Here is a 57,671-nt window from a genome sequence, read left to right on the forward strand (position 1 = left end):
GATCCGCTACCTTGTCCGGATGTCCTTCAGAAACACTCTCAGATGTAAATAAATAAGGCATTGAATATAGTTTTTAAAAGTTTTGATGTTGATTAATTATAATCTAGAATAGACTAATCTCAAACGCATTCTGAATCTGCTATGCTTACCCCCGCCTAATCTGACTCTACCATTCGCAACTTCATTTCCGACCCCTGCATTTAAATAATACATTTGAGAGACCGTATTGTTAGGATATGGTGGAGTAAAGTTGAGAGAATCATTAGAAGGAGCATTTAATCTTAAAGTAAATGAAGTATCTCTTCTAGTGACAATCCCTTGTATATACCTGCTAATTACAAAATTATATGCCGCAACACGGTCGTACCCATTGATAGATTTAAAAGTTCTAAAACCACCAAAGTCTACCGTATTAGGACCTTGATTACTTACCAAGTAATCATTTGGAATATTTCTTTTTTGCTTTTTAACGGAATCATATGCGCTTAGCAACAATAAGCGAGGTGCTTGAAAATATCTATCTAAAGTCAATAAATTATTATCGTCGGGCACTTGTTCTGCGGTGAGTTCAGCTCTATGTATAATGCGATTACTTAAGTTTTGCAAATTAGGTATCCGAATGCGAACATAAGTACCCGGGAAACTTTGAATATAAACCAAAGAATCTGGTTTAGATGTTGTAGTAACATGATTACTTATTTCAGCACCTGTAGTATTTCTTGTGATATAGTTGGCAAAACCACCAAAAGCAGAATTGAACCTAAAATATCTTACCGCAGTATCTCTAACTGTTGCTCCAGTGCTACTCGTATTAAAATATAATGCCAACTTGGTATTGGTATCTAATAAATTCACATACAATAATGCATTGGCAGGACTGGTAGATTGTACTTTAAGGGAAAATCCTTTGAAAAAAGATTTGAAAGTGCTGTCATTTCTATACGCATTACTCGAGTCGTAGTCTCTAATAAATCTTCTGGCTACATCCATTCTAAGCGGAATTCTAATCTGATTTGTACTTGCTTCAAATCGGTTGATAACAGAATCAGCTAATGTTCTGATATCTACTGAAGTAGTATTTGCCAGAGCGCCGATTGTGTTAATCGGGTAAACGCTTGGGAAATTCACTGGATAACTTACAAAAGGATTTAATGGAGTTGTTGCACTTATTTCTTGCACAGAAACTTGGAGTGGTTTACTAGAATCTCCATAATACCCTTTGTAACTTAGAATTAAAACTGCTGAATCCACTACCAAACTATCCTTTGTTCCAGGAAAAGCAAAAGGAAATGAAGGCGGAGTTAGTTCGAAATTTAATTCGGCCGATGTAGTACCAAAAAGTGGATCATTAGTGATTGCACCAATAGCCATATTATCCGAATTATACACCCTAGTGGTATCGGTTTCATTAAAGGTATCGGTATCCAACTCCATGATGGTATCAAAAGTGTTCACCCCATCAACAACAGGAATTAATCCACTACCTAATTCGGTAGTTGTAATTCGAGTACATGCTGCTGTAACAAACAAAAAAAATAGTAGAAAAAGAGGCGATTTACGCAGTCTAAAATTAGCTAACATGTTCAAGTTTTACTTACCCGCAAGGTCGTTGTACAATTCTAAATACTCTGTTAAATCAGAATCCCAACCCTTAAAAGGAATTACTTTTTTTCCCTTTACTTTAGAGAATTCATCAGTCAACTTCTGATCAATTAGGTCAGACCCAAATGAAATGGCATCAGCAAAATGAGCACCGCCTTTAAACATGGCCGTATTATTACTGTCTTTAAACACATCTAGGTCTTTATCTTTTACATTAACATTGATAACAGCACGCTTTAAAAAATCGGCCCCAAGGCTTTCGTCAAAAGTATTTTGACCAATGGTAAAAACGACTTTACTATTTCCGAAAACTGGTTCCTTCTTGTAGGCTGTTTTAATATATGCTGGAATTAATCCACTCATCCAACCGCTGCAATGAATAATATCTGGAGGCCAACCGAATTTTTTGACGGTCTCTAATGCCCCTTTACAAAAAAATACGGTTCTTAAGTCGTTGTCTTCAAACCAGGTTTCATTGTCATCATGAAAAATTTGCTTTCGCTTAAAAAAGTCTTCATTTTCCAAGAAGTAAACTTGTAATCTAGCGTTTGGTAAAGAAGCAACTTTAATTTGCAAGGGATGGTCATCATTATCAACTGTTACATTGATGCCGGATAACCTTACAACTTCGTGCAAGCGATGTCTGCGTTCATTAATAACACCAAAGCGGGGCATAATGCATCTCACTTCTAAACCACTATCATTACTTTTGATAGCTAGCTTATTTATCACTTCTGCAAACTCCGTCAATTCCAAATACGGAGACATTTCAGTGGCAATAAATAATATCCTTTTCTTTGTAGACATGAACACTTCTTTTTTGAACCTGACCCTGAATAAGTTTGCAAAGTTACGAAATAAGCATGAAATACAATACTGTATTCAGTTAGGGTCTAATTTTCACCTTAAAAAAACCTTAATAACTTAAAATTGACAGCGCGAATGGCCAGAAAAACAAATATGGTATCTTTGAAAAATGAACAAAAAGTGGCTATCCATCCTTCAATACTTGTTTTTTCTTGGGTTAGGTCTTTTTTTGGTTTGGTGGAGTATGCAACAAATCCCTGCGGAAAAGTGGGATGATTTTAAAAAATCATTACAAAATGCCAATTATTGGCTTTTAATTCCGGTTTTCGTTATTCTTACAACTAGCCATGCAATTAGGGCACTTCGTTGGAAAATTTTGATGAAACCAATGGGTTATTCACCTAGGACCCCAAATGTTTTCTTTGCCGTAATGGTAGGTTATCTAGCCAATTTAGCGGTTCCCAGACTAGGTGAATTATTGAAATGTACCCTTTTAGCCAAATATGAAAAAGTGCCTGCCGAGAAACTGGTAGGGACTATTTTAGTGGAAAGGGCATTTGACGTAATTTCACTTGGAATTGTTTTTATAATCGCTTTAATAAGCCAGTTTGATGTGGTAGGAGAATATGCAGGTCAAATAGTAAGCCCCCTATTAAATGGCAATAAGTCTGAAACATCCTATTTAAAATTGCTCATTATCCTTTTATTGATGATTTTCATTGTTGTTGGAACCTGGATGATTCTCAAGAAGTTTCCTCATAATAAAATAGTTACCATTTTCAAAAATATCATTGCAGGTATTTGGGAAGGATTGAGTAGCATAAGGAAATTGGAGCAAAAAGGACTTTTTTTACTTTATAGTGTACTTATTTGGGGACTTTATATTTTAGGCACTTGGATTGGACTCTTTGCTACAGCAGGCACCAATAGCTTAGGACTTGCAGCTGCCGTTTCTGCGCTTGCTTTTGGAAGTATAGGGATGATAGTTACGCCTGGAGGAATTGGTGCATACGCCTATTTTATTGCTAAAGTATTAGAAAAAAATGGAATTGGATTCGAAATTGGCTTTGCCAATGGAACACTACAGTGGTTTGCCCAATTTATTATAGTCCTTATAGTTGGCTTTATGAGTTTAGGCTTACTTCCATGGTTTAATAAAAATCAACCCAACAATGAAAGCAACTAAAGCAATAGAACAAAAGATTTATACACTTGAGCAACTAAAAAAACAGATTGCCGCATGGAGAGTCAACAACAAAAAAATTGCTTTTAGTAATGGCTGTTTTGATATTTTACACGAAGGACATATTTTTTCATTAAATCAAGCTGCTGCTGAAGCGGACATGCTAATCATTGGTATCAACAGCGACGCAAGTGTAAAGAGATTAAAAGGACCTGAACGACCTATCAATAATCAAATTAGCAGAAGTATTTTATTAAGCAACTTGGCCGTTGTAGATGCGGTAGTAGTGTTTGAAGAGGATACGCCATTGAGATTAATTGAAGCCATCATGCCCGACGTAATTGTAAAGGGGGGGGACTATACAGTTGATCAAATTGTTGGAGCTAAGGAGATAATTGCCAATGGAGGAAGAGTTGTAATAAATAAAATTGTGAAAGGGTTTTCTACAACTGGCATAATTGAACAAATAAAAAAATCTTACTCCTAGTAAACAACAAATACTTAACACTGAATATTTGCTGTTAAACTTATATTTGAATATGTCTAAAAAGCATTTAATTCAAAGAGATATAAGCTGGCTAAGTTTTAATGCCAGGGTATTGCAGGAAGCTAATGACCCCACTGTTCCATTAAGGGAAAGAATCAAGTTTCTAGGAATATTTTCCAATAATACAGACGAATTTTTTAGAGTAAGGGTTGCTACCTTAAAACGCATGATTGAGTTTGCAGAGAAAAGAAAAAAGCTCAATATGTATATGGAAGATGATCCACAAAAAATTTTGGATCAAATACAAATGACTGTATTAAAGCAACAGAATGAATTCAATCGAATTTGGGATGGCATTTTAAAAGAATTGAAAAAAGAAAAAATAACGCTTGTTACAGAATCAACACTTAATAAATCGCAACAAATATTTGTAAGAAAATTTTTTGATGAAGAGGTTCGATCGAACATTATTCCTTTAATGATTGAGACCCTACCTCAACTACCCTATTTAAGAGATAAAAGTATTTTCCTTGGAGTGGTAATGCGAAAAAAAAATTCGGCTTATCAGCAAAAATATGCGCTTATCGAAATTCCAACAAAAGCTGTTGGAAGGTTTATTTTATTGCCATCAAAGAAAGATGAAAAAAATATTATTCTGTTAGAAGATGTAATTAGGTTCAACTTACCCTTTATATTTTCCTATTTTGGTTATGATATTTTTGAAGCACATGTTTTCAAGGTTACAAAAGATGCTGAAATTGATTTAGACAATGATATCAGTACCAGTTTTGCTGAAAAAATTGAAAAAGGTATTAAAAATAGAAGAAAAGGGAAACCTGTTCGTTTTGTTTATGATAAAGAAATGGATCCCGGCTTACTCGAATTTTTAATTAGAAAATTAAGTCTAAACAGAAAAAGTAATATAATCCCAGGAGGCAGAATACATAACTTCCGTCATTTCATGGATTTCCCAGATATTCTATCTCAAAAGAGTACGAGAAGAGCATCTTTTATACCAAAATCACTACAAACATCTTTGAGAGTAACGGATATCATTCTTAAGCAAGATGTAATGCTACATTTCCCTTATCATGCTTTTGATCCGATAATTGATTTATTAAGGGAAGCCGCAATGGATCCCGATGTCTTATCCATTAAAATAACTGCTTATCGATTGGCATCTAATTCAAAAGTGATTAACGCACTCATTAATGCAGCCCGAAATGGGAAACAAGTAGTTGTAATGTTAGAGTTAAAAGCTAGGTTTGACGAAGAAGCCAATTTGGAATGGAAGAAGATTTTAGAAGAAGAAGGTGTAAAAGTGTTGCTAGGTATCCCTAAAATGAAAGTACATGCTAAATTATGTATCATCACTAAAAAAAGCAAAACACGTACTCAACTATATGGATTTGTAAGCACCGGTAATTTGAATGAAAAAACAGCTCTTGTTTATGGAGACCACTGTTTACTCACTTCAAATAGAAATATCATGAATGATATCAACAAGGTATTTCGATATTTAGAAAACTGGAAAGAAGGACCTGTAGTATTAAAAAGCTGTAAAACGCTTATGGTATGCCCTACTAATATGCGCAATGAATTAAATCAATTGATTGATGCCGAAATAAGAAATGCGAAAGCAGGCAAACCAGCTGCAATTATTTTAAAAGTAAATTCTTTAAGTGACGCTAATTTAATAGAAAAACTCTACGCGGCTGGGGCAGCAGGTGTTAAAATCGATATGGTTGTAAGGGGGATTTTCTGTGCAGAAATAGATCGAAAGAAGTTCAAACAACCAGTAAAAGCCATTAGTATTGTAGATGAATATTTAGAGCATTCTAGGGTGATGATTTTTCATAATCTAGGAAAAGAGAAAGTATATATATCTAGTGCAGATTGGATGGTAAGAAACCTGAACCATCGAGTGGAAGCAGCTGTACCAATTACTGACCCGCTTATAAAACAAGAATTGATTGATATTATCCACATTCAGTTAAGAGATAATGTAAAAGCTCGTATTCTAAACAGTGAATTAGCAAACAACTATGTACCTTTCGCTGGAAAAAAGAAAATAAGGTCTCAAATTGAGACTTACCATTACTTGTTTAGAAAAAATAATATCATCAGTGAAACTAGCAGCAATTGATATAGGGAGTAACGCAGCAAGATTATTAATAGTTGAAGTAAGCAATGATAAATACGGTAAACCTCAATTCAATAAGCTGAATTTAGTTAGAGTCCCTCTGCGACTTGGGTTTGATGTGTTTGAAAGAGGAGAAATCTCAAAAGAAAAAAGAGGGATGATACTTCAAACAATGAAAGCGTACAGTCATTTGCTGAACGCATACAAAGTAAGTGAAGTTATTGCATGCGCAACTAGCGCTATGAGAGATGCCGCTAATTCTGCAGATATCATTAGAAAAGTAAAACTAGAAACAGGATTATCGATAGAAATAATTAGTGGCGATTTAGAAGCCTCCATTATATATGAAAACCATATTGCAGAAAATATGGATACGGCCAATAGCTATATGTATATTGATGTGGGGGGCGGAAGCACTGAACTAACTTTTTTTACAGACGGCAAATTAACTTTTAAGCGTTCATTTAATATTGGAACGATCAGATTATTGAAAGATATGGTTGACGATTATAAATGGGATGAAATGAAAGACTATATCAAAACTGCCACTAAAGGATACAAAAAGATTATTGCAATAGGTACTGGAGGAAATATTAATAAAGTCTTTTCATTAAGTAAGAAAAAGGATGGTAAACCACTACATATTGATTTACTAAAAGATTATTATAAAGAGATATCCAACTTTACTTTAGAGGACAGAATCAATATTTACAAGCTGAGAAACGATCGAGCAGATGTAATTGTACCTGCTTTACAAATCTACATTAATGTGATGCGCTGGGCTGATGCAGACGAAATTTACGTTCCTAAAATTGGCCTTGCAGATGGCCTAGTTCAGCATCTTTATGCCAAAATTCACCGATGATAAAGATAATTTCAGCCCATTTTTACCTAAATAAAGTGCTTACAACCTACATTTGAATATACCCAATTGGTATCCAATTTAAATGATTCAGACTATTTCAGATAAAAACCGTGCAATTCAGCTAATCGCCCATTTGGCAGCCTGGATTTGCTTTTTTTCTCTCCCCTATTTGGTATTCTTTCCCAGACTGAGAGATTTTAGTATGAGCAACCATATGCTCACGGTAATCATTCTGAATAATATCATGCTAGTGGTATTTTTCTATTTAAATACTCAAGTATTAATCCCAAAATTTTTAATCAAAGAGAAATGGCTTTTATATGTACTTAGTTTAGTAGGATGCTTGTTATTCTTTTTATATGTGCCCAGAACACTGGCCATGATGATTCATCCGCCAGAAATACCATTAACTGTTACTGAAAATACAAAAGGAATTAACCTCAGAAGTAATCGAATTGGAAGAATTAGAAGGAGACCATATGCTGATTTTTTTAATACAGTATTGTTTTTATTAGTCATCACTTTTGGAGCATGTATTGAAGTAGTCAGACGTTGGCTTCAAACAGAACAAAATAGAAAAGAAACAGAACACGAAAGAATCAATACAGAACTCTCCTTCTTAAAGTCTCAAGTAAATCCGCATTTTTTCTTTAATACCTTAAATAATATTTATTCTTTAGCAATTGTAAAAAGTGATAAAACAGCTCATGCAGTATTAAAGCTCTCTGCAATCATGCGATATATCCTCACAGAAACTGAAAGAAATTTAGTGCCGCTTGAAAACGAAGTGAGTTTCATACATAATTATATAGAATTACAGCAGGTCAGATTAACAGAAAAAGTTCAAGTAAATTTTACAATTGAAGGCAATTCAGCTCCATTATTAGTTGCCCCGCTTATTTTTATCCCATTTGTAGAGAATGCATTTAAATACGGAGTAAGTACAAAAGAAAATAGCAGTATAGATATTACCCTTAAAATAACTGATCACACGATTTACTTTTATGCAAAAAATTTTATAGTTCAATCTGAGAATAATTTAATGGAAAATACCGGCATTGGTATTAATAATGTAAAAAGAAGATTATCGCTTCTTTATCCCGAAAAATATACGCTCAGTAATATCACAGAAAATGGATATTATATTGTAAACTTATCTATCAATACCCTTTCATGATCAAATGTATAGCAATTGATGACGAGCCGTTGGCCTTACAAGTAGTACAAGAATATTGTAGTAGAATCTCTTTCTTATCATTAGAAAAAGTTTTTACAGATACAGATGAAGCAAGAGAATATTTACAGCACAATAAAGTAGATATTCTTTTTTTAGATATCCAAATGCCAGATATAAATGGTCTACAGTTCTATAAAAGTTTATCCGACAAACCAATTGTCGTTTTTACTACTGCATATAAAGACTTTGCAGTAGAGGGTTTCGCAGTTGATGCGGTAGACTATTTATTAAAACCATTTGAATATGATCGCTTTTTGAAAGCATGCTACAAAGCAAAAGAATATTTAGAATTTTTAAGTTCGCAAGAATTACAGCTTAATTCCATTTTTGTAAAAGTGAACTATGAAATAATGAAAATCAATCTAAAAGATATAGAGTTGATTGAAGCATTAGACGACTATATTAAAATTCACATAAAACCATCCCCTGTTTTAACTTTAATGACATTAAAAAGTATTAGCGACAAGTTGCCTTCAAGAGACTTTTTAAGAGTTCATAGATCATTTATTGTTCCTGTTCATAAGATAGAAAAATTCAGTAAATCCAAAATTTGGATTTCTGGGAAAGAGGTTCCTATCGGTAGTAGTTATAATAATGTATATGATCATTTATTGGCTATTTCAAAGCTGGGTTAGTGCTATTAGCAATTAGGATGTACCTTTGCAGTAAATTTTCATATTATGGAATTCTTGCAGCAATTAGGATTACAATCACAAAATGAAGGTGTTTCAACAGGTACTAAATGGTTAAAAACGAATGGAGCTTCCATCGAGTCATTTTCTCCAGTTGATGGAAAATCCATTGGAAGCGTTACTACAGTTGATAAAGAAAGTTACGAGACGTTGATTTTAACCAGTCAATCTGCTGCAAAAGAATGGAGAAATTGGCCAGCTCCCAAAAGAGGCGAAGTGGTACGTCAAATAGGAGATGCACTTAGAACATATAAGGATCCATTAGGTAAATTAGTAAGCTATGAAATGGGTAAAAGTTTACAAGAAGGCTACGGAGAAGTGCAAGAAATGATTGATATCTGTGACTTTGCTGTTGGGTTATCTCGTCAATTATATGGCTTGACCATGCATAGCGAACGCCCTCAACATAGGATGTATGAACAATGGCATCCATTGGGTATAGTAGGTATTATTTCTGCGTTTAATTTCCCTGTTGCAGTATTTAGCTGGAACGCAGCACTTGCTTGGATTTGCGGGAATACCACCATTTGGAAACCAAGTGAAAAAACACCTTTATGTGGTGTGGCAGTACAAAATATTATTGCAAAAGTTTTTGAAGCAAACAACGTGCCTGAAGGTGTAAACTGTTTAATTCAAGGTGGAAGAGAAGTGGGTGAATGGATCAGCACCGACACACGTATTCCATTGGTATCGGCTACTGGTTCTACTAGAATGGGTAAAGCCCTAAGCGCAACCGTTGCTGCAAGGTTAGGTAAAAGTATTTTAGAATTAGGAGGAAATAATGCTATCATTATTTCTAAAGATGCAGATTTAGAAATGTCATTAGTAGGTGCTGTATTTGGAGCGGTAGGCACTGCTGGACAACGTTGTACCACAACAAGAAGACTCATTATACATGAGTCCGTTTATGATACATTTACCAATAAATTAGCCAAAGCATACGCGCAGTTAAAAATTGGTAATCCACTTGACGCACAAAATCATGTAGGACCATTAATAGATCAGGATGCAGTTAACATGTATTTAAATGCTATTGAACAATGTAGTGCACAAGGTGGTCATTTCTTAGTAGAAGGTGGTGTTGTAACAGGTGAAGGATACGAAAGTGGCTGTTATGTAAAACCATGTATTGCAGCAGTAACGAATGATTTACCAATTGTTCAACACGAAACTTTTGCGCCTATATTATATGTCATGAAGTATAGTAATTTAGAGGAAGCTATTACTATGCAGAACAATGTACCACAAGGTTTATCCTCAGCAATCATGACTTTGAATTTAAGAGAAGCTGAATTATTTTTATCCGCGAACGGCAGCGATTGCGGTATTGCAAATGTAAATATTGGAACAAGTGGAGCTGAAATTGGAGGCGCTTTTGGGGGTGAAAAAGAAACGGGCGGTGGCAGAGAAAGTGGTAGTGATGCTTGGAAAGCTTACATGCGTAGGCAAACCAATACAATTAATTATGGCAATACTTTGCCTTTAGCGCAAGGTATCAAATTTGATTTTTAATCACAATATTATTCATTAAGATTTTTACCTGCGAAATTAAAATTGAGGGTAAACTGATGAAACACTTTCTGCTGGTAAAAGCCTGTTGCATACCTGATATGCAGTTTTTTATGTAAGAAGCCTATACCAGCAGAAAGTCCATTTAATCCACTTGTAGCGTTAAAAATATTTAAATCTTGACGCCTTAAAAAATTATATCCTAAATTAATTTCTACCTTATCCGTAACAAAAAGCTGTGTTGCAAAAACAAGGTGTGCAAAAGCTTTTTGTAAAAACCCTGCTGTTCGTAAATCTCCCTCAGATGCATTAAAGGCAGTATCATTATAAAATATACTTAGCCGATGTAAATTGTGTGCAGTTAATGTAAATTGTATGGGTGCATTTTTTAGTCTTTTACTAATTCCTACTTGTACATCGAAAGGCAATTCCTCTTTAGGTGCTCCTCCATATGTACTTAATTGGGTTCCCATATTTTTAATAAGTACAGCTGCTTGAAATAGTTGATTGGTATCTATATAATTTAAACCAATATCCATAGCAATACCATCAGACCGATACAAGGAGTAATTACTTTGAATAAACTTAAAAGTTGTCCCGATATAAAAACGTTCATTGAACTGTTTACTTGCCATCACTTGAATAGCAAAGTCATTGGGTTTAAACGTTCCAAGAATATTACCTAAGACATCGGTTTGCGTAATATTACCATAATGTAAGTATTGTAGTCCAACGCCCCAATTCAGTTGATACTTACTATGATGAAAAGCATGGACAGCACTAAAATTACTTATGCCGGCTAAAAAACCATTAAAGGATGTTGCAATTTGTTGGTGCATACTCTTTCTCAACAAAGCAGGGTTACTCAAAGCCATCGAAACATCATTGCTTTGCCCACTAATATTAACTCCCCCAAGAGCAGCAACTTGTGCAGAACCTGGTTGACTAAGAAAGCTATAAACAGCATTACCACCGAGTGTTTGTGCAAAAGACTCAGTGGTAATTAAAAAAAATATAGCTATTAAAAGTTTATCAATTGTCATCCCATATTAAAACTACAACTATACCAGCGCATAATCAATTACCTGCTGCATGGTTTTCACATAATGAAAATGTAGTCCCTTAATAAAGCTACTATCAATCTCTGCAACATCCTTCTGATTTAAGTGGCAAAGAACAATTTCTTTTAATCCAGCTCTTTTTGCAGCCAGCACTTTTTCCTTTATACCACCCACTGGAAGTACTTGTCCGCGTAAGGTAATTTCGCCAGTCATTGCTAAAAAAGGTTTAACTTTTCTTGCGGTGAATGCCGATGTAATTGAGGTAAGCATAGTTATACCAGCACTTGGGCCATCTTTTGGCACAGCACCTTCTGGTACATGGATATGAATATTCTTGTTTTTAAATAATTCAGGGTCAATCCCCAACTTTTTATAATTAGCTTGGATATAACTTAAGGCAGTCGTTGCACTTTCCTTCATTACATTGCCCAAATTACCCGTCAATTTTAATTCCCCTTTCCCCTCACTCAAAATGGTTTCAATAAACAAAATATCTCCCCCAACATATGTCCAAGCCAGCCCTACAACTACTCCAGCCATATTTGCAGTCTTATAGATTTCATTGCTGTATCGTTGTTGTCCCAGAATTTTTTCTACATCTGCAGAAGTTAAATTCAATTTAACTTTCTCTTTTAATGCCATTTCCTTTGCTTGAAAACGCATAATAGAAGCAAGTTGACGGTCTAGCTCTCTTACCCCACTTTCTCTTGTATATTGTTCAATCACTTTTTCTAAAACCTTATCACTTATTTTAAAATTAACTTTAGCCAAACCATGCGCTTCTTTCTGCTTTGGCACCAAGTGACGTTTTGCTATTTCTACTTTTTCTTCAATTGCATATCCACTTAAATCTATGATTTCTAATCGGTCTCTTAGTGCAGGTTGAATATTCTGCAGGTTATTAGCAGTTGCAATAAATAATACTTTACTTAAATCATATTCTAATTCAAGGTAATTATCGTAGAATGTATGATTTTGCTCAGGATCTAACACTTCTAATAAAGCAGAAGAAGGATCTCCCCTATGGTCAGCCCCTATTTTATCAATCTCGTCTAAAATCATCACCGGGTTAGACGTTTTACACTTTCGAATATTTTGTAAGATTCTACCCGGCATAGCACCAATATAGGTTTTACGATGCCCTCTTATTTCACTTTCGTCGTGTAATCCGCCCAAACTCAAGCGAACATATTTTCTACCAATAGCATGAGCAATGGATTTACCTAAAGAGGTTTTACCAATGCCGGGAGGGCCTAAAAAACAAAGGATTGGACTCTTCATGTCGCCCTTTAATTTTAAAACAGCTAGGTATTCTAATATCCTACTTTTAATTTTAGTCATCCCATAATGGTCTACATCTAAAACCTTTTTGGCATTTTTTAAATCATAATTATCGTTGGTATATTCATCCCATGGAAGATCAAGCATTAAATCTAAATGATTGTAAACAACTGAATAATCAGGTGTAGATGCATGCATCCGCTCAAGTTTTTGTATACCCGTACTAAATGCATTCTTCGCAGCTTCAGGCCATTTTTTGGTTTCAGCCTTTTTCTTCATTTCTGCAATCTCTCTTTCATTGGTATCTCCTCCCAATTCTTCTTTGATACTTTTGAGTTGTTGCTGAAGAAAATAATCTCTTTGTTGCTTATCGAGTTCTGTTCTTGTTTTATTAGTAACCTTATCTTTTAATTCGGCAAATTGTAATTCTCTTTGTAATATATGAACCAATTTAATGGCACGTTCATTTACATCATTGATCTCTAATAATTGTTGCTTCTCTTGTATATCGCTGTTTAAATTACTGCTGACAAAATTGATTAGAAAAGCAGGGTTTTCTATATTCTTTAAAATAATCGAAGCCTCTGTTGGCAAATTGGGAGATAGCTGAATGATTTGTGCAGCTAAATCTTTAATTGTACTCACATAAGCTTTAAAATCCTCGGTTTCAGGGGATTCATCTTCATTACATAATCGTATGCTTGCTTTAAAATATGGATCATCACTAAGCATTTCTAACCACTCAAAGCGTTTCTTGCCTTGAATAATAATGGTTGTGCCTCCATCTGGCATTTTTATTAATTTCACAATTTTGGCTACAGTACCAATTTGGCAAAGATCTTTTGGAGCTGGTTCTTCAATATTGGAATCCTTTTGTGCAATTACCCCAATTAATTTATCTGCTTTATAAACGTCACTAACAGCTTTGATACTCTTATCTCTGCCAACGGTTATAGGTAGCACAACTCCAGGGAATAATACCGTATTTCTAAGAGGAAGAATAGGCAACTCATCGGGAATTACTAAGTTACTATCCAATTCACCATCCTGTTCTCCAATGGGAATTATTGGCATAAAATCGGTCTCATCTTCAGACTTAAAAATTAATTTACGCTTATCCATATGCTTCTCGGGTCAAATTGTCACAAAAATGAAATGGAAATAGTTCCATTAATAAAAGGTATAAATAAACAATATTAGTGCCATCTGTTCAGCAGATCATTATTTGGTACAAACTGGCACAAAAAAAAATCCTCTCGATTTTAATCGAGAGGACCTTCTTGCAAGAAGTAATATTAGTAACGAGTACTTGTATTAACTATTTCTTGGTTGTATCAACAGCAGGAGCAGCAGTTGTATCAACAGTTGCAGCAGTTGTGTCTACAGTTGCAGCAGCAGTGTCTACAGTTGCAGCAGCAGTATCTGCAGTTGCTTCAGTTGTTTCAGCGTTGTTACAAGCAGTCATTAAACCTGCTACAGCTAGAATTGCGAATACTTTTTTCATTGTACTTTTTTTTGGTTTTTTTTTATTTGGTCGCAAAAATAGGGCAATTTTGGTATGACAGCCAAAATTTTCTTAAAATTTCTACTTTTTTCTAAAGAAAATACGAATTGGAACCCCTTTAAAATCAAAATTTGCCCTTAATTGATTCTCTAAGTAGTTTTTATAAGGCATTTTGATGTCGTCTGGGAAATTGGTAAAAAAAGCGAACGATGGAACCGGTGTTGGTAATTGCGTGACAAATTTGATTTTAATAGAATGTCCACGAACAACTGGGGCATGATAACTTTCAACAGCTTTAAGCATTACTTCATTTAATGTAGAAGTAGCAATTTTTCTGCTACGGTTCTCAAAAACAGCTAAGCCTGTTTCAATTGCTTTGAAAATTCTTGTTTTTTCAGTTACTGAAATAAACAATATTGGAACATCGTTGAATGGTGCCATTTTTTGCTTGAGCACTTTCTCGTAGTCTCGTGCAGTATTAGTTTCCTTTTCAATTAAATCCCATTTATTCACTAGCATTACAATCCCCTTTCCTTTTCTTGCTGCTAAACTAAAGATGGTGATGTCTTGTGCAGTAATCCCTTTATACGCATCAATCACTAATAAACAAACATCTGCTTCATCCATTGCTTTAATAGCCCTGATAATGGAATAAAATTCAAGGTCGTCTTTCTCCTTGCTTTTTTTTCTAATACCAGCAGTATCAATTAGCATAAACTCTTTCTGAAAAAGTTTATAATGTGTATGAATAGTGTCTCTTGTAGTTCCTGCGATATTGCTTACAATTGTTCTCTCTTCCCCAACCAATGCATTCAACAAAGAAGATTTACCCACATTAGGCTGTCCAATTATTGCAAATTTTGGAAGCTCATTTTCAATTGTACTTTCTTGACCATCCTCTTCTGAAATATTCATAACAACAGCATCCAACAAATCACCTGTTCCGCTACCAGAAATACTACTAATAAAAAAAGTATTTTCGAATCCTAAGCTATAAAATTCAGTTGCCTCTAATTCCCGAGTTCCATTATCTACCTTATTTACTACAACAAAAACAGGCTTACTGCTTCTACGCAATAAATCTGCCATTGCTTCATCCAAATCAGTTATACCCGTAGCAACATCAACCATAAAAATGATTGCATTGGCTTCGTCAATGGCAATTTTAACTTGCTTACGAATTTCTATTTCAAAAATGTCTTCACTTTGTGGAACAAAGCCACCTGTATCAATAAGGTTAAAAGATTTCCCATTCCAGTCTGCAACACCATATTGACGATCTCTAGTAACTCCACTTATATCGTCTACAATGGCCTTACGTTGTTCTAATAAGCGATTAAAAAAAGTACTTTTTCCCACATTGGGTCTTCCAACAATTGCAACGGTGTAACTCATTTTATTTAATTCTAATTGAGGTAATCAGTTATCATTTATTGATAACCATATTCTTTTAATTGAAGATCATTATCACGCCATTTAGGCCGCACTTTTACAAATAACTCTAAAAATATTTTTTTCTGTACAAACGCCTCTATGTCTTGTCTAGCTTGAATACCAATCTGTCGAATCATAGTGCCTTTCTCTCCAATAATGATTGCCTTCTGCGTTTCCCTATGAACTATAATATCTGCTTGAATTTTTACAATATTGCCCTTGTCTTTGTATTCATTTACCAAAACAGCGGTATGATAAGGAATTTCATCAGCAAATAATTCGTAGATTTTTTCTCTAATCATTTCAGACACAAAAAAACGAGTAGGCAAATCACTTAAATCATCTTCATTATAAAATGGAACCCCTTCAGGTAACATACTAACAATAACTGTCAGTAATTTATTAAGGTGCAATTTTTGAAGTGCTCCAATTTTAACCAACTGCTTACAGTAAGGCTTATTGGCAAAAAAAGCTTCCGCTTCCGCAATCTTTCCATTTCCAGCAATATCAATTTTATTTAGAATTAATAAAGCAGGGACTTTTAATTTGAGTGCAGCAAAAATAGCATCACACTCTTCAAAATTATCATTGGCATCAACCATTAATAAGGCTAAGTCTGCATCTTCTAATGCCCCTTTTACCGAATCCATCATCTTTTGATGCAACTTGTATTTTGGATCAATTATGCCTGGAGTATCAGAAAAAATGATTTGGTATTCGCCCGGTTTATTTAAAAAAGCTTTAATTCGATGCCTAGTAGTTTGAACTTTCGGAGATACAATAGCCATTTTCTCTCCTATTAATGCATTTAGAAGGGTACTTTTACCCGCGTTGGGCTTACCAAAAATATTTACGAAACCTGCTTTCACCAATTCAATTTAATCATTATTAAGGCAATCTCCTACCTGACACAAAAGTCAGTTCACTAAATTCCATAAAAAAAGGCCCCATAAGGGCCTTTAAGCTGTTGCGAGAGGAGGGATCGAACCTCCGACCTTCGGGTTATGAGCCCGACGAGCTACCGCTGCTCTATCTCGCGATGTAATGGGTTGCAAAAGTACGTTCTAGAAGCTTAGCAACCAAATATTATTTAAATTTTAGTCCGCTTTTCGCTTTACAGAAGAAGCGCCACTACTATTAAAATCTTTAATTACAGCATCTCCTTTATATTGTATACTGCTTGCTCCACTTGCTTCTGCACTAATTTCTTTATTTGCAAAAACTCGAATAGAAGAAGCACCGCTGGCGTCAATTTTACAATAATTAGCCGCTAAATCAAACGCTTTAATACTACTTGCTCCACTTGCTAAATAGGTTGCTTTATCTGCAGTTCCTTTTACTGTTACCTGTGATGCACCGCTCAAATCTATGCGAATTGTTTCTGCTTCTATCTCACCATTAAAATCGCTTGCTCCAGATAATTCTAATTTTAAATCCGACAATCTCATTTTACCAGCCGATCTAATATTGCAAGCCCCAGATGCTTCTAACTTTTCTAAATCAGTAAAAGTAACATAGGCTTTAATTTGATTATTACCCCATTTTTTCCAACTCATTCCCTTGGTATCTAGCGATATATATAAAGTATTGTTTCTTACAACGGTCGTGATTTTACCTATCAATTCAGCCTCACTTGAACTCACCGCCACCGCTTCCTCTTTCCCTTGTGATAAATAAAGATTAATTGCCCCAGAAATCTCTATCCCTTTGAATGGCCCCACTTTGCGCTCTTGTGCGTTTGCATCAAATACTAATTTTTTTTCATCTTGGGCATATCCGACAACTAACAAAAAAATACTTAGAAAGAGTAATAAATGTTTTTTCATAACCGCATTTTGTATTGAAACGTTTAAACAATTCAAAAGTTACAATCTATTTAGAAAAGAAAAAACTAGTTTTGCGCTGTCCTCGGGGTGCTGAAAGCAATAAAAACTTTCGGCTGAGAAACACCCGTTGAACCTGAACAGGGTAATTCCTGCGAAGGGAAGGTGATACTTTTTTTTTGGATACCTCTCCTATTGCATTTCCCTGTTCCCATTATTTAATTTTTAAAACCATTTAAAAAATGAAAAAAATTATGGGAACAACTGTAATCATGCTTTTTAGCTCACTGATTACTGCACAAACAAGTTCCAACACATTCAAAGGTCAAGTAGTTGAACAAGGCAATCGCAATCCTATTGCTGGTGCTACCATCACAATTGGCAACAAGCAAATTAATGCAAACGAACAAGGTTTTTTTACGGTAAAACAGTCTAAATCAGGTACGGTAACCATCAGTAGTACTGGTTATGAAATCAGCAGTTTTCCTATTCCAACAAAATTTGATCAGGTGCATATCTTTGAATTGAAGCCTTTTCAACTATTTCTTCAACCCTTGGAAGTTAAAGCTATCAGAGCCAGCGACCGTTCTCCTTTTACTAAAACCAACCTAAATAAAGAAGCTATAACCAAAACTAATTTGGGTACTGATATCCCCTTTTTACTCAATCAAACACCTGGTGTAGTTATCAATGCAGATGCCGGAAATGGCGTTGGTTATACCGGATTGCGAATAAGAGGGACTGATGCTACTAGAATCAATGTCACTTTAAATGGAATACCCTATAATGATGCAGAAAGTATGGGAACATTTTTTGTAAACCTGCCAGACTTTGCATCTTCGGTTAATAGTATTCAAATTCAGCGAGGAGCCGGTACATCCTCCAATGGTGCTAGTTCATTTGGCGCAACACTCAATATGAGTACCAATGAATTTAATAGTAAAGCGTATGCGGAAATTAATAATAGTGTTGGATCGTTTAACACTTTTAAAAATACCATTAAAGCTGGAACTGGGTTAATTGGCAACCATTTTACCATAGATGCAAGAGTAAGCAGAATAACCAGTGATGGATTCATTGATAGAGCTTCTAGCGATTTGAAATCTTTCTATGTAAGTGCTGCGTATCTAAACAAAAAATCATCATTAAGATTGAATGTGTTTTCTGGTAAAGAAAAAACTTATCAAGCATGGTATGGAGTAGCAGAAAGTTTATTAAAAACAGACCGCACCAACAATCCAGCAGGTACTGAAAAAGCAGGTGACCCTTATGAAAATCAAACCGATAATTATACACAAACCCATTATCAGTTATTTTATAATACTGCAATTAATGACTATTGGTCATTTAATACTGCATTTTTTTTAACAAAAGGAAAAGGCTATTATGAGGAATATAAAGCAGATCAGCGTTTTTCTAGATATGGCTTACCTAATGCTGTAGTTGCTGGCAATATATTTACTAGAACCAATTTAGTTAGACAACGTTGGCTCGATAACGATTTCTATGGGCAAATTATCTCATTACAATACAAGAAAAATAAACATGAATTAACTATTGGAGGGGGTTGGTCAGTCTATAAGGGTATTCATTTTGGAACCATCCCTTATATCCAAATTGGAACAGTTCCGCCAGGCTATCGCTATTACGATTTACCTGCAACAAAAAATGATGCGAATATCTATGCAAAGTGGCAATACAGTTTTGCAAAAAATTTCTCCCTTTTTGCAGATTTGCAATTTAGAAGGGTAAAACATATCATGAATGGCTTTAGTGATAATCCTACTTTAAATGTAAACCGATCCTTTAACTTCTTTAACCCTAAGGCTGGAGTTGCTTACAACAAAAACAATTGGCAAGCATACCTAAGTTATGCCGTGGCACGTAAAGAGCCCAACAGAGATGATTTTCAAGCGAGTTTATTAAACCAACCAACTCATGAAACCTTACACGATTGGGAATTAGGAATTGAAAGAAAAACAACCACGTATTCTATAGGCGCTACAGCTTATTACATGAAATACAATAACCAATTGGTTTTAACAGGTGCAATTAACGATGTTGGAGCGTATACCAGAACTAATATACCAAATAGTTATAGAGCAGGGATAGAGTTACAGGCAGCTGCAGTAATAAAAAGCTGGTTCAATTTGAGTGGAAATATTAGCTTAAGCAGAAATAAAATTAAATCGTTCACAGAATATATTGATGATTACGACAATGGTGGACAAATAAGTTTTGATCACCGCAATAAAGATATTTCATTTTCACCCTCTGTTGTTTCTGCATTAACACTCAATTTTACACCCATACAAAATCTTGAACTAAGCCTTTTGAATAAATGGGTTAGTAAACAATACCTAGATAATACTCAAAATGAGCAAAGAAAACTAAACGGATTCTATACACAAGACTTTCGAGTAATTTATACAATGAAGAAAAAATTACTTAAAGAAACACAAGTGATTTTTCAATTAAATAATGTGTATGATAAAAAGTATGAACCCAACGGATATACTTTTAGCTATTTTGCTGGAGGATCAGTGGTTACTGAAAACTTCTTTTACCCAATGGCTGGTAGAAACTTCATGCTAGCACTAAATATTAGAATTTAAGAGAAGGTAATTCAATCAAAATAAAAAAGGGTTAAGGATGAAGCAACTATGCTTTCCTTAACCCTTTTAGTTTGACAACGATTATTTACCAGCTAAAAAAACAGCATTCGCAATGAGCAAGTAGCCATTTTCCCAGAAGTTTCTAAATAAAGGATCTTCCGAAATATACACAATGGTTCCTGCACCCATGTCTTGCACTCCAAACAACATTCCATCTTTTAAGTTGGGCTTCAATTTTGCGCCAGCAAAACCTGATACATAGGCATCTTTCTTAATTGTGCCCACGTTCCAACCATCTTTCATCATTTCATACACATTGCCATCTTGTTTGAGTGTATAATAAAATTCAGGGTATCCAAATGCTAGCGGGTGAGTATTGTCTAAATCCACTTTATAAATAGCCCCTGGAATAGAATTGGTGATATAATCCTTTTCCCTATCTGCGTATTTTTTAACTGAATCTTCAGCTTTATCTGCTTTAGCTTCTTTTAGTTTTATCCCCCAATCTGATCGACTCATTAAAGCCATTGCGTTTTCTAATGCGATTAGCTTTCCCCCTCCACGAACAAAGTCTTTTAATTTGTCTGCAGTTGCTTTCTCACTTAAATTTCTATAATTGCCATCAGGAATAATCACCACATCATAATTCTTTAAATTGTATCGAGCAATATCGACTGCATTTAATAAAGTGATTGGATATGCTAGAATTTTATCAAAATAATGCCAGACTTCTCCAGCTGCTAAAGAAGAACTTTGATCTCCAGTTAACATGGCAACTTTAGGTGTTGCAGCAATATTTTTAATATCAGGAGAACCAAAGTCTGAACCCTTATCCATAAAGCCAGTTTCTACAGCATCTGCTTGAACATTAAATTGTTTACAAGCATTGTTTAAAACGGTTAACCAATTTTGTTGATTGCTGGTTTTTAAAACAACCAAAGTACCCCTATCATAATTTTTGCTCTTATAGGTAAAAGGCTTTTCAACAAAACGTACTTTAACTCCATTTTTTAATAAATAAGCTAATACTTTAGCGCTATTAAACGAGGTATAAGGAATCAATGCACCATAGTTGCTGTTGATTGAATTAATTGAGGTACCAGCTGACTCTGGGTTCACAGAAAGTTTTTCTTTTACTGCATAGCCTTTAATTCCATAAGCGTAAGATGCAGCCCATGCAGTAATATCATAGGTATTTGAATCGGTCACCACTGTTCTAGGTTCTAACAACACTTTAGCCATTACAGCCCTTGGCTGAAAAGCACTTACTGCAATATGATTCCCTTCATCAGTAAAAGCATCATCCTTTCCTGTAAAATAATTAAAGCCCCTAAATGATTTGTTACTTAATACGCCGTATTCAATACCATTTTGACTTAACAATTTTTTTAGTGCTCCTATTTTATTTTCATCTTTTGCAGTGAAAACATAGGTTTTGTATTCACCAATTTTTCCTGATCTACTGTCATCAAAAAATTGCTTGAATTCAGTTAACAATTTGCCTTTGTTTTTTGAAGCAATCTCAATAGTAGATAAGCCGGTAGTAAAATGATGTGCTGCACGATCTACCAAGGTTAATGTATCATTGTCTTCATTTAAAATACCCAACCCAGCTCTTATACCACCCTGTTCATATGTCATACCAATAGCTCCATTATATACTGGATAGGTATCTCCATAAGAAGGGTATAATAAATCAAATCTTTCTTTCGTAAAAAACAACCAATTATTCTGGTCAAAATATTTTGCATGATTACGACCAATCATTACTTGAAAATCGCGCTGCCAAGGAGTAATCACTTCGTGGATGGGTTCCGCAGCTGGGGCAAAATAATATGGCTCATTAAAACCCTGTTCATGATAGTCTACATGAATTTGTGGCATCCATTCATGATACTTTTTGATACGTTGTTGGGTTTCAACCTGTGTTTGCCAAGCCCAATCTCTATTCAAATCAAAATTATAATGATTGCTTCTGCCTCCTGGCCAAGGCTCTGCATGCTCTCTAGAGGCTGGATCAGCATTGTAAGTATTGCCTACTACCGAATTATACCAATTGATATAGCGATCTCTTCCATCTGGGTTAATACAAGGATCTAATACTACCACTGTATTTTTTAACCATTCTTTAGTTTGCATATTCGATGGATCTGTTAACGCATGAATAGTCAATAAGAATGCTTCTGAAGAAGAAGCTTCATTACCATGTACATTATAACTCAACCAAACAATTGCTGGCGCATTATCCGTTTGAGGAGCAGCTTTATCTTTTGATAACCCAGCCATGCGCAAATTATTGATTCTAATTTGCTCCAGTTTTTGCATGTTTTCTGGTGTACTAACAAATGCTAACATCAATTCTCTCCCTTCATTTGTTTCACCATATTTCTCCACTTTAACCATATCTGGTCTAGCACCAGCTACCGCTTTTACATAATCAACAATTCGATGATGACGGGTAAAGCGGGTTCCTACTTTATAACCCAGAAATTGTTCTGGGCTGGGTACCGATTGAGCTATAGTAGCAACCGTAATCCCCATACAAAAAAGTCCAAATAAAAATTTTTTCATAAGTTCATTATTCAAACATGAAAGTAGGAATAAAGGGAAAGAAAACCCGATAAAAAATGTAAATTACCTTATGAGAAAACATTTATTAGTATTTGGATTTTGGGGGATATTACTTAATGCGAACGCACAATCAGTTGTTTCCATCGTAGGACCCAATAAAGAAATTGATCCATACCACTATTCAGTTGTAAAAAGAGCAGCATTTAAACAAGCTGCTGTAAGTAGTGCACATCCACTAGCAAGTATGGTAGGTGCTGCCATTATGAAAAAAGGGGGAAATGCATTTGATGCCGCAATTGCAACTCAATTGGTATTAGCAGTCGTTTTTCCGAACGCAGGTAATATTGGCGGAGGCGGATTTTTATTAGCAAGAAAAACAAATGGAGAGTTAATTGGAATTGATTACAGAGAAGCTGCCCCCGAAAAAAGTTCAAGAGATATGTATCTGGATAAAAGCGGTAATGCTCAATTAAACTTATCTCAACATGGTCATCTGGCATCAGGTATACCAGGGACTATTGCAGGATTATTTGCCACATATGCTTATGCCAAACTACCTTTCAGAGAATTAATTCAACCCGCAATTGATATTGCTGCAAAAGGATTTGTATTAACAGAAAAAGAGGCAGCCAGCATTAATGGGATAAAAGAATCGATTGCAAAAATTAGTACTCAACCTACTGCATTTTATAAATCGACCCGTTGGAGAGTGGGCGATACGCTTATTCAAAAAGACCTAGCAAATACTTTAGAACGCATTCAAAAAGAGGGTGCCTTAGGATTTTATGGTGGTAAAACAGCTGACTTAATTATAGCTGAAATGGAGAGAGGCAAAGGAATAATTTCGCATTCAGATTTAAAAAATTATACCGCTAAACTAAGAGAACCCATCGTATTTAATTATAGAAACCACGAAATAGTCAGTTTTGCTCCCCCCAGTAGTGGGGGTATTTTATTGGCACAGATGTTGAAAATGATTGAGAAATTTCCAGTTGGGAAAATGAAATTTCAAACACCTGAATCGGTACAATTAATGATTGAGGCAGAAAGAAGAGCATTTGCAGATAGAGCAGAACATATGGGTGATCCGGATTTTTGGAAAGTCCCTGTTAAAACGATGATTAGTGATGCTTATCTAGCACAAAGAATGAGTGATTATATACCAAACAAAGCAGGTAGTAGTAAAGAAATTAATGCGGGTAAAATCAGTGAGAGTGAAGAAACTACACATTTGAGTGTTGTGGATGGAGCAGGAAATATTGTATCCGTAACAACTACCCTAAACGGAAGCTATGGGTCTAAAGTAGTAGTAGGTGGAGCTGGATTTTTGTTGAACAATGAAATGGATGACTTTAGTGTCAAACCTGGCGTTCCGAATATGTTTGGGGCTGTTGGTGGAGAAGCCAATGCAATTGTTCCTGGGAAAAGAATGCTCAGTTCTATGACTCCTACACTTGTCCTAAAAAACAAAAAACCATATATCGTAATTGGGACTCCTGGTGGAACCACCATACCTACTTCAGTATACCAAGCATTGGTGAATATGATTGATTTTAATATGAATTTGGGAGATGCTATAGACTTACCAAAATTTCATCATCAATGGTTGCCAGATGAAGTAATGATTGAAACTAACTTCAATCCCAAAACCAAGGAAGCGTTACAAAAAATGGGGTATACTTTAAAAGATCGGTCTAGTATTGGAAGGACAGACGGCATTAGAATATTACCTAATAAAATTAGAGAAGCGGCTGCAGATAAACGTGGAGATGATTCTGTTGCTGGATTTTAAATTAAAAAAATAATATAGCTATTGGTTATATCATTGTTTTTAATGATAGATTTGGCTTCATTAATTTTACTAATGCACTATTTATTAAAGCAATTAATTCCACCGATTTTCAAAACCCTTTATTGGTATAGTTTTAAGTACGGATGGAAGGGTGATTATGAAAGTTTTGAAGCGGCAAATAAAATAGCTAAGGGTTATGACGATCAAGCAATTTTAGAAAAAATTAAAGAAACCACCCGTAAGGTTGTGAATGGCGAAGTGGCTTATGAACGAGATGGAATTGTTTACGATACCCCTAAAATGAATTTTAGTATGCTGGCTACGCTTTTAATGGTGGCTAGCAAAAACAATAACAAATTAACTGTACTTGATTTTGGCGGTTCATTGGGAACTACTTACAACCATAAAAAAAATCATCTTAAAGAATTGGATAGTTTGCACTGGTGCATCGTAGAACAACCCAATTATGTTGAAGCCGGAAGAAAAGAATTTGAACATGATAGACTTCATTTTTATTACTCTTTAGAAGAGTGTTTACAACACCATCAACCAGATATTATTATTTTTTCTGGGGTAATTCAATACATTGAAAAGACTTATGAATTGCTTGACCAAATTAGAATGAGTGGTGTAAAATATTTGTATATCGACTACATTGCGTTTAATGACGAAGACAGAGATAGAATAGCCATACAACATGTACCTCCTGAGTTTTATGGTGTACCAGCTTCTTATACTTGTTGGTTTTATAGCAAACCAAAGCTGTATCAATACATGAAACAACACTATCATTTAGTTTACGATTTTATCGCAGACCCAGATAAGTATTATATTCAATTGAAGCCTTGGAATTATGAGGGTCAATTATGGGAACTCAAGTAAAACCTGGCGTCTACAATAAGCCTAGTTTTACTTGCTCAGCAGCATAATTGGCTGCTCTCGCGGTTAATGCCATAAAAGTTAATGAGGGATTTTGATTTCCCGTAGAAGTCATGCAAGCCCCATCTGTTACAAAAACATTCTTGCATTGGTGTAATTGATTGAATTCATTCAATAAAGAGGTCTTTGGATCTTTACCCATTCTTACTCCACCCATTTCATGAATATCCAAACCCGGATCCTGCTTACTATCCCAAGTATTGATATTAGTGCAGCCTGCTTTTTCTAGCATAGCCTTCCCTTCATTAAAAAAATCTTGGAGTAATTTTTCGTCGTTTTCATCATAGCCTACCGACACAATTAATTGTGGAATACCCCAAGGATCTTGCTCATTTTTACTCAATGAAACATGATTGGTTTCTTTGGGAATTGTTTCGCCCTGCATCATCATATAGATGCTCCAATCACCAGGCTCTGTTATTGCTTCTTTAAATGCAGCACCTATCCCATCCACCTTTGGTCTTCCTGCGCGGGATGCACTAAAATGGACCATATATCCCCTTAAGAAATCGGTCTCTTGCTTTAGTACATTTCTAAAACTAGGCATCATTACTTGGGTAGGTCTTCTTCCATAATAATATTGATCTAAAGGACCTTTAAATGCAGCGGTTATATTTCCCCTGTAATTGTGGAAAGCAATGTATTTACCTAATAACCCATTGTCATTCCCTAAACCATTTGGGAAACGATCACTTTTAGAATTAAGTAAAATTAAATTGGTATTTAAACATGCTGCATCCACAAAAATGATTTTAGCAGTATATACCGTTATTTTTTTTGTTTCAGCATCTACTACTTGAACACCTGTTGCTTTCTCGGTTACTTTATCATACACTATAGATGCTACTACTGCGTTGGTAACTAAATGCATATTTCCTGTTTTCTCAGCAGCAGGAATGGTGGAACTATTTGAACTGAAATAAGCACCAAAAGGACATCCGCGCTCACATAATTTCCTAGCCATGCATTGCCCCCTTCCTTGCGCTAAATGTTCTTCAGTGGGCTCTGTTAAATGCGCACATCTACCTTGAATTACATGTCTATCAGGGTAGGCTTGCATAATTTTTTCTTGCATAATTTTCTCTACACAATTCATTTCCCAAGCAGGTAAAAATTCACCATCTGGCAAAACATCTAACCCATCTTTATTACCACTGATACCAGCAAATTTTTCAACATAACTGTACCATGCATCAATATCTTTATAACGTATTGGCCAGTCTACCGCAAAGCCATCTCTTAAGGGAGCTTCAAAATCATATTTACTCCAACGCTGCGTTTGCCTAGCCCATAACAATGACTTTCCACCAACCTGATACCCCCTAATCCAACTAAAAGGTTTCTCTTGGATGTATGGATGTTCCTTATCTTTTACGAAAAAATGTTTGGTGTCTTCTCTATATGCATAACATTTGCTAACGATGGGATTTAAGGCTACTTCAGAAGGAGGAATTTTTCCTCTGTGCGTCATGTCCCAAGGATTAAAGTTGGCCGTGGGATAATCTTTTTGATGCACTACATTTCTTCCTCTTTCGAGCACCAAAGTTTTTAATCCTTTTTCACATAATTCTTTTGCAGCCCATCCACCACTGATTCCGGATCCTATTACAATTGCATCAAATTGAGTATTCTGTTCAGGCATAAAATTTAATCATTAAACCAATCAGCAAATTTTTTTAAGTCTACATTCCCACCAGTTAAAATAATACCTATTTGTTTCCCTTTAAATAATTCTTTGTGTTTTAGAACTGCAGCCAAAGGAACTACACAGCTAGGTTCTACCACAATTTTCATCCGCTCATATACCAAGCGCAAAGCAGACTTTATCTCATCTTCAGTCACTAAAAAAATATCGGTAACATGTGCACGAATTATTGATAGGGTTCGCTCACTTAAAGTAGTTAATAAACCATCTGCAATAGTATTAACGTAAGGAGCTTTTTCTACTTTACCCGATTTAAAACTTAAAATGGCATCGGCTGCGCCTTCAGGTTCGCCAGCATATACTTTTACAGTAGGTTTAAAATAATGCGCACCCAATGCAGTGCCCGACAATAAACCGCCACCACCAACAGGTGTAAAAACAAAATCTAATGTTGGAACAGTTATCAATAGTTCTTTCACACAAGTTGCTTGCCCTGTAATCACTCGATCATCATCGTATGGATGAATAAATTCTGCACCGGTTTCCGCAACAATTTTATTAAGTGCTTCTTCGCGTGCAGCTTGATTAGCTGCACAAAAAATAACTTCTGCTCCATACCCCTTTACTGCATTCACTTTTACTGAAGGTGAATTTTCGGGCATAACAATAAAAGCCTTAGTGCCCAATGTTTTTGCAGCAAATGCAATAGCCTGTGCATGATTCCCAGAGGAATGCGTAGCCAACCCTTTAGCAATCTGTTCGGGGCTCAAACTAAGGGCAGCATTCATCCCACCCCTAATTTTAAAAGCGCCTATTTTTTGAAAATTTTCGCATTTGAAAAAAAGTTCAGCACCAGCCATTTCATTAATGCTGCTATTCGTTAATACAGGGGTCTGATGAATAAAGGGCTTTATTTTTTCGTGTGCGTTTTCAATGGATTCTTTGGTAATCATTTGTTGCTTTTTTCTCTAATCAATTTAAATTCAGAACCGTCTTTCCATTTTGGGAAACTCGTTTCAAAACCCATTTTGCGGCCAATGGTAAACAATAATTTCAAATCGTTGATAGCACCATCACCTGTCCAAGTTTTAGGATCATAATTGTCTGATGGCTGGTGGTAATTTTTACGGGTATATTCATTTTCCAAAGCTTCCCCATATTCTTTTCCTTTGCCCACAACATCTACCCCACTATTGGCAAATAGTGCAGGAATACCCACTTTAGCAAAATTGAAATGATCAGATCGATAATAATAACCCGCTTCGGTATGGGTATCAAAAGAAAGGTATCCACCATTTTTTTCAATGGCTTCTTTAAGATAATCTTCCAATTCCGATTGACCCTGCCCAACTACCACCATGTCTTTGGTTTTACCAAAACGATTAAGCCCATCCATATTGATATTGGCCACGGTTTTTTTAACAGGATAAATTGGATTCGCTGAATAATAAGCTGAGCCCAATAACCCTTGTTCTTCTGCTGTAACTGCTAAAAAAACAATGGTACGTTCTGGTTTTGTATTCATTTTTTTAAATGCCCTTGCCATTTCTAATAAACCTGCTGTACCTGATGCATTGTCTAGTGCGCCATTATATATAGAATCACCTGTTTGGTCTGGACGACCAACGCCTAAATGATCCCAATGCGCAGTGTAAATAATCACTTCATCAGGCCTTTTAGTTCCAGTAATTTTCGCAATAACATTGCTCGATTTATTGAAGCTTGCTTTTACCTTCATAGTCGTACTGAGTTGTAACCCTAGAGACATTGCTTTAAAACCAGGTTGATTCGCTTTCACTAATAAACTAGAATCATACCCTGCTGCTGCAAATAATTGGTGCGAAATTTTTTCTGGCATCCAACCTATCATATCACAATTGGGAATATTCTTTCCTCGATTGTCTAATTTCAACCGAGTTGTATTAAAACTATTTTGTTGTACACTAAACGGATAGCTTGCTGCGGCTGTATTATGAATGATTAAACAAGCTTTTGCTCCTTGCCTTGCAGCTTCTTCAAACTTATACGTCCAACGCCCATAGTAAGTCATAGCTTTCCCTTTAAAAAGGGTGGTATCACCAACCCAAAAACCTGGATCGTTCACCATTACCAATACTACTTTTCCTTTCACATCTAACCCTGCATAATCATTCCAATTATATTCAGGTGCAACAACGCCATATCCTGCAAATACCAACTCAGCATTATTTAAACTGATACTTGAATCGGTTTTATCGGTCCAAATTATATAATCATCAAAGGCTTTTAAATTAAAAATACCCTTAGCTGATTTCACTTGCATACTTGGAGCAGCAGTTGCCAAAATATTGGCCATGGGTACCTCTTGAATATAACTATCCCCATTGCCAGGTTCTAGCCCCATTTGCTTAAACTGTTCTTGTAGGTAGTTTACTGTTTTGGTTTCCCCTACTGTAAATGGCATTCGTCCCATAAATTCGTCAGAAGCCAAAATTGAGATATGCTTTTTAAGAGTGTCTGCATTAAATACATTGAGGCCGTCGTCTTCTGTGAATTTGGTTTTATTAGATTCACAAGAAATCAATGATAAAATTGTAATAAAGAGGAATAAAAACTTTTGCATAACGTTTGGTTGTAAGTAATCCTTAGACGCTAAATATAAGAAAATAAAAAAGCAACTGAAACTAATTAAAGTAACAGTTGCCTTTAAATTGCACTCTTGTGCTAAAGCTTATTTTTTAGTTGTTTTTATGATTGGGGCCCCAACGTATTTAGCCAAAGTTTCCCTAGTAGCTTTACTTGAGGGTCTTAATCCTGCACTCGAAATAATATTCCCCTGTGGATCAATTAACACATTACGAGGAATTAAACCAACATTTAAGAAACGCATGAAATCTGATTCAAGTCCTTTATCTGCAATTAATTGAATTCCTCCTAATTGCTTCTCAGTCACAAAAGAACGCCATTTTTGATAGTCGCCCTTGCTGTCAATTGAAATACAAACAAATTCAATTAGATCATTATTCTTATAGTCTTTAATCAATTCATCTAATTCAGGGAACTCTCTAATACAAGGGCCGCACCATGTTGCCCAAATATCAATATAAACATATTTTCCTTTTAAAGAGCTTAAACTCACTAAACCACCTTTGTGATTCTCGTAATTAAAATCTGGTAATTTACTGCCAGATTTATTAGACCTAGCTGTTGCCAATCGCATATCAATTTCTGCTAGTGTCTTTTCTACTCTAATTAATGGCTTAATTTTTAAAAAGTCCGATTCAAATGATGAATTTCTAGTATCAACTTTATTAAATAACATACGCACAATTTGATCACGTATTGGTTCATAAGTTATTTTATTGGCGAATTCCCTCGTAAAATCAATAATTGAAGCAGTTGAATCAACTTTTCTTCCATCCGCTTCTAATAACCTCCATTTATCCACAATAAGGTATCGATAATCCATTGAGTTATTATAAGCGTCTGCATCATTCATATTTAAGTCCCGAATAGGATCTAAATAATTACTAGGAATAAATGGTTCTGTTTTAGTATTGTACACATAAAATTTTCTATAGTTATTTCTTTTTAGCAAATAATCATATAAAATTAATTTTTGGGAGAGATCCGCATCTTCTTTCTCTAAATTAGCATCACGTAATTGTTGAAACATTTGACTACTATCAGCAGCAATTTTTTTCAAAAAATCTTCCACAGGCACCACAAAAAAGGTTTTAGTATCACCCACCAAGTCTCCATCTAATTTGCTTTTAGCTTTTAGATAATTATTAAACTTGGCCCCCTCTCCTTCAAATTTTATAGAATTTGGAAATGATTTAGTATCAATATTTACCGTCAGGTTATATCCATTTTTAAGGAATAAAGTGGTATAAGACTTTTCTTGTTTAATAAAGTAAGTACCTGGCTCTTTAATAGTAAATTGACTAGTAAAGTTTCCATTTTTTTCAACAGGGATAATTATTTCAAATGATTTATCAAACTTATAAATGATTAATTCATTGGAAATTGAATTTGTAATATTTCCATTAATTTTTACTAGCTTATCATTTTTCTGGCCAAAAAGGGAGAACGAAAAAATAAGTAAAAATATACTAAGTGTATTTTTCATGAGTTTTTAATTAAGTGCTAAAAAACAATCGTCGAAAGTAATTTAATAACCAGGATTTTGAGTTATTTGCCCATTGGTCAAATCAATTTCTCTTCTTGGAATTGGATATACCCATTTAGTTGGATTAGTTAAAAAACTATTAGGAGCAACTCCAGTTCTAATTTTATCAAACATATCATGTCCTTCAAAAGCCAATTCCCATCTTCTTTCTCTTAAGATAGCATTCAAGAGATCCGTAGCATTAGTAAAACTAGCAATTGTAAATGGTGCAGGTTTTAAGCCCACAGGAAAAGACCTTTGACGAATTGCATTTAACAGACTAATTGCTTCACCATTAATTGCATTAGTAGACCTTACTAAGGCCTCTGCTCTATTTAAATATATTTCACTTACCCTAATTATTGGTAAATGATCTCTACCAACAGGATTGGCAAATTTTGATGGGCAAACTAAATTGGCAGGACCTGCAGGATTACCTACCACCATCATTGATGCACTATTTCGAATATCATTTGGTGCATAAGTTGCTAAAAAAGCAGGCGCTGGCCAAATTGCTGTTTTTGAAAAATAGCCAGTAAGATTATTATCTGCTATATCAGAATTATAACTAACAGGAAAAGCAAAAATCAGTTCTGAACTTAATGGAATATTTGAAGTTGCAGTTGTTACTGGAAAAACTAAAGCGGGAGAGCTAGCGAGTGTATATTGGGTTGTATTGGTCAATGCTTTTGCAGAATAATCAATGGCCTTAGTATAATCTCGCTTATATAGTGCAACTCTTGAGGCTAGCGCAAAACAGGTTGTTTTTTGCGCTCTTCCGCGAAATACTTGAGGAGTGGCAGTTGAAAGGTCAGTTAAGATTTCAGCTGCTTCATCAAGGTCTTTAAAAATCTGATCATAAACCGCCGATGTTGTAGCACGAGCAATATTTTTAGTGGGATCATAATTGGAATAATTCAATAATTGAATCGGCAATCCTGCTCCAGATATATTTCCAGTAAGTGCACCATCCCCAAAATTTCTAAGTAAGAAAAAATAATTCAATGCTCGAACAAATTTTGCTTCTGCAATTAACCGATCCTTTACTGCATTACTGAAAGTAGCATTAGGAATCAAATTGATAATAACATTGGCTTCATTTATAGCGCTATAATGATTATTCCATAGGGTTTGTACTAACCCTGATGTAGGAGTTAATGTGCCATTCCACAAAGAAATAAAGCCATTTGTTGCTAATGTAACAGATATACCTGTTGCTACATCAGCACTCATGTAATAATAATTCCGAATGGCGGTATATGATTTAAAATAAGAGCTAGCTAATAAAGCTTGAGCGCTATTTACACTACCCACAACCTGAGATTCAATTAGAATATTTTCAGGAGGCAGATCTAATTGCTTACTGCAAGAGGTACTTGTAGCAGCTAGTAAAATGATAAAAAATAATTTATTAATAAATTTCATACAATTCATTTTTGTGATTTATAAACCGATTTTAAATCCAACTCGAAAAGTTCTAGGATTGGGCATGGTGATTTCATCATATCCGGATTGCAATACAGAAGAACCAAATGCACTTATTTCTGGATCAATCCCTGTGTACTTGGTAATTAGGAATAAATTATTGGCTTCTGCAAATAATTTGATACTCCCTCCTGAAATTCTTGCTCTTTTAAGTAGATTTTCGCCAAAATTATACGCAATCGTAAGATTTCTTAGTCTCAAAAATGACCCATCTTCTAAGAATCGTGAAGAATTTCTGCCGAGGGTAAAATCTTGAAATTGTGCAGTACTTCCACCAGGAGTAAAAGCAGTATTAGATCGATTGATTAAAGCAGGGATATCAGTATTATCACCCGGTCTTTTCCAATAATTAAGAATATCCTTTGAAAGATTTGGCGCGTCAACAGAACTAAAGGCATACATTGATGCTTTAGCACCGTTAAATATTTTATTACCGACAGCAAAAGTTAAAAAGAAGGAAAACTCAAAATTTTTATACCGGAACCGATTATCGAATCCACCAAAAAAGGTTGGAAGTGCATCGCCCATATTTCTTCGCTGACTATTATGATCTCTTGAAGTTCCCGCATACAAAATTTCAAATGGTACCATTGAAACAGTGTCATTAGAACCAATCCATAGCGGATTACCTGTTGCAGCATCTACTCCACCCCAAAACATTAAGTTAAAAGCAGTTGCAGAACCACCTTCAGTCCAAAAACGTCCACCACTTCGTTCAGCAGCTAGAGAAGCATCTAATTTATTGGCAAAATTCAGTCTGCTAATTATATTTTGATTTCGAGCAATATTGAAACTACTTGTCCAAGAAAAATCCTTTTTATCAATATTCTTTGTAGTGATCGTTAGTTCAAATCCCTTATTAACCATTTCACCAATATTCTGCTGTTGTGAAGTAAACCCAACAAATCCAGGCAAACCTCCATTCACTAGCAAATCTTTAGTAGTCCGTTTATAATATTCCGCACTTACTCTTACTCTATTTTGAAAAAAACTACCGTCTAAACCAACATCAATATTAGTAGTACGTTGCCATTTTAAATCTGGATTAGCTGGTCTAGTTGCACTAATTATAGTTGTACCAGCATAAGTTGTTCCCGTACTAGAAAAAGAATATTGACCTAAACTACCATAATAACCAGCACCACCATCTGTTCCTGTTAAACCCATACTACCACGAAGTTTTAATTCATTGATCCATCTTGCATTTTGTAAAAATTTCTCCTTAGACAAAACCCATCCTGCGGAAATAGAAGGGAAACTCACATACCGATTATTAATACTAAATCTTGAAGAACCATCTACTCGATTAGTAATACCCACTAAATATTTGTCTTTATACCCATAGTCAAGTCTAGCTAAAAAAGAAACCAGTGTCCATTCTTGTGTAAGCGCATTAGTTATAGAACGATTTGAAGCAGAAATGATGCTCAAAACTCTATCATCCATGAAATTGGTTGCAGTAATGGTTGTTGCACTCTCTTTTGACTTTTCGAAACTTTGTCCAATAACACCACTAATTGTATGGTCCCCAAAGCGCTTGTTAAAGTTCAAGAGATTATTAATAACAGTTTTAAAGTTGTTAATATTACTCTCTGTTGCAGAACCACGAAGTGTTCCTTGTTTATCAATTTCTCTGCTGTAAGCTTTTGTGTTGTACCAATCAACGCCAAAATCAAAACGATAATTTAACCAACTGTTTATTTTAATTTCTGCAAATACGTTGCTAATTGCGCGAAGATCATTTACATAATTCTTACCTGTATTTATTGTTCCAACAGGATTAAGATCCCGTAAGGGAGCACTTCCATTGATTATATTTGTAGGAGAAACTATAGCTCTCCACGCATATAAACCTAAAGAATCAAAAACAGGAATATTAGGTGCTTTTATTACTGCATCATAATAAGCTCTTTGTGCATTTAGAGAATTATTTAAAGTTGCACTGATGGCAGTAGAAACGCCAATTTTTATACTGTTTGATAAATTTGATTCTACATTGATTCTTCCTTGAAATCTTTCAAAATCATTATTAGCGATATAAGAAGATTCTTTATCATATCCCCCACTTATGAAATAACGTGTTTTATCTGTTCCACCACTAACCGAGGTAGACAAATTATAGCCAATTCCAGTTCTATTGATTAGGTCTAACCAATTTGTATTAAAACCCTTTTTAAAAGCCCGATTAGGAGGGGGCCAACCTGCTGTTGGTCTGCGCGCATTTAATGTATCAAAATAGTCACTATAGAATTGAGCATACTCATCCCCATTCATCAATGAAGGTAATTTAAAAGCATTTTGGGCAACTGTTGAAAAATTCACATTTACGCGAGCTTTTCCGAGCATTCCCTTCTTTGTCGTAATCAAAATAACTCCAGCAGCCCCTCTACTTCCATAGATAGAAGTAGCATAGGCATCCTTTAATACCTCCATGCTCTCTATATCATCTGGATTAATATTTGCTAAGGGATTTCTTTCAAATTGATTTCTGGGAGTATAATTGTTTGCGGTAATTGGTTGAGTAAAAGAAGCTGCAGAACCGCTTGCACTAAAATTAGTTGAATTAGTATTACGATCTTGACCATACATTGGTACACCATCAATAACAATCAAAGGAGCATTACCTGCATCACTTAATGTTGTAACACCACGAATAGTAATAGAAGAAGCAGCTCCGGGAGCACCTGAAGAAGGTTGAACAAAAACTCCTGCAATTCTTCCTTGTAATAGTTTATCCATGGAAATAGGATTATTCCCAACAAGATCAGGTTTTAGTGTTCCAACAGAACCCGTCAATTTACGTCTATCCACTTTACCATAACCAATCACAACAATATCCCCGATTGTAGCACTAGTTGGCTTTAATTGTATAAACTTTGGTACTTTATATTCTAATACAGCTACTTCTTTATCCTCATAACCTACTGAAGAAATTAATAAAATAAAATTAGTAGCAGATGTTTGCAGGCTGAAACCACCTTTCTCATCACTAATTGTTACAATATTAGTACCCTTTATACGAATAGTTGCACCTGCAATAGGTGACCCATCTATTTCTTGCTTTAGAATACCATTAACCGTTTTTAATTGAGCGTTTACTGTAAATGATACTAAGATCATCCAAACAAGGAGATGCCATTTTTTAAGTTTACTCATGCAGTCTACTTTTATTGATTTATGAATAAGCATATTAATCAATTTAGAGGCATGAGAATTTTGAAATATGTAAAACCGTATAATTTGATGGTAAAATAGCCTTATTTATACATGAAATTTATTATAGTACCTTATTGCTAAAAATTGAGATAAACCTTTACTTTAGGGGAAGAAATGATGAAAAAACATACCTATTTAAAAGTTGCTGAGATTAGTTTAGTAAGTGCTAGTTTCTTACTTTTTTGGCTATTATATTATAGTATACTTGGGAAAATATGGCCTAATGATAATATAGGAAAATACAGATTATTCTCGCACTTGACTCAATGCGCAATAATTTGCATTTCTGCTTTTGTAGTTTTTCCACGTTATGCGATTAAAAAACAAAAAATACAATTTATATTATTATCAATTTTTTCCATAATAGTATTTACAGAGCTTTTTAATATTGCACGACTATTTTTATCAAACCCGATTTTTCACCTATTAGGTCCAACAGTTAGACAAAAAACAAATAATCTTCAAGTACAAAATTATTATTATCAAAATTTCATTTCAGCACTTACTTATTATCTTCTAGGACTTGGTTACGCATTTGCAAGAGATTGGATTAATAAAGATCGTAAGTCACTAATACTTGAAAAGGAAATTGCGCAAGCGGAGTTAACACTACTAAGAAACCAACTTAATCCACATTTCTTATTTAATACTATTAATAATATTTACTACTTAGCACTTATTCAATCAACAAAGACAGCAGAGGCTTTATTGCAACTTTCAGATTTACTCAGATATGTACTATCAGAAAAAGAAAATTTAGTAACATTAGACAAAGAATATGAATGCTTAGAGAAATTCATACAATTACATAGACTTCGATTTCCTAACGACAATATAATTTTGGAAATTTCAGGAAAAGAGGAATTTTCTACTATTCAAATTCCTCCGATGGTATTGTTGACATTTGTTGAAAATGCCTTTAAGCACGGAGATGCAGGAGAGTCGGAAGAACCTATTGAAATCAATTTAAATATCCATGATAACCAATTGACCTATTCGGTAAAAAATAAAATCGGCAAAAATATATCCAAAAATACTACTAGTGGAATAGGAATACCCAATCTTAAAAAAAGACTTACATTGTTATATCCAGCAAAACATAAATTAGATTTTAATTTATCAAACACATACTATTTTGCCAAACTAGAAATTAATTTAAAAAATTGATACACGCAATCGCAATAGATGACGAAGAAAATGCCCTTGGCATTATACAAGAGTATAGTTTATCAATCCATGATTTTAAACTACATAAAACATTTGTAGACCCATTAAAAGGACTTGAATATATTCAACAAACCAAAGAAATAAATTGCGTCTTTTTAGATATTCAAATGAATAAAATGAATGGACTTGAACTTGCCAAAAAAATCAACCAAGATCTAAAAATTGTCTTTACCACTGCTTACCCTGATTTTGCTTTACAAGGATTTGAACTTGATGTTGCAGATTATTTATTAAAACCTTTCTCATTAAATAGGTTTAATAGATCAATAGAAAAGATAAGGGTATTATTAAAAAGTGAATCTGCAAAAAATATAAAGTTAGTTCCAGATATTCACGATGTAATTTTTGTAAGAACTGATAATAAATCACAAAAAATTCGAATAATGGACATTTCCTACATTGAAGGTTCAGGTAATTATGTAACCATTCATGTTGGTAAGTCTAAATTCTTAGTTTTAAAAAATCTAAAAAGTTTTGAAGAGCAACTAATGCCATATCAGTTTATCCGAATTCATAAGTCTTTTATCATTTCATTAACCCATTTAGACAGTATAGAAAAGTCCTCAGTAAAAATTGGCGAAATAAATATTCCCATAAGCGAATCCTATAAGGACACCTTACACCAATTTCTTGATTTGAATTTTAAACAGTTTTAAAATAATTCAAAATATTACCTCGGTGGAATTGTGATAGTCTTTCTAGCGGTATCGGCACATCCATTGCCGGTTACAATTAATTGAACAGTATAAGTTCTGCTGGTAGCTTCTTTGTTATAAACCGTTTCAATAAAACTATAGAATTCATTGTTGGTATTACCATTACCAAAATTCCATTGATAAGAGTCAATTGTACTGGTTGGTATAGTTGAACGACTATTAAAAGACCAGCGCTGAGTGGTTGGATAATCCCAAACTAGAGTTTCTTCAAATTTAGCAGTAGGTTTAGGATTTTCTCCTTTTGCATTTACCAATTTATTGGTTCGATAAATTTCTCTACCATTCAATTTAACACTCATAATAACGTCATAGTCATTAGGAAACTTGTACTTATACATAATTGGATTTCCAGTTCTAGTTCCCGTTCCATCAGAAAAATCCCACTCATAAATAGCACCAGTAGGAACATTCTCTGCTTCAGCTGTAAACAATATTCTTTCATTGGTGCATGCATCAATTGTTTCTGTTCTAAATTTCCCTCTGATATTATATCTGCCAGGAATAGTAACCTGAACTGTTGTATCATCCGTGCAACCAAAATTGGACAAGATGGTTAATTTGACTGCGTAAGTTGTGTCAAAAATTTTATGAGGAAACTCATGTCGTACTAAGCCTACAGAACTAATGTATTCTGTTCCATCACCCCAATTATATTTAAACTGAATAATGTCTCCTTGGTTAACCGAAGATGCGCTATTAAAAGTCACATAATTTAAATTCTGAGGAAAATCAAACTTGGTTGAAAAAATGGCTTCTGGCTTAGTTTGTTGACCTAATGCTTTTACCCCAAAACTAACTTTAGCAAGCATATTACTAGCATTTGCCATCACCATTAAAGTAACTACAAATGACCCAGCTGCTTGATAATAATGAGTGACATTTGAACCATTAGCCTCGCTTCCATCTCCAAAGCTCCAACTGTAATAGCCTCCTGCAGGTAATGAAACACCAGATGCAGTAAATGTGAATACTTCTCTTGAAGGGAAACAAGTTGAAGTTTGACTAAACTTAGCTTCTACGTTTCCATAAGTAACAGTTGTTGTATCTCTTGAAACAGTAACTAATGCTCCTTGTGTTAATTGTGCGGAATCTACTTGTACTAATTTATTCAAGTCTACCACCTCCTCTTTTTTACATGAAAAAAGAGACAGCATCACAAAGCTTATGATATAAAATACTTTTAAACGCATCATAATAGGGCTTATTTAGCCGGGATAGTAATATTTGCGACAGTAGTATCCTTACAGCCAGTATTGCTAGTAACAATTAATCTAATAGTATGATTAACAGGCGTAGCTTCTCTAGTATATTCTTGCTCTACAATAGTATTAAAATTGTCGTCAACCCTGTTAAATGGCATTTCCCATCTGTATCCTGTTAAATAACCATGTGGAATATTAGATTGACTATAGAATGCCCAAATTACTTTTGTTGGAGTTGAGCTTACAACATTCTTAAGCATTAACGCTTTAGGTTTAATATTCTGTCCAAATGCCCTAACAGGTCTATGAGTTTGATAAATGATTTTACCTCTTAAGGTAATGGTCATTTTTACATCGTAATCATTTTGATACGTAAATTGCTTTTTTACTGGGTTACCAGTAACAACACCCGTAGCATCTGCAAAATCCCATGAATAAACAGCACCTGCTGGAACACCAGTGGCATTCGGAGTGAAAATGAAATACTCGTTTGTACAAGCATCAAATTGTTCAATATTAAAGTTGCCACTGATATTGTATGATGCGGGAACAAATACATTTATTGATGCAGTGTCCTTACATCCTGAGTTTGCCGACACTACTAATCTTACAGGGTAGGTTTTATCTTCTGGAACTTTAGGGAAATTTTTTGGCATGAAAGAATTAGAACTATTGCTTGTTGTACCGTCTGCCCAATCCCAAAAATGATCTACAATGGTTCCTGTAGGCACAGTTGACCTACTGGTAAATGTCATGTTATTTAGAAAATTGATATCAGGAAGTGCACTTGAAAAAATAGCAGTTGGAGTAACTTGTTGTCCGAGCGCTTTTACTGAAACAGAAGCTTTATGTATTAATGCATCAGCTGCAGTTTTGATTTGAAGTATGATGGTATAAGTTGCCGGATTTCTGTACATATTTCTTACAGTAGTTCCTGTAAGCGATTTCCCGTCCCCAAACTCCCATACAAACTTCGCTCCTGCAGGCAAACCAGCAGCAGATGCTGTAAAAGAAAAAATTTCATTGCTAGGAAAACAAGCATCGGACTTAGCATAAGTAATAGTTACTTGACCATCTTTTACAGAAACAGTGTCTTTAAACACTGCGGTGGCTCCACCAATGGGTGGACTATTGTCTTCAGTAGTTTGCGTTAAATTGGCCGGTTTGTCTGCCTCTTTTTTACATCCTGAAATCACGATAAACGTGAAAACGCAAAGAGACACGAAAATGTGCTTGGTTTTCATACACTAAAATTAAACTATTCTTTCGAGAACGCCGATAAATAGGCTATTTTATTGTAATATAAGCAAAAAACTATATTTTGCCAATATACCTGCCAAACTTACATTTGCACTCCTTGGGGGGTTAGCTCAGTTGGCTAGAGCGCTTGCATGGCATGCAAGAGGTCGTCGGTTCGACCCCGATACTCTCCACCACAATGCCCCTTTGAAAGGGGCTTTTTTATGCATTTAAGTCACTCATAATTGATTTTGTTAAAAAATAAAAATACCCAATGATTGGTATTCACTTTTTGTAATGAATTTGGCTTTTAACCTTACAATGGGTATCAAATGGGTATCAAAAAAATCAAAAGCAGAAAATATATTCACAGATGGTATTATATTTAATCGTTCGCACGATTTTTCCGCAATACTCATTTTGAAAACAACTCATTTTGAAAAATCTATCTTTTTATATCCCTAAAATATTGTGTTTATCCCTTTTCTTTATGCTTGTTATAAACGCGCAGGCACAAACAAGCTTTGAAACAGCTACCCTTCGTTTTGAGTTAGATGAAACGGGGCGAGTAAAAGCCCTGATAGATCGAAGCAGCGGCATTAACTACGTGCCTGATGGTCATGCGGGGTATTTGATCCGCCTAAAATTGACCAACAAGCAAGAACTGAGCCCGCAGCGGATGCAAAGAAAAGGCGACCAAATTTTGCTCAGTTTTGCAAATGGGCTTAAGCTAGAACTGCGCGTGAATGTACAACCAGCCTATTTGAGTTTTCAACTCCTGCGTTGCTCTGATACCCGACAAATCAGTACACTGCTTTGGGGGCCGTTGAACAGTTCCATTCGCGACACAATCGGAGAAGTGGTTGGGGTGGTGCGCAATGCCAATTTTGCCATTGGCATTCAGGCCTTGAATGCTAAAACCATTGGAGGTAAACAACAAGGCGAAGACGGCACTACAGCAAGCTCTGCGGGCATTACTGGATCCACTGCCACTTCAGAAATACATGGATCTTCACTACATGCATTTTGCTTGAATGCGGCTTTGCCACGTCAGGTAGATGTGTTGCATATGAAAGCCAATACCGTTCCTGCTATTCCCAACTATACCATTGAAGGTAGCGCAATTGCCCTTTTTGGTGTGCCGAATAATCAAGCTTTACAAACCATCGGCACCATCAGTCAAAAAGAAAAATTACCCTATCAAACCATTGATAGCCAGTGGATCCGTACTTCGCCAAAACGCAATAGGCCATACCTGATTACCAATTTTTCCGAGGCAAATTTTGATGAGCTGTTGGATCTGACCCGTCGCTTGGGCTTTTACTCTATTTATCATGAAGGGCCGTTTAATACATGGGGACATTTTGAATTGGAAAAAACGCAGTTTCCAAATGGTCGTACTGGCATGAAACGCAGTGTGGAGAAAGCCAGTGCGGCTGGTATTAAAGTAGGTGTGCATACACTTACCAATTTTATTTCAACCAATGATGCATTTGTATCGCCATCGCCTTCATCAGGTTTACTGGCTACTAATACCAGCATTATTAGTGAAGCCATCAGTGCTGAAACCAAAGAAATTCCCATTGCTGACTTGGCCTTATTTGATTTTAAATCTACTTTGAATTGTGTTCAAATTGGTACAGAATTGATTCGGTATCAGGAAATCAGTAAAGAAGGTGTACCACGTTTGCTCAATTGCCAACGAGGTGCATTTGGTACTGTTGCACAAACTTTTCCGCGCGGTGCTAAAATTAAAAGACTTGCCGATCATGGATATAAAACCCTTTTTCCGGATTGGCAATTACAAGAAAAAATGATTCAAAATCTTGCCAACTTTTTTAATGAAACTGGCGTGTCTCACTTAGATTTTGACGGGCATGAAGGTGCCCTGTATACTGGTTATGGCGATTATGGAACGAATTATTGGGTAGATCAATTCATGAAAAAAGTAGACCATCAGGTATTTAATGGGTCGAGTATTATGAACCATTACTACTGGCATCACAACAGTTATATCAATTGGGGTGAGCCTTGGTATGCCAGCTTTCGTGAGAGTCAAGCCGATCATCGCTTTCGCTTACAACCATTTTTTGAACGCAACTACATGCCCAATATGCTGGGATGGTTTTTAGTGACCCCTAACACTGCAGTGGAAGATGTGGAATGGATGATGTCGGTTTCAGCAGGTTACAATGCAGGCTTTGCGCTGGTGTTGCGTCATGAAGCGCTTAAGACAAATCCGAATATTGACAGCATCATTGCTACAATTGCCCGATGGGAAAAAGCAAAACAGTTAGGCATTTTTAATCCAACACAACGTGCATTACTGAAAAATACCAAAAACGATTTTCATTTAACGCTGGCAGCACCAGGTAATTGGCAGTTGCAGCATTATGACAAATTTCGCTTTGAACATCAAGCAAGAGCCATACAGCCGGGGGAGCCGCAACAATCTGTATTTACATTCAACAATAAGCAGTTGACACAGCCAATGCATTTGTATCTGCATGCAGATGGCAAAGAAGGTAATATTGTGAACCCTGTTCTTGAAATAGATGGATTTTTTGAAATCAAATTGCCAATAACATTACAATCCGGAGAAGCACTGCTTTGGGATGGCTCCGATACAATCAAATACTTCAATGCCAAAAGTGTTTTTGTCCGTAATTTAAATATTGGAAAATCATTACCCCTACTCAAACTAGGCCCACATCAGATAGTGGTGTCTGCCGAGCAAATGAATGGCGAACATACTTCATTAAAAGGTGTTGTTCGTTTAAAGGGAATCGTAGAAAAAATAAAGCACTAGAAAATAAATTGAAATATTAAGCAACTGGTATTTGAATATGCACTTTTGTACCTTTGGGTTGATTAGCGCTAAATGTAATTTGTCCCTTTAAATAATTTATTCGAACTGCAATATTTTTTAAGCCTAAACCGCCTTTGTTTTTTCCATCTTCGTAGTTAAATCCTATACCATTATCGGAAAGTACAACATTGATATAAGATGCAGAACGTTCCAATAATAAATACAACTCATTGGCATTTGCGTGTTTAATAACATTATTGATGAGTTCTTGAATAACCCGATAAAGAATAACTTCTTCGTTAAACTCTAACTGGTCTTTAAACCCTTTTGTTTCTAGTTTTATTTTTAGGGTATGTTCATCAATTTTTTCAATAAAACTTCTAATATCGCTAGCTATACCGCTCTTCAGTAAAAAGTTAGGCATCATTTTATGGCTAATTACCCTTACTTCTTTACAGCTTTCATCGACCAAGGCCATTGTTTTTTCAGCTAAAAAATGATCCTCCTGTTTAGGAATTTCGACTCTTTCGAATAGTGCTTGCAAATTCATTTTAACAGCGCTGAAGAGCTGACCAACGCCATCATGTAAATCTGCGGCAATTCGTTTTCGTTCTGTTTCTTCAGCTTCAATTACTGCTTCTGTAATAGCTTGTCGTTGTTTTACCCTTTCAGCAGTGAGCAACATTTTTTGTTCTAATTGTTTGCGTTTATACAAAGCATAAGCAATTACTACTAAAAGTAAGACACTGATTACTGTAATTATTAGCAGATTATTTTTTTGTTTGATTGCAGTTGATTGTTTTTGCAGCAATAGTTCCTTTGTAAGAGCTTGTTTGCTAAGAGAATTAATTTGATCTGACTTAAGTGCTGAATCAAGTTGATTTTTTAATATGGTTTGATTTTGTGCAAAAAGTAAAATACTGTCCTCTGCCAACTGTAATTTTGCACCAGACAAAGCCAATTGTTGATTACTAATTTTTAAACTTTTTATAGAATCTGATTGAGAAAGAAATACTATTTTATTTTCCTTTTGTTGTGTTTCGTATTTTGTTTGAAGTGAACTAAACGTCTTATAATTAACAGAGTCCATTATTCTTTTCTCTGCAGCAAATGACTTGTTACTAAACTCTAATGCCTTTTGAAAGTTTTTACCATTTAGATAGAATTCTTTTAAAAGATTTGCAGCCAATTGAATGTTATAATTATCAGAAATACTTTCAAAGTAATGCAAGGATTCTAATAAATTTTTCTCAGCATGATTATTCTTTAGTTGTATTTGTGCTTCTCCAATATTGAGTTTTGCAGTATTTTCAGAATGTAAATCATTTGCCCTAGCAGCCAATGATTTTGAAATTTCATAATATTTAATTGCTTCAATAAAATTATTTTTATAAAAATATATGGCTCCAATTAAGTTAGCATTTACAGCCTCTTCAACAGACATCTTCAACTTTTTAGTTAGTGAATCGGCTATTAATGCATGCATTAGGGCTTTATCTAAAGCATTATTTTGAATATAAAGATTGGTGAGATTGATATTTATTAATGCTTTAGTTTTTTCAAAATGATTTTTACTAGAGATAACTAATCCTTTATTAAAATACTCCATTGCCAGTTTAAACTGTTGTGTATTATTATAAATCATACCAATGTTATTATACATTGTAGCCAAGGATAGCATATTATTGGTTATTTCAAATAATTGAATTGCTTTTAGGTAGTTAGCAATAGCTTTATCAAATTTTCCAGTCAAGTTATATATGGAACCCATTATATTGAAAGCACTTGCTTCCAAAGCAATATTCTTTATGCTAACAGCTTTATTTAATAAATAGATGGTAGTAGCTAAGCTCTGATTTTCATTTTTCCCTCTAAAATTTTCAAACACATAATCTAGGTGATTTTTTATCTGCCCACTGTCTTTGTACCGCTCATTAACGAATTTTGTAGTATCAGTTGTAATTGAATATTGTGCTAAGGATCCAAGACTAATAAATAAGCATACTACAAGCAATTTATATTTCATACAAGCATATTGAGTAGGAATTAGTAATTTAATAAAATTATTTTTAATGTATAAAGATTATTCTAAATACAATTAGGCTGCCTCATTTTTAGAGACAGCCTAAGTATAGCATTACAATATTATTAGTGTACAAAATATTATGAAAGACTTATTTCAAATCATATCCCACAATAATATTCTTGTCTTTTTTGAAGTACAAAACGTCATAGTCCTCATCAACTTCGTATTCAGGCTTTTTATCGTCTAATATAATTTCTGCTTCAACTTTACCAGTATTTTTATTCATCTTGACCAAACCTACACCATCATTTAATTTAGTTAAGATATAGATATGATCTTTTGTACCTGAAGTTGCCCTGAATTTTTTATTCATTTCACTTAGCATTCCATTTGCAGCGCCTACCGTTTGGTTAGCTGATTTAGTTCTACCTGCATAGTTTTCACCGATACTTTGTCTTGCTAAAGCCACCGCCATTGCACCCATTGCCACTTTTCCTAATAAGCTTTGTCCAGGGGCTTTGAAGTAAGATTCATAAATCACTTTCCCATCATATGAAAACAGCGTATTACTTTGGGCTGATCCAACCAAAATACCCGATTCACGTAATTCAATTTTTGTAGGAGTTTCGTTTTCTTTAAAATCTACATCTGCAACTTTTTTAATATCCCCATCAGATTTTATGAAGAATAATTCAGTACCAGTACTTACTACTAAACGATTATTCTTTTCATCGTACATAGTAATCATATTGGTTACTTTTTTGAATTTAGTAGCTTCTTTGATTGGTTCCCCTGTTTTCAAGTTTACTACACCCATATCTTTGGTTGTTAAGTAAAATGCTTGATTATTCGGTAATATTTCAAAAACTTTAAAAGTAGGGCCTGTTTTGATATCTTTTTTTACTGCAGGGTTACCAGTTGCTATATCAATGGTATTTATTTCCCCCTTATGGGCCGCATAGATAATACCATAAGGCGTTATTGAGGCTTGGTGAATACTACCTCCCACTTCATATGCATCTTTCCATACTTTTTCGGCATTTGCTCGGTTGTACAGTTGGAAATAAGTTGTTTTTAAATCAGCAGTATGCGTAAATAAATAATTATCAATTAACTCAAACCTTTGGGGCATCCCTTCCAACTTCATTGGCTTTTTAGTGGTTAAAGCACCATTAGCATCTAATTTATGAAGATAATGATCCTTCCCATTGCTCTCGCCTATATAATACTCCCCCTTTTTGACATCTGCCACCACTTTAATTATGCTTGAAGTTCGCTCCAAATCGCTGTAAACCCAATTAATGGTTAAAGAGACTTTATCAATACAAACAATCCCTTTTTCAGTTCTCACAAAGATCTTACCATCAGACTCAAAGAAGTTTAAAGCATTAATATAAGCTCCCATTAGCTTTTTATCAGTGAAGTCTACGATGCCCTTTTGAGCAAAATTCACCAAATCATAAACTCCTAATGCATAACCCCCGGTCATTCTTGTACCCATGATGGTCATGGTATTGTTCTCTAAATCTGGGTATACGCTCATTATAGCTCCCCATCCATTATTTGCTTGAGTAAAAACTTCGTTACCATTAGTATAATCAATGATTACTTTACTGTAACCACGCGATAAAGCTAAATAGGGTGTATTTGGAATTAATTGTATTTCTTCAGGTTTGATCTTACCCATTTTAGTGTAAGTATATTTTACATTGCTGGTTTGTGCCTCAATACCACTTAACCCATCAGAAGAACCTACTAACAAATAACCACCTGGCGCTTTTTCGATCATTTCAATATTCCCTTTAATGGTATATTGATACTTTTGCTTAATTGTATTTTGTGCAAATACTCCTACTGTAGTTATAACAAAGGACAAGCTAAAAAATAACTTAGCATAAGCATATTTCGCTTTTTGTTGCTTTATAGTAGGCAACCAGCGAAAATTTAAGCCTAGAGCACTAATAAATCTTTTCATGGTATGTTTCATTTTATAAAACAAAACAACCATTTTAAGCTAAGTGCCACAATAACGCATTTGTAGTATTTTATTAAATATAACCCACTAGCGAACCACAATCTCATCAATAAACACCCAAGAACCACCACCTGCTGATGGATGCCAATTAAATAATTTTTGAGTTCCTTTTATATCAAGTTTTACATAACGAAAACTACCTAGGGATTTATCGAACAAAAAATGATGCGTTAAATTTTCTTTACGTTGCTCCCCATCAATGGTTTGGGTTTCAATCAACCGATATGATATACCATCTTCTGATACTAAACAGGTGACTGATTTGGGATGCATGATCCAACTTTTAGGGTCATACAAACTTGATACTTGAATGGATTGATAGGGCTTTGCTGTTTGAAGGTCTAATACAAGTTCAAAATCTTGCGCTTCCCAACCAAGCCAATGAGCTTTAAAATCATTTGCCCCTTGCACGCCATTGGTCAAAACAGATAAATCAGCTTGACTATATTTTATCGAAGGCATTGGTGTTGCATTTGCTCTTTTACGGAATGCATAATTGCCTTCCACCTGAACATCAATAAATCGTTTAGTTGCTTGATAATACTCCAAAGGTGAAAGACCAGCTTCATTCACATTCTTGACTTCGCTATGCTTTGATACTGTGTAAAAATCCTCAATCATTTGTTGCATGACGGGTTTTAAAATAAACTTCTCTTTATTTTCATTATAAAAACCCCTAGACCCAAACATATCGCTTTTACCGATTTCCATCATTGCATACTGAATGGGTAACCGACAAAGTTTTACACGTTGTAATAATTGGGTATCCTTTTTTACCGATTTTTCAGCAGTATCAAAATATTGGTTGTATTGAATTATGTTTTCATTCGATAAAAATGTTTTAGCGTGAGCTACAGGATGGCCGTATATATCCAACCATTCACCCGTTTTTTGAATTTCATTTGTCAACTGAGTAATATATTGTTGAATATATACACCTGCTGGGCCATAATAGCCATTCAAAAAATCAGTCATCACAGAATCTACATTAATTGATGGGTTCCACAACAATCGCGCAATCAAATAAGTTTTTAATTCAGAAAACTCATGCCCCAAGCTAGCATTGGTTTGTTGAAAATGCGCATTCACTTTGTTCTTCGTAAAAAATTGAATATTCTTTTGAAGTGTGTGCAGATTGGGGAATGGCGAAATATGATGCGAAAAATTAACTGTGTAATCCCATAAGTAAATGTTTTTACTGATTTTACCCCAATCGGTAATGTCTTTCAAAAAAGAAACGCTGAGGCTGTCGTTTTCAATAGCTCTACTCCTATTCAATTCAATGGTACAAAGCATGATTTGTACATTATCCGCAGGTTTAATTTTCTTGGGAGCTTTCCTCGAATATTGATACGCCAGCGTTGAAATCATTTTCTCGGGAAATTGAGCCGCTACCCTATTTACAAAATGTACGATTGGGCCAGCAGCCGACCCCTCTTCTGCAATTATTTTAGCGCATTGATTGCATTGACAATAAGAAAAATTATCCCCTTGACTTACCGACCATAACTTTCGGTCGGGCTGTATTGCCATTTCTTCTTTCAATTTGTTAATGGTTAACTCAAATACATCAGGATTGGTGAGGCATAATTGATCAATAATCCTTTTATTACCCATCAAAGCAAAATATTCGGGGTGCTTTTCAAAATAGGTTTCCCAAGGCACCAAACGATTAAACGTATGCACATAATACCCTTTCGCAAATTCTTCATTATGGTCGTTTAATCTATTCCAGTTTCTATAGTCTTCATGCTTTTGTGTTAAATCTCCATTTACAATGCGAATAGTATTCACTGGCTTATCTAATTCACATAAAACTGGCAATGTGATAGTCGTTTTTTTAGGTATTAATTCTACATTAGGCGCATACATTCTACAACCTAAATATTTTTCAAGCAGATGTACAACACCATAAATAGCTCCTTTTTTACCACCTGATAGAATCAATATATTGTCTTCTTGAGAAGAAATTAAAAAAGCATCTTCTTTTAATTGCAACTTTTTTGTTTCAAATTCAGCAGTAAAATGTTTGTTCAGATTGATTGGAAAACTTGAGGAATTAATATAAATAGCACGCTGAACATTTGGCTTATCCGTTTTTAAAATTTTCATTTCACAACCAGCAATTTTTTTAAAGGTTGATTGTAACAATACAGCAGCATATGCCTCTGCATCAGTAGGCTTTACTGATAATACAATTGAAAATTGAGGCACTCCATTTTTAACAATAGTGGGTTGTTTTTGTGCAAAAAGCTGAAGGGGTAAATTCAAAATGGATAAAAAAAGGAACAATTGAATAGACATGAAAAAAATTAAGGAATGAGTGCATTTTATGGTAACAAACCAAGCTGGTTATAAAACAAATTTAACAGGATTTATTAAACCAAAGATTTAAAAAAAAACATATCTTATGCTGAAATATTACAAGATTACATGCGACTTCGTTCTATTTTATTTACCCTTATAATCATTTGCTTTGCGTTGATTTCCAAAGCCCAAAAAGGAAATTTTTCTATTAATGATACTGCATTCATGCTCAACGGCAAACCAACTGTTATTCGTTGCGGTGAAATGCATTTTGCACGTATTCCCAAACAGTACTGGCGCCACAGACTTCAAATGGCCAAAGCCATGGGATTAAATACCGTATGTGCTTATATGTTTTGGAATATGCATGAAAAAGAGCCTGGCAAATTTACCTGGGATGAGCAATCAGATGTGGTTAGTTTTTGCAAAATAGCACAGGAAGAGGGATTATACATTATCCTAAGACCTGGTCCCTACTCCTGTGCAGAGTGGGAGTTTGGTGGATTCCCATGGTGGTTGCTTAAAGACAAATCCATTCAACTAAGAACACAGCACCCCTATTTCATGGAAAGAAGCCGGCAATATTTAATGGCCGTAGGAAAACAATTAGCACCCTTACAAATTAATCATGGCGGTCCAATTCTAATGGTACAAGTAGAAAATGAATATGGCAGTTTTGGAAATGACAAAGCCTATATTGGCAAACTAAGAGATTATATTCAAGAAGCTGGATTTACTGTACCGCTTTTTACCTGCGATGGACCAAGTCAATTGAAAAATGATTATAGGCCCGATATTTTTGCTGTGGTTAATTTTGGTAGCAATCCGCAATCGGCTTTTGAAGACCTTAAAAAAATTCAACCCAAAGGCCCATTGATGTGTGGCGAATACTATCCTGGTTGGTTTGATAGCTGGGGCAGAAAACACCATACAGGCACAACGGATCGTGTAGTAGCAGAACTTGAATGGATGTTAAAAAATAAAGCATCATTTAGTATTTATATGGCGCATGGAGGTACCACTTTTGGCACATATAGTGGTGCCAATTCTCCACCATTCTTACCTCAAACAAGCAGTTATGATTATGATGCTCCGATTAATGAAAGTGGAGAAGCTACAGAAAAATTTTATAAAATAAGAGAGCTGTTCAGCAAGTATTTACAAGAAGGAGAAACCTTGCCTAAAGTACCAGCACCAATCCCCACACAAAAAATAAAACCATTCATATTAACCAATGCAGCATCATTATTCAACAATTTACCTAAACCAGTAAAATCAGACTCAGCCATACTATTTGAAGACCTCAATTTAGGATATGGCTCCATGGTCTATCAAACGCAATTACCAGCTGGCAAATCAGCAACATTAATTGCTGAAGTACACGATTATGCAACAGTATATATGGCCGGTAAAATGATTGGCATTGGCGATAGAAGAAAAGGTAAATTATCCATTCATTTGCCTTCGAGAAAAAAAACAGAAACAATTACGATTGTTGTAGAAGCGATGGGGCGTATTAACTACGGTCAAAATATGCACGACAGAAAAGGCATTAACGGCAAAGTGATATTGGTAGATGATAAGGGGATTGAAACTGTTGTAAAGAACTGGCTGAACTATCCCATTCCAATGGGCGACAATACCATATCTGTTGATTTTTCAAAAGTATCGGCAAAGTCAATAGGGCCGAAGTTTTACAAAGGTTTTTTTGAGGCCACAGATCAAAGTGATACCTACCTTGATGTACGCGGATTGAATAAAGGTTTGGTTTGGATTAACGGCATTTGTTTGGGTCGATACTGGAATATAGGTCCAACACAAACCATGTTTTTACCAGGCAGTTGGTTGAAAAAAGGTCGCAACGAAATAATGGTTTATGATATTTTTGGATTGAACAATGCAACACTACAAGGGTTAACTGCACCAATTCTTGACTGCTTAACAGAACAAGCTGCAGCTGTTAAAACCAGACCAATCAAAGCCATTGACTTTAAAGGTGTAGAACCTATTTACAAAGGAGCATTTGACCATTCAGAAAAATGGCAAACAGCTAATTTTAGTTCGGTGAAAAATGGGCAATACTTTTGCATTGAAGCCTTAGATGCGCATGATGGCAATGCATTTACCACAATAGCAGAATTAGAATTAATAGACGCCAACGGCAAAGACATCCCACGTAATACTTGGAAAATCATTTATGCAGACAGCGAGGAAACCAGTGGTGACGATGGTAAAGCAGAAAATATTTTTGATCTTCAGTTTACTAGTATTTGGCATTCGCAATGGCAGGATCAACAACCCAAACATCCCCATCGATTAGTCATTGATTTGGGCAGTACTAAATCCATCAAAGGCATTAAATACTTGCCACGACAGGATTCCAAGAATGGTCGCATCAAAAATTATCAATTGTATTTTTTGCAAAAAGGGAATTTATCCAAACAATAAATATTACCCCCACCCTCCACCAAGTGCGCGATAAATATTTACTCTCGCACTCAATTGTTTCATACGAATTTCAATCAATTGCATTTTTGATTCCAAAGCTTCTCTTTGAGTTAATAATACTTCCATATAATCTGCTCGAGCAGAATTAAATAAATTATTAGAAATGGCAACAGACTGCAATAAAATATCGACTTCTTTTGATTTCATCTCATAACTGGCTTTAAAATTATTAGCTTTTGCCATTTGATTCAGCACTTCTGTATAAGCAGTTAAAATAGTCTGTTCATACATATAAACTGCTTGTATTTGTTGTGCATTGGCATTATAATAGGTTGCAATAATTGCGTTCTTATTAATTAATGGAGCCATCATATCACCAGCAAGATTATACAATATTGAAGCTGGCCTTACCAAATACAAAGGATTAAATGCTTGAAAACCAAGACCTGCTTGAATGCTAAATGACGGATAAAAATTAGTTCTAGCAACCTGCACATCCAACTTTGCAGCTGCGATGTTTAATTCTGCTTGTCGAATATCAGGTCTGTTGATCAATAATTGAGAAGGTATGCCAGTTTGCATTTCATCCATCGGAATATGACTAAACAAAGTAGAGTTTCTAGTAATGGTTGGCGAATACTTACCTGTTAGGAATCTGATTTTATTTTCTGTTTCAGTGATTTGTTGATTTATCTGATAGCGAAGATTCTGTGTATTTAGCAGTTGTGCTTCAAATCGATTTACGGCTAATTGAGTGACTTTTGCTGCTTCCTTTTGTTGCTTTATCACTTTCAATACGTTACTCTGTAACTCAATATTCTGTTGAATAATATCTAATTGATTATCGAGTGCCATCAACTCATAATATGACGCTGCTATTTCTGCAATAATATTGGTGACCATGAAGTTTTTCCCCTCAACTGCTGCGGAGTACTTAATAGCAGCAGACTTAGTAGCATTTCGCAATTTTTTCCAAACATCTAATTCCCAAGAAAAATAAGCTCCGACCATGAAATCACCTATATATTTCGGCCCTTTATCAGGATTGGCTTTTAAATCCTCTTCTGAAAAGCCATCCCATGTATATTTAGCTGCTCTATCAGGTCCTGCCCCTGCTTTTAAATTTACAAAAGGTTTATACTCACCTTTTCTTTGCAAAACTTCATTCTTACTCATTTCAATTTCTTGAACCATGATATTTAACTCCTGATTATTTTGGAGTGCAGTATCTATTAATGAAATGAGATTAGGGTCTGAAAAGTATTTTCGCCATTCCAATTTGACCATATTCATCGTATCCTGAATATTATTAAAAGTGGAGGGAATCGTTTTATTTTCTTCCTTACTTATAAGTGCAGGAACTTTACATGCTTGCAGCCAAACTATAGTGCAAAGAATTAAAATATAGTTAGTTATTTGTTTCATTATCTTTCTTGTTTCTAAATTTTAAAAATATTTTTTTGATTTTGTTGGTCATTGGCGTGTTGCTTTCAACAAAATCTTCACTTAGAGGGTTCTGATCTTCATCGCGGATTAAATATCTTCCTTCTTCGAGTGATCCAAAAATGTAGTAAAGCCCGGGTACAATGATTACACCAAACATGGTTCCAAATAACATCCCCCCTAAAGCAGACGACCCAATGGTATGATTTCCCACTGCACCAGGACCTGTTGCAATCACCAGCGGTATTAAACCAGCAATAAAAGCAAAAGATGTCATAAGAATAGGCCTAAATCGAGCTTTCGCTCCTTCAATTGCAGCATTTAAAACTGTTGCGCCCCGATTGTGTTTCTGCACTGCAAACTCCACAATCAAAACTGCATTCTTCCCCAACAATCCTACCAACATGATTAACCCTACTTGTGCATAGATATCATTGGATAACCCCATTAATTTTAATAAAAAAAACGAGCCAAAAATACCTGGAGGTAGTGACAACAACACTGCAAATGGCAATAAGAAACTTTCATATTGAGAGGCAAGAATTAAATAAACAAAAAAGATAACAATTAAAAACAGGTACAATGCTTCATTACCTCTTTTTGCTTCATCATATGACAAGCCTTCCCATGCTATATCATAACCACGAGGTAATGTTTGCGCAGCTACTTCCTTAATGGCATCAATGGCATCGCCTGATGAATAGCCTTTTGCAGGTGTACCATTAATCAAAGAAGAGATATACAAATTATAACGTGCTATTTCATTAGGCCCCTGTGTTTTCTTGATAGTCATGAAAGCAGAATAAGGTACCATTTCACCACGATCATTTTTAACAAACATATTTAGGATATCTGATGGCTGTTTTCGGAATTCAGGACCAGCCTGTGTATAAACTTTATAGTAATTATTAAATCGAATAAAACCCTGCTCATAAGTACTTCCAATCATCACATTTAAATTCTCCATAGCATTACCCAAAGAGACGCCTTTTTGCATGGCCAACGCATTGTCTACTGAAATTTCATACTGAGGATACTTGGCAGAATAAAAGGAAAAAAGTCCTGCTAGTTCTTTTCTTTTTTTAAGCGCATATAAAAACTCAGCATTCACTCGATCAAATTCCTGATAATCTACATCGCTTCCTTTGTCAAGCAATCTGAGAGAGAACCCATCGGATGTTCCATAACCTGGAACAGCAGGTGGTTCAAAATATTCAATATTGGCAGGCAAGTCTTTTGATTCTATTTCTAATTCTTCAATTACTTCTTTAACAGATTGCTTTCTTTCTGACCAATCTTTTAAGTTAATTAAACAAGTACCTGCGTTAGAGCCACGTCCTTCAGTCAATATTTCATAACCAGCCAAAGAAGTAACAGAAGATACCCCTTCAATTTTGCTTGCAATTAATTGTAATTTTCTTGAGATTTCATTAGTACGTTCAAGTGTTGTACCTGGACTTGTTTGAATAATGGCATATATCTGCCCTTGATCTTCACTTGGAATAAAGCCGGCCGGCAGAACTTTATTTACACTAAATATACCAAAGGCAAAGATCAATAATATCCCATAAGTAATCAATTTTCGATTTACTATGAGTGATAGAAATTTAGTATACTTTCCTGTTATGCGTTCAAAAGTCTTATTAAACCAATTGATGAATTGATTGATGGGCGATTTACTTTTGGGTTTACCATGTGTGTTTTTTAAAAGTATTGCACACAATACAGGTGTAAGCGTTAAAGCTACAAATCCAGAAATCACAATGGCACTTGCCATAGTCAATGAAAATTGCCTGTATAAAACACCTACTGGCCCTGTCATAAATGCAACAGGAACAAATACAGATGTCATTACCAATGTAATAGCGATAATTGCCCCACTAATTTCCCTAATTACTTTTTTAACTGCAGCAAAAGGCGACAAGTTTTCTTCTTCCATTTTAACATGCACTGCTTCTACTACAACAATAGCATCATCAACAACTACCCCAATTGCTAAAACCAATGCAAACAGGGTAATTAGGTTAATACTCAAACCAAAAAACTTCATTAAGGCAAACGCGCCAATTAATGATACTGGTACTGCTAAAATTGGAATAAAAGTAGAGCGCCAATCTCCTAGAAAAACGAACACAACAATCGCTACAAGAATAAATGCTTCAATTAATGTATGCAATACTTTTTCAATTGAAGCATCCACAAACTTTGATACATCATAGTTAATTTCATAATCAATACCCGGAGGAAAATCTTTTTTCAGCTCTGCTAATTTTGTTTTCACTTCAGCAATAACAGTATTAGCATTACTTCCAGGGTTTTGTTTAAGGACCAAAGAAGCCGAGGGATGTCCATCCTTGTTGGAATAAATATCTACAAACTCACTTCCAACTTCAACTTCTGCAATGTCTTTTAACTTCAAAATTTCACCTTTCGAATTGGCTTTTATGATGATATCCTGATATTGTTCAGGTTTATTGTACCATCCTTTATAAGTAAAAACATATTCTTGCGACTGAGCTGTTTTACCCGAACTTAATCCAACTCTACCAGGTCTTGCTAATACACTTTGTTCATCAATCGATTTTAAAACTTCTTCTGCAGAAATATTATACGCCCTCATTCGTTCAGGATCTAACCAAACGCGAATAGCAAAAGCACGACTACCAATAGCTTGAGCAAATCCCATTCCATTGATCCGTTGAAGTTCAGGCAAGATGTACGTATTTGCGTAGTTGAATAAATATTTTTCATCAACATCTTTGTCTTTACTAAACAGATTTAGGTACATCAACATACTCGGCTGTAGTGGGGATATAATTACCCCTTCTCTTTGTACGAGTGGAGGCAAATTGGTCATCACTTGATCAACTCTAGACTTTACCCTAACTGCAGCCAATGTAGGATCTGTACCAGGTTCAAAAATCACTTCAATGGTTGCTTCACTTGCACTTGTGGCATCTGAAATCATATATTGCATACCTTGTACTCCGTTAATGGCACGCTCTAATATGGTCAAGGTAGACTTTACTAATACATCGGCATTAGACCCTGGAAACTCTATAAAAATATTGACACGGGGTGGTGCTATTTCGGGAAACTGGGCAACAGGGGATGTTTTAATGGCTAATAATCCCATAAATACTATTACTACAGACAAGGCAATAGCAAGCACTGGCCTTTTAATAAACTTATTAAACATCTTTTAAAATTTTAGATTACCAGCGTTATTCTGCGTGTAAATTGTTTAGATCAGACAATTCTTTTTCAAAAGGCACAAATGAATATTTAATTCGCTCGTTATTCTTCACCTTTCCTAATCCTTCTGCAAGAATTTTGTCTTTTGCACTCAGCCCCGAAGACACCACATATAAGTGGGGCATTTCTTGTGAAACAGTAATCTGCTTTGCTTTTAATGTATTGTTGGCATCAACTATGTAAACAAATTTTTTATCTAGCACATCAAATGTGGCTCTTTGTGGAATTAAAATGGCTTTGTTTAGAATAATAGGCATCAGTATTTTACCCGTTTCTCCATGACGAAGTATACGCTTTGGATTAAAGAAAGTAGCTCTAAATGCGATATTCCCTGTTTCATTATTAAAGTCTGCCTCAATAGTTTCTACTACTCCTTTCTGGTCAAATAATTTATGATTTGCCATTTCTAAGTTTACAATGGCATTACCTGCTTTTTTCTCCAATGAAATATAATCTAAGTATTCTGCTTCAGGCACATTAAAGTACCCCCACATTTTACTATTGTCTGCTAAGGTAGTTAGCAACTCCCCTTCATCTAAAAGACTCCCAAGTCTCACGTTAAAACGATCAATAATTCCATTAAAAGGTGCGCGAATCTCTGTGAAAGAAAGATGGGCCTTCGATAGCGACAATTCTGCCTTAGCCTTATCCAGCTTAGCTTTTGCAAGTGCAAGTTCATTTTTTGAAACGATATTGCTGTCTGCTAATTGCTTCGTATTTTGATATTCAATTTTTGCAAAATTCACCTCTGCTTCAGACTTCTGTGTTTCAGCTTGATAAATCAACGGCATAATTTGGAACATTATCTGCCCTTTTTTAACAAACTGTCCTTCGTTAACATAAATATTTTGCAGATATCCTTTTTCAAGTGCCCTAATTTCTATGTGTTGTACAGACTGTAATTGGCATACATATTCCTTATT

38 protein-coding genes, 2 tRNA genes and 1 riboswitch (1 of these 41 running past the window's edge) are annotated in these 57,671 nt (G+C 35.1%); of the genes, 15 read left to right on the forward strand and 25 right to left on the reverse strand.

Going from position 1 to position 57,671, the window contains the following annotated elements; all coding sequences use genetic code 11:
* From ACTIEI_RS13805 to ACTIEI_RS13815, 3 genes are all read right to left on the reverse strand, one after another.
* Positions 1-61: S-adenosylmethionine synthetase N-terminal domain-containing protein (locus ACTIEI_RS13805; protein ID WP_439505528.1), on the reverse strand; the 61-nt coding region annotated here is incomplete at its 3' end.
* Positions 62-96: 35 nt separating this feature from the next.
* Positions 97-1,581 carry a DUF4270 family protein gene (locus ACTIEI_RS13810; protein WP_439506880.1) on the reverse strand — a complete coding sequence of 495 codons (1,485 nt, stop codon included), beginning with the start codon at positions 1,579-1,581 and terminating at the stop codon, positions 97-99.
* A gap of 9 nt (positions 1,582-1,590) precedes the next feature.
* Positions 1,591-2,409 carry a glycogen/starch synthase gene (locus ACTIEI_RS13815; RefSeq protein ID WP_439506881.1) on the reverse strand — a complete coding sequence of 273 codons (819 nt, stop codon included), beginning with the start codon at positions 2,407-2,409 and terminating at the stop codon, positions 1,591-1,593.
* Between the two features lie 169 nt (positions 2,410-2,578).
* On the opposite strand from ACTIEI_RS13815, the gene ACTIEI_RS13820 reads away from it, so the two are divergent.
* The 7 genes from ACTIEI_RS13820 (at position 2,579) to amaB (ending at position 10,528) form a co-directional block, all read left to right on the forward strand.
* Positions 2,579-3,595, forward strand: a complete 1,017-nt coding sequence (locus tag ACTIEI_RS13820; RefSeq protein WP_439506882.1) for a lysylphosphatidylglycerol synthase transmembrane domain-containing protein — start codon at positions 2,579-2,581, stop codon at positions 3,593-3,595.
* The gene (gene rfaE2 / locus ACTIEI_RS13825) at positions 3,582-4,079 is read left to right on the forward strand and encodes a D-glycero-beta-D-manno-heptose 1-phosphate adenylyltransferase (protein ID WP_439506883.1); all 498 of its coding nucleotides are present in this window, start codon (positions 3,582-3,584) and stop codon (positions 4,077-4,079) included. Before ACTIEI_RS13820 ends, rfaE2 begins: the two co-directional genes overlap by 14 nt.
* A 52-nt stretch (positions 4,080-4,131) precedes the next feature.
* Positions 4,132-6,225 (forward strand): polyphosphate kinase 1, encoded by a 2,094-nt coding sequence (ppk1, locus tag ACTIEI_RS13830; protein ID WP_439506884.1) that lies wholly within the window; start codon positions 4,132-4,134, stop codon positions 6,223-6,225.
* Positions 6,206-7,087, forward strand: a complete 882-nt coding sequence (locus tag ACTIEI_RS13835) for a Ppx/GppA phosphatase family protein (RefSeq protein ID WP_439506885.1) — start codon at positions 6,206-6,208, stop codon at positions 7,085-7,087. Before ppk1 ends, ACTIEI_RS13835 begins: the two co-directional genes overlap by 20 nt.
* Before the next feature lie 82 nt (positions 7,088-7,169).
* Positions 7,170-8,264 (forward strand): sensor histidine kinase, encoded by a 1,095-nt coding sequence (locus tag ACTIEI_RS13840; RefSeq protein WP_439506886.1) that lies wholly within the window; start codon positions 7,170-7,172, stop codon positions 8,262-8,264.
* A complete protein-coding gene (locus ACTIEI_RS13845; RefSeq protein WP_439506887.1) occupies positions 8,261-8,959 on the forward strand; it encodes a LytR/AlgR family response regulator transcription factor in 699 nt (232 codons plus the stop codon). The genes ACTIEI_RS13840 and ACTIEI_RS13845 overlap by 4 nt, the downstream gene beginning before the upstream one ends.
* 45 nt (positions 8,960-9,004) lie before the next feature.
* Complete coding sequence (gene amaB / locus ACTIEI_RS13850; protein ID WP_439506888.1) at positions 9,005-10,528, forward strand: L-piperidine-6-carboxylate dehydrogenase; 1,524 nt, start codon at positions 9,005-9,007, stop codon at positions 10,526-10,528.
* 8 nt (positions 10,529-10,536) lie between these two features.
* Here amaB and porQ read toward each other — a convergent pair whose 3' ends face one another.
* The 7 genes from porQ to ACTIEI_RS13885 form a co-directional block, all read right to left on the reverse strand.
* Positions 10,537-11,568 carry a type IX secretion system protein PorQ gene (gene porQ, locus ACTIEI_RS13855; protein ID WP_439506889.1) on the reverse strand — a complete coding sequence of 344 codons (1,032 nt, stop codon included), beginning with the start codon at positions 11,566-11,568 and terminating at the stop codon, positions 10,537-10,539.
* An 18-nt stretch (positions 11,569-11,586) separates the two neighbouring features.
* Entirely contained in the window at positions 11,587-13,989 is a 2,403-nt protein-coding gene (gene lon, locus ACTIEI_RS13860; protein WP_439506890.1) for an endopeptidase La, read from the reverse strand.
* Positions 13,990-14,185: 196 nt separating this feature from the next.
* Positions 14,186-14,371 carry a hypothetical protein gene (locus tag ACTIEI_RS13865; RefSeq protein ID WP_439506891.1) on the reverse strand — a complete coding sequence of 62 codons (186 nt, stop codon included), beginning with the start codon at positions 14,369-14,371 and terminating at the stop codon, positions 14,186-14,188.
* Between the two features lie 81 nt (positions 14,372-14,452).
* Positions 14,453-15,766, reverse strand: coding sequence for a ribosome biogenesis GTPase Der (gene der, locus ACTIEI_RS13870; protein WP_439506892.1), 1,314 nt, complete (start codon positions 15,764-15,766; stop codon positions 14,453-14,455).
* 35 nt (positions 15,767-15,801) lie between these two features.
* Complete coding sequence (gene era, locus ACTIEI_RS13875) at positions 15,802-16,674, reverse strand: GTPase Era (protein ID WP_439506893.1); 873 nt, start codon at positions 16,672-16,674, stop codon at positions 15,802-15,804.
* 98 nt (positions 16,675-16,772) lie between these two features.
* Positions 16,773-16,844: transfer RNA gene (locus ACTIEI_RS13880), tRNA-Met, on the reverse strand.
* 58 nt (positions 16,845-16,902) lie between these two features.
* A complete protein-coding gene (locus ACTIEI_RS13885; RefSeq protein WP_439506894.1) occupies positions 16,903-17,631 on the reverse strand; it encodes a head GIN domain-containing protein in 729 nt (242 codons plus the stop codon).
* 73 nt (positions 17,632-17,704) lie between these two features.
* Positions 17,705-17,808, forward strand: a riboswitch (TPP riboswitch).
* Positions 17,809-17,870: 62 nt separating this feature from the next.
* Here ACTIEI_RS13885 and ACTIEI_RS13890 point away from each other — a divergent pair.
* Positions 17,871-20,243 (forward strand): TonB-dependent receptor, encoded by a 2,373-nt coding sequence (locus ACTIEI_RS13890; RefSeq protein ID WP_439506895.1) that lies wholly within the window; start codon positions 17,871-17,873, stop codon positions 20,241-20,243.
* A gap of 81 nt (positions 20,244-20,324) precedes the next feature.
* On the opposite strand, the gene ACTIEI_RS13895 is transcribed toward ACTIEI_RS13890, so the two are convergent.
* Positions 20,325-22,814 carry a M14 family metallopeptidase gene (locus tag ACTIEI_RS13895; RefSeq protein ID WP_439506896.1) on the reverse strand — a complete coding sequence of 830 codons (2,490 nt, stop codon included), beginning with the start codon at positions 22,812-22,814 and terminating at the stop codon, positions 20,325-20,327.
* Positions 22,815-22,884: 70 nt separating this feature from the next.
* Between ACTIEI_RS13895 and ggt the strand changes: the two genes are divergently transcribed.
* Complete coding sequence (gene ggt, locus ACTIEI_RS13900; RefSeq protein ID WP_439506897.1) at positions 22,885-24,606, forward strand: gamma-glutamyltransferase; 1,722 nt, start codon at positions 22,885-22,887, stop codon at positions 24,604-24,606.
* A 72-nt stretch (positions 24,607-24,678) separates the two neighbouring features.
* Positions 24,679-25,488, forward strand: a complete 810-nt coding sequence (locus ACTIEI_RS13905; RefSeq protein WP_439506898.1) for a methyltransferase, TIGR04325 family — start codon at positions 24,679-24,681, stop codon at positions 25,486-25,488.
* Positions 25,489-25,498: 10 nt separating this feature from the next.
* Here the strand turns inward: ACTIEI_RS13905 and ACTIEI_RS13910 are convergent, their stop codons facing one another.
* The 6 genes from ACTIEI_RS13910 to ACTIEI_RS13935 form a co-directional block, all read right to left on the reverse strand.
* On the reverse strand, positions 25,499-27,187 hold the full coding sequence (locus tag ACTIEI_RS13910; protein WP_439506899.1) for a GMC oxidoreductase: 1,689 nt from the start codon (positions 27,185-27,187) through the stop codon (positions 25,499-25,501).
* 5 nt (positions 27,188-27,192) lie between these two features.
* Positions 27,193-28,143 carry a threonine ammonia-lyase gene (locus ACTIEI_RS13915; protein WP_439506900.1) on the reverse strand — a complete coding sequence of 317 codons (951 nt, stop codon included), beginning with the start codon at positions 28,141-28,143 and terminating at the stop codon, positions 27,193-27,195.
* Positions 28,140-29,792, reverse strand: a complete 1,653-nt coding sequence (locus tag ACTIEI_RS13920; RefSeq protein ID WP_439506901.1) for a M28 family metallopeptidase — start codon at positions 29,790-29,792, stop codon at positions 28,140-28,142. The genes ACTIEI_RS13915 and ACTIEI_RS13920 overlap by 4 nt, the downstream gene beginning before the upstream one ends.
* Before the next feature lie 108 nt (positions 29,793-29,900).
* The gene (locus ACTIEI_RS13925) at positions 29,901-31,301 is read right to left on the reverse strand and encodes a redoxin family protein (RefSeq protein ID WP_439506902.1); all 1,401 of its coding nucleotides are present in this window, start codon (positions 31,299-31,301) and stop codon (positions 29,901-29,903) included.
* Positions 31,302-31,343: 42 nt separating this feature from the next.
* Positions 31,344-32,765, reverse strand: coding sequence for a RagB/SusD family nutrient uptake outer membrane protein (locus tag ACTIEI_RS13930; RefSeq protein WP_439506903.1), 1,422 nt, complete (start codon positions 32,763-32,765; stop codon positions 31,344-31,346).
* Between the two features lie 18 nt (positions 32,766-32,783).
* Positions 32,784-35,981, reverse strand: a complete 3,198-nt coding sequence (locus ACTIEI_RS13935; protein WP_439506904.1) for a SusC/RagA family TonB-linked outer membrane protein — start codon at positions 35,979-35,981, stop codon at positions 32,784-32,786.
* Between the two features lie 174 nt (positions 35,982-36,155).
* Between ACTIEI_RS13935 and ACTIEI_RS13940 the strand changes: the two genes are divergently transcribed.
* Both ACTIEI_RS13940 and ACTIEI_RS13945 read left to right on the forward strand, forming a co-directional pair.
* Positions 36,156-37,208: a sensor histidine kinase gene (locus tag ACTIEI_RS13940; RefSeq protein WP_439506905.1), complete on the forward strand. Its 1,053-nt coding sequence runs from the start codon at positions 36,156-36,158 to the stop codon at positions 37,206-37,208.
* Entirely contained in the window at positions 37,205-37,924 is a 720-nt protein-coding gene (locus ACTIEI_RS13945) for a LytR/AlgR family response regulator transcription factor (protein ID WP_439506906.1), read from the forward strand. Before ACTIEI_RS13940 ends, ACTIEI_RS13945 begins: the two co-directional genes overlap by 4 nt.
* Before the next feature lie 14 nt (positions 37,925-37,938).
* Here ACTIEI_RS13945 and ACTIEI_RS13950 read toward each other — a convergent pair whose 3' ends face one another.
* Together ACTIEI_RS13950 and ACTIEI_RS13955 are read right to left on the reverse strand one after the other, a co-directional pair.
* A complete protein-coding gene (locus ACTIEI_RS13950; protein WP_439506907.1) occupies positions 37,939-39,177 on the reverse strand; it encodes a PKD domain-containing protein in 1,239 nt (412 codons plus the stop codon).
* Between the two features lie 8 nt (positions 39,178-39,185).
* The gene (locus tag ACTIEI_RS13955) at positions 39,186-40,430 is read right to left on the reverse strand and encodes a PKD domain-containing protein (RefSeq protein WP_439506908.1); all 1,245 of its coding nucleotides are present in this window, start codon (positions 40,428-40,430) and stop codon (positions 39,186-39,188) included.
* Positions 40,431-40,545: 115 nt separating this feature from the next.
* Here ACTIEI_RS13955 and ACTIEI_RS13960 point away from each other — a divergent pair.
* Positions 40,546-40,622: transfer RNA gene (locus ACTIEI_RS13960), tRNA-Ala, on the forward strand.
* Positions 40,623-40,861: 239 nt separating this feature from the next.
* The gene (locus ACTIEI_RS13965; protein ID WP_439506909.1) at positions 40,862-43,234 is read left to right on the forward strand and encodes a hypothetical protein; all 2,373 of its coding nucleotides are present in this window, start codon (positions 40,862-40,864) and stop codon (positions 43,232-43,234) included.
* A gap of 16 nt (positions 43,235-43,250) precedes the next feature.
* On the opposite strand, the gene ACTIEI_RS13970 is transcribed toward ACTIEI_RS13965, so the two are convergent.
* The 3 genes from ACTIEI_RS13970 to ACTIEI_RS13980 all read right to left on the reverse strand — a co-directional run bounded on the left by ACTIEI_RS13970 (position 43,251) and on the right by ACTIEI_RS13980 (position 49,599).
* On the reverse strand, positions 43,251-45,260 hold the full coding sequence (locus ACTIEI_RS13970) for a tetratricopeptide repeat-containing sensor histidine kinase (RefSeq protein WP_439506910.1): 2,010 nt from the start codon (positions 45,258-45,260) through the stop codon (positions 43,251-43,253).
* Between the two features lie 148 nt (positions 45,261-45,408).
* A complete protein-coding gene (locus ACTIEI_RS13975) occupies positions 45,409-47,235 on the reverse strand; it encodes a hypothetical protein (protein WP_439506911.1) in 1,827 nt (608 codons plus the stop codon).
* 87 nt (positions 47,236-47,322) lie between these two features.
* A complete protein-coding gene (locus ACTIEI_RS13980) occupies positions 47,323-49,599 on the reverse strand; it encodes a DUF4838 domain-containing protein (RefSeq protein WP_439506912.1) in 2,277 nt (758 codons plus the stop codon).
* Positions 49,600-49,728: 129 nt separating this feature from the next.
* Here ACTIEI_RS13980 and ACTIEI_RS13985 point away from each other — a divergent pair, with 129 nt between their 5' ends.
* On the forward strand, positions 49,729-52,050 hold the full coding sequence (locus tag ACTIEI_RS13985) for a beta-galactosidase (protein ID WP_439506913.1): 2,322 nt from the start codon (positions 49,729-49,731) through the stop codon (positions 52,048-52,050).
* Positions 52,051-52,053: 3 nt separating this feature from the next.
* Here the strand turns inward: ACTIEI_RS13985 and ACTIEI_RS13990 are convergent, their stop codons facing one another.
* The 3 genes in view from ACTIEI_RS13990 to ACTIEI_RS14000 are tightly spaced (at most 25 nt apart) and all read right to left on the reverse strand, a layout consistent with a single transcriptional unit that may run on beyond the window.
* A complete protein-coding gene (locus tag ACTIEI_RS13990; protein ID WP_439506914.1) occupies positions 52,054-53,475 on the reverse strand; it encodes a TolC family protein in 1,422 nt (473 codons plus the stop codon).
* Complete coding sequence (locus tag ACTIEI_RS13995; RefSeq protein ID WP_439506915.1) at positions 53,459-56,692, reverse strand: efflux RND transporter permease subunit; 3,234 nt, start codon at positions 56,690-56,692, stop codon at positions 53,459-53,461. Before ACTIEI_RS13995 ends, ACTIEI_RS13990 begins: the two co-directional genes overlap by 17 nt.
* 25 nt (positions 56,693-56,717) lie before the next feature.
* Positions 56,718-57,671, reverse strand: partial view of an efflux RND transporter periplasmic adaptor subunit gene (locus ACTIEI_RS14000; protein ID WP_439506916.1) — the 3' portion only. The gene runs 132 nt beyond the window's last position; the window shows 954 of its 1,086 coding nt (coding positions 133-1,086); the start codon falls outside the window, past its right edge; the stop codon is at positions 56,718-56,720.

The organism is Sediminibacterium sp., assembly GCF_051860225.1.
In the GTDB taxonomy this organism is placed as follows: domain Bacteria; phylum Bacteroidota; class Bacteroidia; order Chitinophagales; family Chitinophagaceae; genus Sediminibacterium.

Coding starts and splice junctions, on each gene's coding strand:
- ACTIEI_RS13810 (WP_439506880.1), bottom strand. CDS start 1,581: ATGTTAGCTAATTTTAGACTGCGTAAATCGCCTCTTTTTCTACTATTT.
- ACTIEI_RS13815 (WP_439506881.1), bottom strand. CDS start 2,409: ATGTCTACAAAGAAAAGGATATTATTTATTGCCACTGAAATGTCTCCG.
- ACTIEI_RS13820 (WP_439506882.1), top strand. CDS start 2,579: ATGAACAAAAAGTGGCTATCCATCCTTCAATACTTGTTTTTTCTTGGG.
- rfaE2 (WP_439506883.1), top strand. CDS start 3,582: ATGAAAGCAACTAAAGCAATAGAACAAAAGATTTATACACTTGAGCAA.
- ppk1 (WP_439506884.1), top strand. CDS start 4,132: ATGTCTAAAAAGCATTTAATTCAAAGAGATATAAGCTGGCTAAGTTTT.
- ACTIEI_RS13840 (WP_439506886.1), top strand. CDS start 7,170: ATGATTCAGACTATTTCAGATAAAAACCGTGCAATTCAGCTAATCGCC.
- ACTIEI_RS13845 (WP_439506887.1), top strand. CDS start 8,261: ATGATCAAATGTATAGCAATTGATGACGAGCCGTTGGCCTTACAAGTA.
- amaB (WP_439506888.1), top strand. CDS start 9,005: ATGGAATTCTTGCAGCAATTAGGATTACAATCACAAAATGAAGGTGTT.
- porQ (WP_439506889.1), bottom strand. CDS start 11,568: ATGACAATTGATAAACTTTTAATAGCTATATTTTTTTTAATTACCACT.
- lon (WP_439506890.1), bottom strand. CDS start 13,989: ATGGATAAGCGTAAATTAATTTTTAAGTCTGAAGATGAGACCGATTTT.
- ACTIEI_RS13865 (WP_439506891.1), bottom strand. CDS start 14,371: ATGAAAAAAGTATTCGCAATTCTAGCTGTAGCAGGTTTAATGACTGCT.
- der (WP_439506892.1), bottom strand. CDS start 15,766: ATGAGTTACACCGTTGCAATTGTTGGAAGACCCAATGTGGGAAAAAGT.
- ACTIEI_RS13885 (WP_439506894.1), bottom strand. CDS start 17,631: ATGAAAAAACATTTATTACTCTTTCTAAGTATTTTTTTGTTAGTTGTC.
- ACTIEI_RS13890 (WP_439506895.1), top strand. CDS start 17,871: ATGAAAAAAATTATGGGAACAACTGTAATCATGCTTTTTAGCTCACTG.
- ACTIEI_RS13895 (WP_439506896.1), bottom strand. CDS start 22,814: ATGAAAAAATTTTTATTTGGACTTTTTTGTATGGGGATTACGGTTGCT.
- ggt (WP_439506897.1), top strand. CDS start 22,885: ATGAGAAAACATTTATTAGTATTTGGATTTTGGGGGATATTACTTAAT.
- ACTIEI_RS13905 (WP_439506898.1), top strand. CDS start 24,679: ATGCACTATTTATTAAAGCAATTAATTCCACCGATTTTCAAAACCCTT.
- ACTIEI_RS13910 (WP_439506899.1), bottom strand. CDS start 27,187: ATGCCTGAACAGAATACTCAATTTGATGCAATTGTAATAGGATCCGGA.
- ACTIEI_RS13915 (WP_439506900.1), bottom strand. CDS start 28,143: ATGATTACCAAAGAATCCATTGAAAACGCACACGAAAAAATAAAGCCC.
- ACTIEI_RS13920 (WP_439506901.1), bottom strand. CDS start 29,792: ATGCAAAAGTTTTTATTCCTCTTTATTACAATTTTATCATTGATTTCT.
- ACTIEI_RS13925 (WP_439506902.1), bottom strand. CDS start 31,301: ATGAAAAATACACTTAGTATATTTTTACTTATTTTTTCGTTCTCCCTT.
- ACTIEI_RS13930 (WP_439506903.1), bottom strand. CDS start 32,765: ATGAAATTTATTAATAAATTATTTTTTATCATTTTACTAGCTGCTACA.
- ACTIEI_RS13935 (WP_439506904.1), bottom strand. CDS start 35,981: ATGAGTAAACTTAAAAAATGGCATCTCCTTGTTTGGATGATCTTAGTA.
- ACTIEI_RS13940 (WP_439506905.1), top strand. CDS start 36,156: ATGATGAAAAAACATACCTATTTAAAAGTTGCTGAGATTAGTTTAGTA.
- ACTIEI_RS13950 (WP_439506907.1), bottom strand. CDS start 39,177: ATGATGCGTTTAAAAGTATTTTATATCATAAGCTTTGTGATGCTGTCT.
- ACTIEI_RS13955 (WP_439506908.1), bottom strand. CDS start 40,430: ATGAAAACCAAGCACATTTTCGTGTCTCTTTGCGTTTTCACGTTTATC.
- ACTIEI_RS13970 (WP_439506910.1), bottom strand. CDS start 45,260: ATGAAATATAAATTGCTTGTAGTATGCTTATTTATTAGTCTTGGATCC.
- ACTIEI_RS13975 (WP_439506911.1), bottom strand. CDS start 47,235: ATGAAAAGATTTATTAGTGCTCTAGGCTTAAATTTTCGCTGGTTGCCT.
- ACTIEI_RS13980 (WP_439506912.1), bottom strand. CDS start 49,599: ATGTCTATTCAATTGTTCCTTTTTTTATCCATTTTGAATTTACCCCTT.
- ACTIEI_RS13985 (WP_439506913.1), top strand. CDS start 49,729: ATGCGACTTCGTTCTATTTTATTTACCCTTATAATCATTTGCTTTGCG.
- ACTIEI_RS13990 (WP_439506914.1), bottom strand. CDS start 53,475: ATGAAACAAATAACTAACTATATTTTAATTCTTTGCACTATAGTTTGG.
- ACTIEI_RS13995 (WP_439506915.1), bottom strand. CDS start 56,692: ATGTTTAATAAGTTTATTAAAAGGCCAGTGCTTGCTATTGCCTTGTCT.